53 protein-coding genes and 2 pseudogenes (2 of these 55 only partly in view) are annotated in these 56504 nt (G+C 73.1%); 29 read left to right on the forward strand and 26 right to left on the reverse strand.

Features of this window, described 5'->3' with window-relative positions:
• From GA0070216_RS14685 to GA0070216_RS14700, 4 genes are all read left to right on the forward strand, one after another.
• Positions 1–923: the 3' portion of an NAD(P)H-dependent glycerol-3-phosphate dehydrogenase gene (locus GA0070216_RS14685; RefSeq protein WP_091245673.1), read on the forward strand. 85 nt of this gene lie to the left of the window's left edge; 923 of the gene's 1008 nt are visible here — the last part of the coding sequence; its start codon lies off the left edge, out of view; it ends in the stop codon at positions 921–923.
• Positions 920–2080 (forward strand): cystathionine gamma-lyase, encoded by a 1161-nt coding sequence (locus GA0070216_RS14690; RefSeq protein ID WP_091245676.1) that lies wholly within the window; start codon positions 920–922, stop codon positions 2078–2080. Before GA0070216_RS14685 ends, GA0070216_RS14690 begins: the two co-directional genes overlap by 4 nt.
• 136 nt (positions 2081–2216) lie before the next feature.
• On the forward strand, positions 2217–3011 hold the full coding sequence (locus GA0070216_RS14695; protein ID WP_091245679.1) for a putative protein N(5)-glutamine methyltransferase: 795 nt from the start codon (positions 2217–2219) through the stop codon (positions 3009–3011).
• Positions 3012–3064: 53 nt separating this feature from the next.
• Positions 3065–4117 carry an ROK family protein gene (locus GA0070216_RS14700; protein WP_091245682.1) on the forward strand — a complete coding sequence of 351 codons (1053 nt, stop codon included), beginning with the start codon at positions 3065–3067 and terminating at the stop codon, positions 4115–4117.
• A gap of 129 nt (positions 4118–4246) precedes the next feature.
• Here the strand turns inward: GA0070216_RS14700 and GA0070216_RS14705 are convergent, their stop codons facing one another.
• Positions 4247–4459, reverse strand: coding sequence for a DUF397 domain-containing protein (locus GA0070216_RS14705; protein ID WP_091245686.1), 213 nt, complete (start codon positions 4457–4459; stop codon positions 4247–4249).
• Between the two features lie 7 nt (positions 4460–4466).
• Entirely contained in the window at positions 4467–5312 is an 846-nt protein-coding gene (locus GA0070216_RS14710; RefSeq protein ID WP_091245689.1) for a helix-turn-helix domain-containing protein, read from the reverse strand.
• Between the two features lie 256 nt (positions 5313–5568).
• On the opposite strand from GA0070216_RS14710, the gene GA0070216_RS14715 reads away from it, so the two are divergent.
• From GA0070216_RS14715 to GA0070216_RS14725, 3 genes are all read left to right on the forward strand, one after another.
• Entirely contained in the window at positions 5569–5802 is a 234-nt protein-coding gene (locus tag GA0070216_RS14715; protein WP_091246220.1) for a hypothetical protein, read from the forward strand.
• Between the two features lie 150 nt (positions 5803–5952).
• A complete protein-coding gene (locus GA0070216_RS14720) occupies positions 5953–7047 on the forward strand; it encodes a D-alanine--D-alanine ligase family protein (protein ID WP_091245693.1) in 1095 nt (364 codons plus the stop codon).
• A 252-nt stretch (positions 7048–7299) separates the two neighbouring features.
• Positions 7300–8346 (forward strand): trypsin-like serine peptidase, encoded by a 1047-nt coding sequence (locus GA0070216_RS14725; RefSeq protein WP_091245697.1) that lies wholly within the window; start codon positions 7300–7302, stop codon positions 8344–8346.
• 128 nt (positions 8347–8474) lie between these two features.
• Here GA0070216_RS14725 and GA0070216_RS14730 read toward each other — a convergent pair whose 3' ends face one another.
• The gene (locus tag GA0070216_RS14730) at positions 8475–8699 is read right to left on the reverse strand and encodes a hypothetical protein (RefSeq protein WP_091245700.1); all 225 of its coding nucleotides are present in this window, start codon (positions 8697–8699) and stop codon (positions 8475–8477) included.
• A gap of 950 nt (positions 8700–9649) precedes the next feature.
• Here GA0070216_RS14730 and GA0070216_RS36410 point away from each other — a divergent pair.
• Positions 9650–9787: pseudogene (locus tag GA0070216_RS36410) on the forward strand (helix-turn-helix domain-containing protein); the annotation flags it as partial.
• A gap of 98 nt (positions 9788–9885) precedes the next feature.
• On the opposite strand, the gene GA0070216_RS14745 reads toward GA0070216_RS36410, so the two are convergent.
• Both GA0070216_RS14745 and GA0070216_RS14750 read right to left on the reverse strand, forming a co-directional pair.
• Positions 9886–10359 (reverse strand): carboxymuconolactone decarboxylase family protein, encoded by a 474-nt coding sequence (locus tag GA0070216_RS14745; protein ID WP_091245708.1) that lies wholly within the window; start codon positions 10357–10359, stop codon positions 9886–9888.
• 115 nt (positions 10360–10474) lie between these two features.
• Positions 10475–11128, reverse strand: coding sequence for a TetR/AcrR family transcriptional regulator (locus GA0070216_RS14750; RefSeq protein ID WP_245722508.1), 654 nt, complete (start codon positions 11126–11128; stop codon positions 10475–10477).
• Here GA0070216_RS14750 and GA0070216_RS14755 point away from each other — a divergent pair.
• Both GA0070216_RS14755 and GA0070216_RS14760 read left to right on the forward strand, forming a co-directional pair.
• Positions 11127–12029 (forward strand): oxidoreductase, encoded by a 903-nt coding sequence (locus tag GA0070216_RS14755; RefSeq protein WP_091245713.1) that lies wholly within the window; start codon positions 11127–11129, stop codon positions 12027–12029. The genes GA0070216_RS14750 and GA0070216_RS14755 overlap by 2 nt on opposite strands.
• A 122-nt stretch (positions 12030–12151) precedes the next feature.
• The gene (locus GA0070216_RS14760; RefSeq protein WP_091245716.1) at positions 12152–12592 is read left to right on the forward strand and encodes a VOC family protein; all 441 of its coding nucleotides are present in this window, start codon (positions 12152–12154) and stop codon (positions 12590–12592) included.
• A gap of 178 nt (positions 12593–12770) precedes the next feature.
• Here the strand turns inward: GA0070216_RS14760 and GA0070216_RS14765 are convergent, their stop codons facing one another.
• Positions 12771–13790 (reverse strand): aldo/keto reductase, encoded by a 1020-nt coding sequence (locus GA0070216_RS14765; RefSeq protein WP_091245718.1) that lies wholly within the window; start codon positions 13788–13790, stop codon positions 12771–12773.
• Positions 13791–13940: 150 nt separating this feature from the next.
• On the opposite strand from GA0070216_RS14765, the gene GA0070216_RS14770 reads away from it, so the two are divergent.
• Entirely contained in the window at positions 13941–14522 is a 582-nt protein-coding gene (locus GA0070216_RS14770) for a TetR/AcrR family transcriptional regulator (RefSeq protein ID WP_091245721.1), read from the forward strand.
• On the opposite strand, the gene GA0070216_RS14775 is transcribed toward GA0070216_RS14770, so the two are convergent.
• The gene (locus tag GA0070216_RS14775) at positions 14468–15199 is read right to left on the reverse strand and encodes a glycoside hydrolase family 113 protein (RefSeq protein ID WP_218108209.1); all 732 of its coding nucleotides are present in this window, start codon (positions 15197–15199) and stop codon (positions 14468–14470) included. The genes GA0070216_RS14770 and GA0070216_RS14775 overlap by 55 nt on opposite strands.
• A gap of 33 nt (positions 15200–15232) precedes the next feature.
• On the opposite strand from GA0070216_RS14775, the gene GA0070216_RS14780 reads away from it, so the two are divergent.
• The gene (locus tag GA0070216_RS14780; protein ID WP_091246226.1) at positions 15233–15829 is read left to right on the forward strand and encodes a TetR/AcrR family transcriptional regulator; all 597 of its coding nucleotides are present in this window, start codon (positions 15233–15235) and stop codon (positions 15827–15829) included.
• Between the two features lie 165 nt (positions 15830–15994).
• On the opposite strand, the gene GA0070216_RS14785 is transcribed toward GA0070216_RS14780, so the two are convergent.
• From GA0070216_RS14785 to GA0070216_RS34545, 8 genes are read right to left on the reverse strand one after another with little or no spacing between them, the layout of a single operon-like run.
• Entirely contained in the window at positions 15995–16687 is a 693-nt protein-coding gene (locus GA0070216_RS14785; RefSeq protein ID WP_245722509.1) for a hypothetical protein, read from the reverse strand.
• Positions 16687–17652 carry an NAD-dependent epimerase/dehydratase family protein gene (locus GA0070216_RS14790; protein ID WP_091245727.1) on the reverse strand — a complete coding sequence of 322 codons (966 nt, stop codon included), beginning with the start codon at positions 17650–17652 and terminating at the stop codon, positions 16687–16689. Before GA0070216_RS14790 ends, GA0070216_RS14785 begins: the two co-directional genes overlap by 1 nt.
• A complete protein-coding gene (locus GA0070216_RS14795) occupies positions 17649–19028 on the reverse strand; it encodes a nucleotide sugar dehydrogenase (protein ID WP_245722510.1) in 1380 nt (459 codons plus the stop codon). Before GA0070216_RS14795 ends, GA0070216_RS14790 begins: the two co-directional genes overlap by 4 nt.
• 56 nt (positions 19029–19084) lie before the next feature.
• Positions 19085–19978, reverse strand: a complete 894-nt coding sequence (locus tag GA0070216_RS14800; RefSeq protein WP_091245735.1) for an NAD-dependent epimerase/dehydratase family protein — start codon at positions 19976–19978, stop codon at positions 19085–19087.
• On the reverse strand, positions 19975–20769 hold the full coding sequence (locus GA0070216_RS14805; RefSeq protein ID WP_245722524.1) for a nucleotidyltransferase family protein: 795 nt from the start codon (positions 20767–20769) through the stop codon (positions 19975–19977). The genes GA0070216_RS14800 and GA0070216_RS14805 overlap by 4 nt, the downstream gene beginning before the upstream one ends.
• A 37-nt stretch (positions 20770–20806) precedes the next feature.
• Entirely contained in the window at positions 20807–22339 is a 1533-nt protein-coding gene (locus GA0070216_RS14810) for a hypothetical protein (protein WP_091245739.1), read from the reverse strand.
• Positions 22339–24201: a GT4 family glycosyltransferase PelF gene (gene pelF, locus GA0070216_RS14815; RefSeq protein ID WP_091245743.1), complete on the reverse strand. Its 1863-nt coding sequence runs from the start codon at positions 24199–24201 to the stop codon at positions 22339–22341. The genes GA0070216_RS14810 and pelF overlap by 1 nt, the downstream gene beginning before the upstream one ends.
• 46 nt (positions 24202–24247) lie before the next feature.
• The gene (locus GA0070216_RS34545; RefSeq protein WP_176738969.1) at positions 24248–26383 is read right to left on the reverse strand and encodes an Agd3-related carbohydrate-binding protein; all 2136 of its coding nucleotides are present in this window, start codon (positions 26381–26383) and stop codon (positions 24248–24250) included.
• 493 nt (positions 26384–26876) lie between these two features.
• Here GA0070216_RS34545 and GA0070216_RS36110 point away from each other — a divergent pair, with 493 nt between their 5' ends.
• Positions 26877–27005: a hypothetical protein gene (locus GA0070216_RS36110; RefSeq protein WP_281190426.1), complete on the forward strand. Its 129-nt coding sequence runs from the start codon at positions 26877–26879 to the stop codon at positions 27003–27005.
• 396 nt (positions 27006–27401) lie between these two features.
• Here the strand turns inward: GA0070216_RS36110 and GA0070216_RS14830 are convergent, their stop codons facing one another.
• The 3 genes from GA0070216_RS14830 to GA0070216_RS14840 all read right to left on the reverse strand — a co-directional run bounded on the left by GA0070216_RS14830 (position 27402) and on the right by GA0070216_RS14840 (position 29717).
• On the reverse strand, positions 27402–28595 hold the full coding sequence (locus tag GA0070216_RS14830) for an MFS transporter (RefSeq protein WP_091245749.1): 1194 nt from the start codon (positions 28593–28595) through the stop codon (positions 27402–27404).
• A 156-nt stretch (positions 28596–28751) separates the two neighbouring features.
• The gene (locus tag GA0070216_RS14835; RefSeq protein WP_091245752.1) at positions 28752–29483 is read right to left on the reverse strand and encodes a DUF3515 family protein; all 732 of its coding nucleotides are present in this window, start codon (positions 29481–29483) and stop codon (positions 28752–28754) included.
• Positions 29484–29717 (reverse strand): Lrp/AsnC ligand binding domain-containing protein, encoded by a 234-nt coding sequence (locus tag GA0070216_RS14840; RefSeq protein WP_067305404.1) that lies wholly within the window; start codon positions 29715–29717, stop codon positions 29484–29486.
• A 122-nt stretch (positions 29718–29839) separates the two neighbouring features.
• Between GA0070216_RS14840 and GA0070216_RS14845 the strand changes: the two genes are divergently transcribed.
• The gene (locus tag GA0070216_RS14845; RefSeq protein ID WP_091245755.1) at positions 29840–30778 is read left to right on the forward strand and encodes a thiamine-phosphate kinase; all 939 of its coding nucleotides are present in this window, start codon (positions 29840–29842) and stop codon (positions 30776–30778) included.
• A 22-nt stretch (positions 30779–30800) separates the two neighbouring features.
• Positions 30801–31262 (forward strand): GNAT family N-acetyltransferase, encoded by a 462-nt coding sequence (locus GA0070216_RS14850; RefSeq protein ID WP_091245759.1) that lies wholly within the window; start codon positions 30801–30803, stop codon positions 31260–31262.
• Positions 31263–31287: 25 nt separating this feature from the next.
• Here the strand turns inward: GA0070216_RS14850 and GA0070216_RS14855 are convergent, their stop codons facing one another.
• Together GA0070216_RS14855 and rpmB are read right to left on the reverse strand one after the other, a co-directional pair.
• Positions 31288–32541 carry an ATP-grasp domain-containing protein gene (locus GA0070216_RS14855; protein ID WP_091245763.1) on the reverse strand — a complete coding sequence of 418 codons (1254 nt, stop codon included), beginning with the start codon at positions 32539–32541 and terminating at the stop codon, positions 31288–31290.
• A gap of 110 nt (positions 32542–32651) precedes the next feature.
• Positions 32652–32843 (reverse strand): 50S ribosomal protein L28, encoded by a 192-nt coding sequence (gene rpmB / locus GA0070216_RS14860; RefSeq protein ID WP_007456456.1) that lies wholly within the window; start codon positions 32841–32843, stop codon positions 32652–32654.
• Positions 32844–33095: 252 nt separating this feature from the next.
• On the opposite strand from rpmB, the gene GA0070216_RS14865 reads away from it, so the two are divergent.
• Both GA0070216_RS14865 and recG read left to right on the forward strand, forming a co-directional pair.
• Positions 33096–34718: a DAK2 domain-containing protein gene (locus tag GA0070216_RS14865; RefSeq protein WP_091246233.1), complete on the forward strand. Its 1623-nt coding sequence runs from the start codon at positions 33096–33098 to the stop codon at positions 34716–34718.
• The gene (gene recG, locus GA0070216_RS14870; RefSeq protein ID WP_091245767.1) at positions 34715–36919 is read left to right on the forward strand and encodes an ATP-dependent DNA helicase RecG; all 2205 of its coding nucleotides are present in this window, start codon (positions 34715–34717) and stop codon (positions 36917–36919) included. The genes GA0070216_RS14865 and recG overlap by 4 nt, the downstream gene beginning before the upstream one ends.
• 97 nt (positions 36920–37016) lie before the next feature.
• Here recG and GA0070216_RS14875 read toward each other — a convergent pair whose 3' ends face one another.
• The 4 genes from GA0070216_RS14875 to GA0070216_RS34550 all read right to left on the reverse strand — a co-directional run bounded on the left by GA0070216_RS14875 (position 37017) and on the right by GA0070216_RS34550 (position 40817).
• The gene (locus GA0070216_RS14875) at positions 37017–37787 is read right to left on the reverse strand and encodes a MerR family transcriptional regulator (RefSeq protein ID WP_091245771.1); all 771 of its coding nucleotides are present in this window, start codon (positions 37785–37787) and stop codon (positions 37017–37019) included.
• Positions 37788–37817: 30 nt separating this feature from the next.
• Positions 37818–38579: an ABC transporter permease gene (locus tag GA0070216_RS14880; protein ID WP_091245775.1), complete on the reverse strand. Its 762-nt coding sequence runs from the start codon at positions 38577–38579 to the stop codon at positions 37818–37820.
• A gap of 10 nt (positions 38580–38589) precedes the next feature.
• Positions 38590–39444: an ABC transporter ATP-binding protein gene (locus tag GA0070216_RS14885; protein ID WP_091245781.1), complete on the reverse strand. Its 855-nt coding sequence runs from the start codon at positions 39442–39444 to the stop codon at positions 38590–38592.
• 98 nt (positions 39445–39542) lie between these two features.
• Positions 39543–40817, reverse strand: a complete 1275-nt coding sequence (locus GA0070216_RS34550; protein ID WP_176738970.1) for a hypothetical protein — start codon at positions 40815–40817, stop codon at positions 39543–39545.
• A 306-nt stretch (positions 40818–41123) separates the two neighbouring features.
• On the opposite strand from GA0070216_RS34550, the gene rsmD reads away from it, so the two are divergent.
• From rsmD to GA0070216_RS14940, 9 genes and pseudogenes are all read left to right on the forward strand, one after another.
• Positions 41124–41687, forward strand: a complete 564-nt coding sequence (gene rsmD, locus GA0070216_RS14900; RefSeq protein WP_091245793.1) for a 16S rRNA (guanine(966)-N(2))-methyltransferase RsmD — start codon at positions 41124–41126, stop codon at positions 41685–41687.
• On the forward strand, positions 41684–42169 hold the full coding sequence (gene coaD, locus GA0070216_RS14905; RefSeq protein WP_091245797.1) for a pantetheine-phosphate adenylyltransferase: 486 nt from the start codon (positions 41684–41686) through the stop codon (positions 42167–42169). The genes rsmD and coaD overlap by 4 nt, the downstream gene beginning before the upstream one ends.
• Before the next feature lie 153 nt (positions 42170–42322).
• The gene (locus GA0070216_RS14910) at positions 42323–42820 is read left to right on the forward strand and encodes an SPFH domain-containing protein (RefSeq protein WP_091245801.1); all 498 of its coding nucleotides are present in this window, start codon (positions 42323–42325) and stop codon (positions 42818–42820) included.
• Between the two features lie 110 nt (positions 42821–42930).
• Positions 42931–43494: a YceD family protein gene (locus GA0070216_RS14915; protein WP_091245803.1), complete on the forward strand. Its 564-nt coding sequence runs from the start codon at positions 42931–42933 to the stop codon at positions 43492–43494.
• Positions 43495–43499: 5 nt separating this feature from the next.
• Positions 43500–43673 carry a 50S ribosomal protein L32 gene (gene rpmF, locus GA0070216_RS14920; RefSeq protein ID WP_091245808.1) on the forward strand — a complete coding sequence of 58 codons (174 nt, stop codon included), beginning with the start codon at positions 43500–43502 and terminating at the stop codon, positions 43671–43673.
• A 114-nt stretch (positions 43674–43787) separates the two neighbouring features.
• Complete coding sequence (locus GA0070216_RS14925) at positions 43788–44813, forward strand: phosphate acyltransferase PlsX (protein WP_091245811.1); 1026 nt, start codon at positions 43788–43790, stop codon at positions 44811–44813.
• A gap of 109 nt (positions 44814–44922) precedes the next feature.
• Positions 44923–45654: pseudogene (gene rnc, locus GA0070216_RS14930) on the forward strand (ribonuclease III); the annotation flags it as partial.
• 220 nt (positions 45655–45874) lie between these two features.
• Positions 45875–46732 carry a bifunctional DNA-formamidopyrimidine glycosylase/DNA-(apurinic or apyrimidinic site) lyase gene (mutM, locus tag GA0070216_RS14935; RefSeq protein WP_091246236.1) on the forward strand — a complete coding sequence of 286 codons (858 nt, stop codon included), beginning with the start codon at positions 45875–45877 and terminating at the stop codon, positions 46730–46732.
• Positions 46733–46955: 223 nt separating this feature from the next.
• Positions 46956–49172, forward strand: coding sequence for an MMPL family transporter (locus GA0070216_RS14940; RefSeq protein WP_091245814.1), 2217 nt, complete (start codon positions 46956–46958; stop codon positions 49170–49172).
• Positions 49173–49277: 105 nt separating this feature from the next.
• Here GA0070216_RS14940 and GA0070216_RS14945 read toward each other — a convergent pair whose 3' ends face one another.
• Positions 49278–50174, reverse strand: coding sequence for an endo alpha-1,4 polygalactosaminidase (locus GA0070216_RS14945; protein ID WP_091246238.1), 897 nt, complete (start codon positions 50172–50174; stop codon positions 49278–49280).
• Between the two features lie 111 nt (positions 50175–50285).
• Complete coding sequence (locus GA0070216_RS14950; RefSeq protein ID WP_091245817.1) at positions 50286–51878, reverse strand: CAP domain-containing protein; 1593 nt, start codon at positions 51876–51878, stop codon at positions 50286–50288.
• Between the two features lie 376 nt (positions 51879–52254).
• Between GA0070216_RS14950 and GA0070216_RS14955 the strand changes: the two genes are divergently transcribed.
• The 3 genes from GA0070216_RS14955 to GA0070216_RS14965 form a co-directional block, all read left to right on the forward strand.
• Positions 52255–52449: a hypothetical protein gene (locus tag GA0070216_RS14955; protein ID WP_091245820.1), complete on the forward strand. Its 195-nt coding sequence runs from the start codon at positions 52255–52257 to the stop codon at positions 52447–52449.
• A 289-nt stretch (positions 52450–52738) separates the two neighbouring features.
• On the forward strand, positions 52739–56347 hold the full coding sequence (gene smc / locus GA0070216_RS14960) for a chromosome segregation protein SMC (protein WP_091245824.1): 3609 nt from the start codon (positions 52739–52741) through the stop codon (positions 56345–56347).
• Positions 56347–56504, forward strand: partial view of an HAD family hydrolase gene (locus tag GA0070216_RS14965; protein WP_091245829.1) — the 5' end (the start) only. 460 nt of this gene lie beyond the right edge of the window; 158 of the gene's 618 nt are visible here — the first part of the coding sequence; the start codon lies at positions 56347–56349; its stop codon lies beyond the right edge, outside the window. Before smc ends, GA0070216_RS14965 begins: the two co-directional genes overlap by 1 nt.

Here is a 56504-nt window from a genome sequence, read left to right on the forward strand (position 1 = left end):
CGATCCTGGCCCGGCGGCAGCAGGTCGTCGACGCCATCCGCACCCACCGGCGCAACCCCGACTACCTGCCGGAGCTGCGGCTGCCCGACCGGGTCACCGCGACCGGCGACGCGGCCAAGGCGATCTCCGGCGCCGAGCTGGTGGTGCTGTCGGTGCCGTCGCAGACGCTGCGCGGCAACCTCGCCGAGTGGGCCGGTCACCTCGCCCCGGACGCCACCCTCGTCTCCCTGATGAAGGGGATCGAGCTGGGCACCACCCGACGGATGAGCGAGGTGATCGTGGAGACCGCCCGGGTCACCCCGGACCGGGTGGTGGTCGTCTCCGGCCCCAACCTGGCCCCCGAGATCGCCGTCGAGCAGCCGGCCGCGACGGTGGTCGCCGGCACCGACGCCCGCCGCACCGAGCTGGTGCAGCAGTCGATCCGCACCCCGTACTTCCGGCCGTACACCAACGACGACGTGATCGGCTGTGAGCTGGGTGGGGCGGTCAAGAACGTGATCGCCCTGTCGTACGGGATCGCCACCGCGATGGGCTTCGGCGACAACACCCGGGCGATGCTGATGACCCGGGGGTTGGCCGAGACCGCCCGGCTGGGCGTGGCGCTCGGCGCCGACCCGATCACCTTCGCCGGCCTGGCCGGGATGGGTGACCTGGTGGCCTCCTGCTCGTCGCCGCTGGCCCGCAACCGCACCTTCGGCGAGCACCTGGGCCGGGGGGAGACCCTGGAACAGGCGCAGGCGGCCACCCGGCAGACCGCCGAGGGCGTGAAGAGCTGCCTGGCCATCCGGGACCTGGCCCGTGCGCACGGGGTGGAGATGCCGATCACCGAGCAGATCGAACGGATCTGCCACGAGGGAATGGACCCGAGACTCGCGGTGGACACCCTGATGAGCCGGACGGCCAAGCCGGAGTCGTACGAATGAGCGGCCAGCCGGTCCCGCCCGCCGATCACCCGCACTGGCACGACGGCACCCGGTGCGTGCACGCCGGGCTGCCCGAGCCGGCGCCGGGCCAGCCGTTCCTGCCCGGTCCGGTGTTCGCCGCGCCGTACCACCTCGACCCGTGGCAGGGGCCGGCCGGGGCCGTGAACGGTTACGGCCGCCCGGACAACCCGACCCGCCGGCTGCTGGAGGCGGCGATCGGTGAGCTGGAGGGGGGCGACTGCCGGGTCTTCGCCTCCGGGCAGGCAGCGATCACCGGGCTGCTGCTGGCGGTGCTGCGCCCCGGCGACACCGTGCTGCTGCCCGCCGACGGCTACTTCCCGGTCCGGGCGTTCGCCACCGCCACCCTCGCCGGCATGGGGGTACGGGTCGACTTCGTGCCCACCGCCGGGCCGTACCCGTCGTTCGACGGGGTACGGCTGGTGCTGCTGGAGACCCCGGCGAACCCGGGCCTGGACGTGGCCGACATCGCCGTACTGGCCGGGGCGGCGCACGCGGCCGGTGCGCTGGTCGCGGTGGACAACACCACCGCCACCCCGCTCGGGCAGCGCCCGCTGGACCTCGGTGCGGACCTGGTGGTCGCCTCCGGCACCAAGGCGCTGACCGGCCACTCGGATCTGCTGCTCGGCTATGTGGCGTCCCGGTCGGCGGAGCTGCTGGAGACGGTGACCGGTTGGCGGACCACCACCGGGGCGGTGCCCGGGGCGTTCGACGCCTGGCTGGCGCACCGTTCGCTGGCCACCCTGGACCTGCGGCTGGCCCGCCAGTCCGCCAACGCGGCGGCGCTGGTCGAGTTGCTCGCCGGCCGGGACGACGTGACCGGGCTGCGGTGGCCGGGGCGGCCGGAAGACCCGGCGTACCCGGTGGCGTCGCGGCAGCTGCGGCGGATGCCGGGGGTGCTCTCGTTCGACCTGGGTGACGCGGAGCGGGTGGCCCGGTTCATCGTCGCGTCCCGGCTGGTCACCGCCGCGACCTCGTTCGGCGGCCTGCACACCAGCGCCGACCGGCGGGCGCAGTGGGGCGACGACACCGCGCCCGGGTTCGTCCGGCTCTCCTGTGGGGTGGAGGACACCGCCGACCTGGTCGCCGACGTGGCCGCGGCGCTGGACAGCGCGGGGGCGGCCGGTCCGCTAGCATGATGCCGGCCCGTACGGGCCCCGACCGGAGGAGGTGAGTCCGATCCACCAGACATCAGGACCGGCGCTCCCCGTCGAGTCTCCGTCGCTGCGGTAGCGACGGCGGGAGCGCCGACGTGCGCTCCCGAAAGGCATCACCATGGCATCCGATCTGTTTCCCCACGACCACGCCGCGCTCGTCGCCCGGCTGCGCGCCGCCGGCTGCGTCTATGCCGAGGACGAGGCCGCGCTACTCACCGCCGCCACCGACTCGCCGCAGGCGTTGACCGCCCTGACCGACCGTCGGGTCGCCGGTGAGCCGTTGGAGCATCTGCTCGGCTGGGCCGAGTTCTGCGGCCGTCGGGTCGCCGTCGACCCGGGGGTGTTCGTACCCCGGGCCCGGACCGCGCTGCTGGTGGAGGCCGCCGCGTCGGTCGCCGGGCCGACCCCGGCGCTGGTCGACCTCTGTTGCGGCTCGGGTGCGATCAGTGTCGCGCTGATCGACCGGCTCGCCCCGCGCTGGCTCGCCGCCGTCGACGTGGACCCGGCCGCCGTGGCCTGCGCCCGCCGTAATCTGGCGGGCCGGGACGTCACCGTCGTGCAGGGCGACCTGTACGACCCGTTGCCGCCCGACTGGCGGGGCCGGTTGGACGTGGTGGTCGCCAATGCCCCCTACGTGCCCACCCCGGCGGTGGCGCTGATGCCGGCGGAGGCGCGGCTGCACGAGGCGTCGGTGGCGTTGGACGGCGGCAGCGACGGGCTGGCCGTGTTGCGCCGGGTGGCGGCCGGTGCGGTCGACTGGCTGCGGCCCGGTGGTCACCTGGTGGTGGAGGTCAGTGCCGGGCAGGCCGAGGCGTTGTGCGAGGCGATGACCGGGCTGGGTCTGCTGCCGACGGTGCTGCGCGCCGAGGAGTGGGAGGCCACCGGGGTGCTCGCCCGCCGGCCGGGGGCGTGACGGGCGGCGGGAACGGGAACTAACCTCGCAGCAGGCCCAGGTGGAGGTGGCGGATGGTCGACGTGGACGTGCCGGTGGTGGTCGGCCTCGACAACGGTGGCACCAGCAACAACGCCACGGTGCTCCGCCTGGACGGCCGGTTCCTGGTGGACGGGCTGGTGGAGACCCCCAGCGAGGTGACCGCCGGGCCGGAGGTGGCGATCGAGGCGTTGGCCCGCGCGTTCGACGGGGTGCTGGCCCACACCGGCGTGCCCCGCGACCGGGTCCGCGCGGTCGGGTTGGACACCCCCGGTCCGGCCAGCGCCAGCGGGGTCATCTCGTCCCGGGGGTCGACGAACTTCGCCCAGTCCGCCTGGCACGGCTTCGACGTGCGGGGGGCGCTGGAGCGACGTCTCGGCCTGCCGGTGATCTATCACAACGACGGCAACGCCGCCGCGCTCTACGCCCACCACGTCCACTTCGGAGCTGACGCGACGACCCGGTCCTCGGTGGCGGCGATCGTCGGCACCGGTCTGGGTGGTGGGGTGGTGATCGACGGCCGGGTGGTCACCGGTGCGGCCGGGATGGCCGGGGAGTTCGGCCACGTGCACATCCCGCTGGCCGGGCTGCTCGCCCCCGGCCAGCCCGAACCGCAGTGCGCCTGCGGCTTCGTCGGCGACGCGGAGAGCGTGGCCTCGTTGACCGCGATCGGGCGCAACCTGCTGCCGTTCCGGCTGGCCGGAAATCCCGGGCACCCGCTGTCGCAGGAGCCGCCCGCGCGCGCCGCCAAGCTGCTGCGGGGGTACGCCGAGCGCGGTGACCCGCTGGCCCGGGAGGTCTTCGCCCAGCAGGCGGCGGCGCTCGGCCGGTTGTTCACCATCGCCGCGAACTTCACCGACCCGCACGCGTACTTCGTCGGTGGCGGGGTGGTGGAGGCGACGCCGGAGTTCCGGGACTGGTTTCTCGACACCGTCCGGGCGCACACCGTGCTCCGGGAGGAGCAGGCCGCGCTGGCCACCTTCGCCCTGGTGCCGGACCGGGACATGGCCGGGGCGCGCGGGGTGGCCATCGCCGCGGCCGAGGCGGTCCGGCCCGCCGCCATCCCGCCCGCCGTCCTGATCGACTGACCCGGCCGCCCCCTCGTGCGGCCGGGCCACCCGCCGGCCTGCCGTCCCGGTCGCCCTGCGGTCCCGGCCGAACCGTCCGGCCGCCCCCGCACCGCGTCAGCGGCGGTGCGGGGGCGGCGCGGTGCGGGATCAGCGGTGGGGCGGAGGTGGCGGTGGGGCGGTGGCGAAGGCGGCCCAGGCGGCGGGCGGGAAGATCAGCACCGGGCCGGTCGGGTCCTTGGAGTCGCGGATCGCGACCCGGCCCGGCAGCGACGCCAGCTCGACGCAGGCCCCCTCGTCGCCGCTGTGGCTGCTCTTGCGCCAGGCGACCCCGGACAGGGCCTCGTCGATCGTCGGTGTCATCGGTCTCCTACCGTCCCTTCATCAGTTGCAGAAGTCGATCGCGGCTGTCCGTCGGGCTGAGCGCGACGGTCCGCAGGTGTTCCATGATCTTGGTGCAGGTACGCAGGTCATGCGGTCGGTCCAGGACCATCTGCCCGGCGACGGTCTCCACCGAGGCGATCAGCGGGTCCTCGGGGTCGGCGAACTCCAGGATGTGCAGCGAGCCCCGGGTGCCCCGGTGGTAGCCGGCGGAGAGCGGAATCACCTGGACGGTGACGTTCGGCAGCTCCGCAGTCTTGAGCAGGTGGCTCAGCTGTGCCTCCATCACCGTGCGGTCGCCGACCGGGCGCAGCAGCGCGCCCTCGTCGATGATCGCGTCGAAGATCGGTGGTTCGGCGGCGGTGATCCGTTGCTGCCGGTCCAGGCGGAGCTTGACCCGCTGCTCGACCTGGTCGTCGGTGAGGGTGTGCGGCCCGCCCCGCATCACGCCCCGGATGTAGTCGGCGGTCTGGAGCAGGCCCGGCACGATCGAGGGTTCGAAGTTGGCGATCGCGGTGGCCTCGGCCTCCAGTGCGATGAAGTCGATGGTGCGCTTGTCCAGCAGGTGTGAGTAGGGCACCCACCAGCCGGGCTTGCGGGTGTCCTTGGCGAGTTGGACCGCTGCGGCGATCTCCTCGGGTCGGACCCCGTAGAGGCTGAGCAGCGCGCGGACGGTGGCCGGGTTGACCAGGGTCTGCGCGTTCTCGTAGCGGCTGAGGGTGCTGCGGGTGCTGTTGATCTCGTCGGCGGCGGCCTCCAGGGTGAGGCCGGCCGCTTCGCGGTGGGCGCGGAGGGCGATGCCCAGGCGGCGCGCCCGGGCGGTCTTGGGAGCCATACGTTGATGGTGGCATATGTAGCTGGGAACTCGTGCATGAGAGAACGTCGATGAGAGTTGCATTCACGCCTGTCCACCTGTCAATCTGTAACGGAGTCCTCACCAGCGGTTGTCGTGGCGACGGCGATGGTGAGCGACCGGAGGGGATGAGGCGCGTGGCGATCGGGTTTACTCCCCCGTTCCCGATCGCCACGTGCCGCCGCCGCCATCCATCGTCGGGAAGGGACTTCGGACTGTGAGAGGCCTGATGACGGCGATGACGCGGTTTCTGGTGGTCCTCAGTGACGTCCGGCCGGTGGGGGCGCAGGTGCGCGACGAGCGGGCCTGCCCCGAGCGCCGCCGCCAGGTGGTCGGCGCGAACAGCCGGGAGGCCGCCGACCGGATCGCCGGGGCGTTCGCCGCGCTGGGCATGGTGCGGGCCGGGCGGCAGCGGGTGAAGGTGATCGCCGTCGGGCGGCGGCGTCGCGTCCTACCCGCCGACCGGGCCTGACCGTCACGTACCGTATCGGGGCAGATGACCGTTCGCGAGGGTGGCTCGCGTCCTGCCGGGTATCGCCATCGGCGCGTCGCCACCCACAGTAAGGTCAGTCGGGTGAGCGCAACTGACGGCTCCGCAGTCGCGTACCGAGAGGTGACCCGAGTGACCACCCCAGGCAAGACCCGCGTGGCGATCGTCTTCGGCGGTCGCAGCCCCGAGCACGGCATCTCCTGCGTCAGCGCCGGCAGTGTGCTCGGCGCGCTCGACCCCGACGAGTACGACGTGGTGCCGGTCGGCATCACCCGTCAGGGCCAGTGGGTGCTGACCAGCGGGGACCCGGGCGAGCTGGCGATCCGGGCGCGCAAGCTCCCGGAGATCACCGCCGGGGCCGGCGTCGAGGTGGTGCTCCGGGCCGACCCGACCGCCGGTGGCCTGCTGGTGCTCGACCCGACCGAGGGGCCCCGGGCGCTCGCCGACGTCGACGTGGTGTTCCCGGTGCTGCACGGCGCGTACGGCGAGGACGGCACCATCCAGGGCATGCTGGAGATGGCCGACATCCCGTACGTCGGCGCGAACGTCTTCGCCTCGGCCGCCGCGATGGACAAGGAATTCACCAAGAAGCTCTGCGCCGCCGAGGGCATCCCGGTCGGGGCGTACGCGGTGCTGCGCAACGGGATGACGCTCAGCGAGACCGACAAGCAGCGGCTGGGCCTGCCGGTCTTCGTCAAGCCGTCCCGGGCCGGCTCGTCGTTCGGCATCACCCGGGTCGACGACTGGGCGCAGCTCGACGCCGCCGTCGCCACCGCCCGTGAGATCGACACCAAGGTGCTCGTCGAGGCCGCGGTGGTCGGCCGGGAGATCGAGTGTGGCGTGCTGGAGGGCGAGGCCGGCGGGGCGCCCGAGGCGTCCGTGCTGGCCGAGGTCCGGATGGTCGGCGACCGCGAGTGGTACGACTTCGAGTCCAAGTACCTCTTCGCCGACGAGGTCTGCGAGTACGACGTCCCCGCCGGCCTGCCCGACCGGGTCACCCGCCAGGTCCAGGAGTACGCCACCCGCGCCTTCACCGCGCTGGACTGCGCCGGCCTGGCCCGGGTCGACTTCTTCGTCACCCCCGACCTGGACGTCTATCTCAACGAGATCAACACGATGCCCGGGTTCACCCCGACGTCGATGTTCCCCCGGATGTGGGCGGCCAGCGGGTTGGAATACCCCAAGCTGGTCAACCGGCTGATCCGGACGGCCGTGCAGCGGCACTGACCTTCCCGCCGGTGGTGGCCGGCCGCCCCACAGACCGGCGTGTTCTCCCGACGTCGGTCGACCACGTCTTCGGCCCCTGATCCGGGCGGTCCCTGACCGTCCTGCGGTCGTTGCTTTCCCCATCGGGGCCGTGACCATTGCGCGGGCATATCCCATCGGTAAGAAAGCCGACATTGTCGTGAGTTGGTCACGCCTCGGGTGGCACGGATTCCTGACAATGTCCGACGTTGTGATCAATAGTTCAACCTCAATATGCTTCCGGAGTCTGGATGGTGCAAGGGGCATAAGGAGGTCCTCTTGAAATCCGCTCTGCGTTGGACTGTGAGTGCCGGTGCGGCATTTACCCTGATCCTGACCGGTGCGCCGGCAGCCGAGGCGAATTCCACCACGGTCGACCAGAAAGGAAACATCACCGCGATTGCCCGTACGCTGGACGGCCGGGCGATCACCAACGAGAAAATCGCCAAGGAGGTGACCGACTTCTGGACCCCGGCGCGCATGGCGTCCGCCGTCGACCTGGACTTCCCGAAGTCGGCGTCCGCCACCCAGTCGACCGGCCGCGCGCCGAGGCCGACCGGGCCAGCCGGTTCGGTCGCGCCGGTGACGCCGCGCATCGCCGGCGGCCCCAGCACGCTGCTGAACGAGGCGGTGACCGTGGGTAAGGTCTACTTCACCGTCCCCGGCGGCGGCACCGCCTCCTGCTCGGCCAGCACGGTCGCCAGCGCCAAGCGGCGGCTCGTGGTGACCGCCGGCCACTGCGTTCACCAGGGCGCCGGCGGTGGGTGGTACACCAACTGGCAGTTCGTCCCCCGGTACCGCAACGGCGTCCGGCCGTTCGGCACCTTCGTGGCGTACACCCTCTCCACCCGTGGCGCGTGGGCCAGCTCGTCGAGCTACGCCGAGGACATGGGCATCGCGGTGATGTCCAACGGCGGCATCTACAACGCCAAGGTCGTCGACACCGTCGGCGGCAACGGACTGCGGTGGAACTGGGGCTACAGCGTCGCGGTCACCGCCCTCGGCTACCCGTCCAACCTCGGCGGCGGTGAGAGCCAGCAATACTGCCAGAGCACGACCTGGGACGCGGGCGGCCAGCAGATCCGGATGTACTGCAACATGACCTATGGTTCCAGCGGCGGCCCCTGGTTGCAGGAATACAACGACTCGATCGGTGCCGGATACATCAACAGCACCGTCAGCCACGGCGACAATCCGGGTAACGGGCAATTCGACGGCCCGTACTACGACGACGACATCAAGAGCCTGTACGACTACGCAGAAGCCGGCTCTCCGGCCTGATCCCTCTCCCCACGACAGCGCCCCGGCCGACGGCCGGGGCGCTGTCGCCGAGTGCAATTACCAGAATGGTTCTCGGAAGAAGAACTGTCCCGGGATTCAGGCTGGACGTGCCTGGGCTGGACCGCAGGCTACGGCGGCTGATGTCCCTGGCCGGCCTGCCGTACCCCTGCGCGCTGCACGAAGATGCTCCGCCGGGCCACCGCCCGGTCCCGGGCGTCGAGCTGGTAGACGTCGCGCCACACCCACCCGTCGTACGTCGGCCGGGCGTCGATGCGGATCAGCCGGCACCGGATCGGGCGGATGAACTGCACACTGGCCGCCCGGGTGATCAGCAGCAGGTCACCGGGCTTCACGGCGCGGCCGGCCCCTGCCGCTCACCGGCACCGGCACCGGCACCGAGGGCGGGGGCGGTGTGGTGTGGTGGGGAAGTGGGCGGTCGGGTCGGTCGCGCCAGGCGCGGAGGGTCTCGGCAGCTGAGGTGAGGCGGCGGCAGGAGCCGTCGGGCCGGCAGCGGGGGCAGGCGTTGCGGTGGTGGAAGTCGACCAGGTAGCCGACCATCAGGACGCGGAACGGCGGTTCGGGTCGCCCCTCACACATGGCGGGTGCCCCGCTGGACGCGTCGATCCTCGTCCCCGCTCGCCGGGGTGCGCCGGGGCGATGGCCTCATCGGCGGTGCTCCTCGACCGCGTGCCGGGCCCGCCACCGCGCGGCCGGGGTCATCAGTGGCCAGTCCCGCGCGAAGATCACCGTCGGGCTGTTCCACGCCGACCGTCCCGTCCCGCCCTCCCCGCAGGGTGTGCCGGGCAGGCGGCGTGGCGTGATCGACTCACCTGAGCCGATATTGCGGTTTCCCGGCGCGGCGATACCGCTGTTTCGCCCCAGGTTAGATCGCGGTCGGCCTGGTTCGGCCGATCCGTCTACTCTGGCCGGTGATTCGGGCGGGTCAGCGTGTCGCGCGGGGGCGGATGACCGACGACATCGATCGGATGATCTTATCGCTGGAACCACTTCCATCGGGCCACGCGCCACCTCCATTGCTCGTCGACAGGCGCTCTGCCAGCCACGATCCGAGAACAGCGGCGACCCGTGCAATGCTCCAGGTGAGACATTCGCCCGTATGACGGACCTTGTGGGGCGACGAAGCGAAAAGCACCGCACGGCGTGCCTGATGACGTGTCGTGGTGAGACAGGAAGGATGGTGTCCGGGACGGAGATCGGCCCGACCGTGCCGAGAAGGTAACTCGGCCGACTGCTACGACAGGCCCGGGAAGCGGCCGGTTTCGGCCTGTAGGCCGCCGCGTCCGACCTGGAGTGGCCACGCGCCACGATGTACCGAGTAGAGGCGGGGCAGACGCCGCTGCGCGCACTCGACATCGACCAGATGTGCCGCCTCCACGGCACCCCGTCCGAGCTGACCGAAGTCCTCGTGAGCCTGGCCTGACCGACCCACCCGGGGCACCCGTCCGCGCCGGAACGGGCTTGCGGCCCGGTGGCCCGGGGTCCGCCAGAGAGCCCCCCGAGCCGGTGGCCGTGATGCGTTCAGTGGAACTGTCCGGGCTGGTAGGCGCCGGCCGGCTGCCGGGTGATGATGTTCATCCGGTTCGCCAGGTTCATGAACGAGATCAGGAACACCAGCGCGACCAGTTGCTCGTCGTCGTAGTGCTTGGCGGCGTGCGTCCACACCTCGTCGCTGACCCCGCCGGCCGCGTCCGCCACCCGGGTTCCCTCCTCCGCCAGTGCCAGCGCGGCCCGCTCGGCCTCGGTGAACACCGTGGCCTCCCGCCAGGCCGCGACCAGGTTCAGCCGCACCGACGTCTCGCCCGCCGCAGCGGCGTCCTTGGTGTGCATGTCGACGCAGACGGCGCAGCCGTTGATCTGGCTCACGCGCAGCGCCACCAACTCCTGGGTGGCGGTCGGCAGCGGTGACTCCTTCAACGCCTTGCCCGCCGACATCATGTGCTTGAGGGCCCTGCCGGCGGTCGGGGCGGCGAGGAAGTTCAGTCGGGCGTCCATGATGTGCTCCTCTGCGGTCGTTCATGGCTACACCCCCTGAGACGGGGCAGCCCACCGCCCGGTGACACGTCCGAACGTGACCCGCATCTCGCCGCTCGGCGGCTGACGTCGCCCGCTAACGGGGGCGGGACCCCCGCATGAACTGGTTGACGGCGGTCTGGGTGATCCCGTCGAGCAGCTCTGCTGCCACCAGGTTGCCGTTGACCAGGGTGGCGATGCCCTGCAACGTGGCGAACAGCACGATGCCGGCGTGCTCCGGGGGGCCGGGCTCCAGCACGCCCTGGGCCTGCCCCTGGGCGATCAACTCGTGCATCAGCCCGAACGGCCCGGCGGCGGCGACGACGAGATGGTCGGCCCCCTCCCGGTGCTTGGCGGTGAACATCAGCTCCAGCAGGGCGGCGTCCTCGGTGGCGAACCGCAGGTAGGCGGCGGCCATGGCGTGCAGGCGCGGCCCGAAGTCCGGCCCGGCGGCGGTGAGCGCCGCGCGCAGCTCCGCGTGCAGCCGGGCGAACCCGGCCTCGGCGAGGGCGTCCAGCAGCGCCTGCCGGTCCGGGAAGTGCCGGCGCGGCGCGGCGTGACTGACGCCGACCTCCCGGGCCAGTTCGCGCAGCGAGAGCTGGCCCGCGCCGTGCTGGCGCAGGCTGCTCTCGGCGGCGGCGAGCAGCGTCGACCGCAGGTTTCCATGGTGGTACGCGGGCACGACGGTCATGGTAGCCGGAAAGATGTCGTCGTTGCCGACATTGTTGTCGCCGTATACATTGTTGGCCATGACAACATTCACGACCGCCCAGATCCCCACCCTGACCGGCCGTACCGTCATCGTCACCGGCGCGAACAGCGGCATCGGCCGGGTCGCCGCCGGGGCGCTCGCCGCCCGGGGTGCCCGCGTCGTCCTCGCCGCCCGCGACCTCGCCAAGGGCCAGGCCGCCGCTGCGGGCATGACCGGCGACGTCGAGGTGCGGCGGCTCGACCTGGCCGACCTCGCCTCGGTGCGCGCGTTCGCCGAGGGCTGCGTCGGGCCGATCGACCTGCTGATCAACAACGCCGGGCTGATGATCCCGCCGCTCGGCCGTACCGCCGACGGTTTCGAGCTGCAGTTCGGCACCAACCACCTCGGGCACTTCGCGCTCACCAACCTGCTGCTGCCCCAGATCCAGGGGCGGGTGGTCACCGTCGCCTCCTCCGCGCACCGGGCCGGAAAGATCGATTTCGCCGACCCCAACTGGGAGCGCCGGCCCTACCGGGCGTTCCCCGCGTACGCCCAGTCGAAGCTGGCGAACCTGTTGTTCACCGCCGAACTGCACCGCCGCCTCGCCGAGGTCGGCTCGCCGGTGCTGGCGACCGCCGCCCACCCCGGCCTGGCCGCCACCAACCTGCTCGGGCACCTCGCCAACGATCGCTCCCTGCGGCAACGGCTCCAGACGACACTGGTCAACCGCTTCGCGCAGAGCGGCGACGACGGCGCGTTGCCCACCCTCTACGCGGCGGTGGCCGACGTCCCGGGCGGCAGCTACGCCGGGCCGGACGGCTTCTTCGAAGGGCGCGGTGCGCCGAAGCTCGTCGGCCGGTCGAAGGCCGCCCGGGACGGCAACGTCGCCCGTCGCCTGTGGACGGTCTCCGAGGAACTGACCGGCGTCACCTTCCCCCTTGCCGCCCAGCCCACCCGGTAGGTGGCCCCCGGGGCGGGTCGCCGGCAGTGGACCACAGGTGGCGGACCCGCCCGTGCCGAGCTGTGCCGGGCACCGGCGCTCTCGCTGCCGGGCGTTGTCTGCCGCACGGTTAGGGTGGGGACATGGTGTTCTGGCAGCTGACGATCGATGCGAACGACCCGTCCCTGCTGGCCCGGTTCTGGGCGCAGGCGCTGGGCTACCAGTCGACGCCGCCGACGCAGCCGCAGACCACCTGGCACGCGCACTTCCGCGGCCGGTTGGGTGGGCAAGCGGCATTCGAGGATCGGCTGTTCGACCCGGCCGGGCTGCGCCCACCGATCTGGTTCCAGCGGGTGCCGGAGGCGAGGGCCGGAAAGAACCGGCTCCACCTGGACATCTACCCCACCGGCCGGGACGACGCCCTGCCCCAGGCGCAGCGGATCGAGATCGTCGAGGCGAAGGTGGCCGAGCTGGTCGCCATCGGCGCGACCGTCCAGCGCCGGACCCGGGGCGACGACCCGGCCGACCTCTTCTACTACGTCACGATGCACGACCCGGAAGGCAACGTGTTCTGCGTGAGCTGACCGGCCGGGGCGTAGCCGTCGGTAGGGCCGGCCAGCCCCCGCCGGGCTCGTCCAACGGTCGTCGGGCCACGGCGTCGGGCCACGCCGGTGGGCACGGCGTACCCCCGGGCGGAGCGGAGCTGGGCCACGGCGGTCAGGGGCCGGTGGGGCGGGCGCACCGACCGCCCGGTGTCGGCGCTCAGCGGCGGCGCAGCGCCGGGTCGAGCAGGGCCGGCGGGGTGTCGTGCTTCTCGTCCGGGGCGAGGTCGACGCCGGGGGCGACGATCGCGTCGATCGCGTCGAGCACGTCGGCGGTGAGCACGGTGTCGGCGGCGGCGAGCTGGGACCGCAGGTGGTCCATCGTGCGGGGACCGATGATCGCGCTGGTCACGGCGGGGTGCGCGGTGACGAACCCGAGGGCGAGCTGGATCAGGGTCAGCCCGGCCCCGTCGGCCACCTTGGCCAGCTGTTCGACCGCGTCGAGCCGGGCCCGGTTGGCGGCGATGGTGAGATCGAAGCGCTGCGGCAGGACGTCCGCGCGGTGGGTGCTGATCTCCCGGCCCGCGCGGACCGCGCCCGACAGCCAGCCGGAGGCGAGCGGGCTCCAGGCGAGCACGCCCAGCCCGTACTGCGCGGTGACCGGCAGGACGTGTGCCTCGATGCCGCGTTGCAGGATCGAGTAGCTGGGCTGCTCGGTGACGTACCGGCCCAGGTGGTGCTCCCGGGCGGCCCACTCGGCCTGCACGAGCCGGTATGCCGGGAACGTCGAGCAGCCGAAGTAGCGGATCTTGCCGGCCCGCTGGAGGTCGGTCAGCGCGGACAGGGTCTCCTCGTCGCTGGTCGTCGGGTCCCACCGGTGGATCTGGTAGAGGTCGACGTGGTCGACGCCGAGCCGACGCAGGCTGTCGTCCAGCGCGGTGACCAGCCAGCGTCGGGAGCTGCCCTGGTGGTTGCGCTCGTCGCCCATCGGCATGGTCGCCTTGGTGGCCAGCACGATGTCGTCGCGGCGGCCGGCGATCGCCCGGCCGACCAACTCCTCCGACTCGCCCTGGCTGTACCGGTCGGCGGTGTCGATCACGTTGATCCCGCCCGCCAGGGCGGCGTCGATGATCGCGGTGGCCTCGTCCTGGCTGGTCCGGCCGATGGCACCGAAGTTCATCGCGCCGAGCGCGAGGGTGCTGACCTGCACGCCGGTGCGGCCGAGGGTGCGGTAGTGCATGACTGTTCCTCCGGGCGGGATGGGGGCAGGGAGATGGTGACGCGGCCTGGTCCCCAGCCGGGGGCTCTGGCATCATGGGGTCAAGCGGAACCGCGTTCCGCTAAGGAATATACGGAACGATGTTCCGTTTGCCAAGGGGGTGCGGGCACGGTGGCTGGCAGCGACCGCGGTTCGGGGACATCGACCCCGCGTAAGCGGGCCGACGCCCGGCGCAACGAGGCGACCCTGCTGGCGGCTGCCGCCGCAGCCTTCCTCGCCGCCGGAGTCGATGCACCGGTACGCGACATCGCCGCCCGGGCCGGCGTCGGCGTGGGCACGATCTACCGCCACTTCCCGACCCGGGCCGACCTCATCGTCGCCGTCTACCGGCACCAGGTGCAGGCGTGCGCCGAGGCCGCGCCGACCCTGCTCGCCACCAGCGGTACGCCGCACGCCGCCCTGACCGCCTGGATCGACCTCTTCGTCGACTTCCTCGCCACCAAGCACGGCCTCGCCGAGGCGCTGAACTCCGATTCCGCCGCCTTCGAGACGCTGCACGGGTACTTCCTCGACCACCTCGTCCCCGCGTGTGCCCACCTGCTCGACGCCGCCGCCGAGGCCGGCGAGATCCGTCCCGACACCAACGCTGAGGAACTGCTGTTCGCCGTCGGCAACCTCTGCGCCGGCCGCGCCCCCCACTACGACGCCCGCCGCATGGTCGGGCTCCTCGTCGCGGGGCTGCGCCTGCGGTGAGGGGCGGTGTCCGGCATCCCGGGCACCGCCCGTCGGGCGGACCGCGTCCGTTCAGCCGTGCCGGTCGGCCGCAGGCTGGCGCGAGTAGTGCTCGGCGACGGCGGCGAACGCGGCCTTCGGCTCCCAGGGCAGCCCGGGGTACGTGTCGCCGGTGCGGCCGTCGAGCACCTTGACGATCCCGGGCTGGCGAGGTCGAGGTCGTACCGGGGATCGCCGTCCGGCCGGTGCGGCAGGCTGGGCAACGCGAAGAGGTGGACGAAGGCGCTGTCGACGCCCTCGCTGTCGAAGATGTCGAGCAGTTCGCGCAGGTAGGCGGCCTGACCGTCCTCGTCGCGCTCGTACACCCCGTTCAGTCGCTGGGGCGTGCCGCTGGTCGCGTCGTACTCGATGATCTCCATGCTGCGTGGCGCGACATCACCCGCGCCGCGCCAGGTCGCGGTGCCGAAGCCGGTGACGGCGACCGGCTTGGGCTGGTCGACCAGCCGGCGTACGCCGTCGCGGAACTGGTCGGCGACCTCGGCCGACCGGATGAGTTCGAGGGTCACCACGTCGAACAGGTCCCAGTCGACGCCCTCGAACGGGATCGCGGCGTAGGTGACCTTCCCGTGGAAGCGTTCGCGGACCGCCGCCACGGTGCTGCGCAGGAACCGGCCGAGGCGGTCACTGATCTCGGCCATGCGCTCGGCGCGGCCGTTGGGGTCGGTCAGCAGATGGTCGAGACGGTCCCCGAGGCGCTCCAGTCGGCGGCGCTGCGCCTGGCGCTGGAGCGGGGGCCGGACAACGTCCGCGTCGAGGAGATCGCCCAGGCGGCCGGCGTGTCGCCCCGGACCTACAACAACTACTTCGCGAGCCGGGAACAGGCGATCGTCGCCGGGGTCGCCGCGGACCGTGCGGCGACAGCGGCGGCGGCCGTGCTCGCCCGGCCCGCCGGGGTCGGTCTCGGCGACGCGGTCATCGACGCCGTCGCGGGGCTGTACACCGACCCCGGTGACCACCCGCCCGCCGCGCTGCTGATGATCGCCGCCAGCCCCGCGCTGCGCGCCTGCTACGTCGAGGCCCTCACCACGTTCGAGGAGCCGCTCGCCGCAGCGGTCACCACCCGCTGTCCGGGCATCGGACCCCTGGCCGCCCAGGTGCTCGCCGCCGCTGTCGGCGCGGCGGCCAGGGTGGCGCTCCGGCAGTGGCTGCACGGCGCGACCGAGGTGCCGTCGATGGCCGGTTTCGTGGTGCCGTCCGGGCCGCTGCCGGACCTCGTCCGGGCCGCCCTGCTGCCGCTCGCCCCCGCGCTCGACGCCGCGAAGCCCTGACCCGCCGTTCGCCTGCCGCCCGCAACCCCGCCCCCGTCGGGTGGGAGACGGTCGCGCGTGGTGCCGACGCGCGATCCGGTCCCGGCCCGGCGGGGGCGGGTGTTCGAGGTGGGTCGGGCCCGGACCAGACCCGACCCGCCGGGGCGGCCACCCCGGCTGGGGTGGTCAGGTACGGGACAGGGCGCGGTCGCTGACCGAGGACTGGAGCCCGAACTGGCGGGCCCGGCGCTCGGCGAAGTCGGTCAACCCCTGGCTGTCGGCGTAGTCGAGGCTGTAGAGGTCCAGCTCCAACTGGAGCAGCTGCTCGGCGATCTGGGCGTGGAACTCCAGCACGTCGGGCGGCCACGGCGCGTAGCCCTGGTCGGTCCACCGGGCCGAGAAGGACTCGAAGACGATCCCGTCGACGATCTCGGCCAGCCGGGGCAGCATGCCGAAACCCCGGTTCGCCAGCAGGTACGCCGGCCGGGCCTCCTCCCGGATGGCGGCGACCAGGGTGAGCAGGTGCGGCACGTCCTCCGGGAAGGTCAGCTCGACGTTGAGCGTGTCCAGGAAGAGCCCCGCGAAGCCCTGCGCGATCGCCTGCTTGGCCTGCCCGACCACGTGCGCCACCCAGTCCGGGTGGTCGACGTGGACGAACGCGCCGCCCCAGTCCGGGTTGCGTTCCTGCCGCTGCCAGGGCGCGGGCGGCCCCTGGTCCTCCGACAGCGACAGGTAGCCGAGGGTCTGCACGTCCTGCTCCGCGAGGTAGCGCAGCTCGGCCGACCGGTAGAAGTCCGGTTGCAGGACCACCCGCACGTACCGGGACAGCTCGGGCAGGCGGCCGTCGCCGTAGTAGAAGCAGATGGGGCGTCGGCTCATCACGCCCACCCGTGCTCCCGGTACCAGGCGAACGTGCTGCGGACGCCCTCCTCCAGGCTGACGCTCGGCTCGTAGCCGGTCAGCTCCCGCAGCCGGGACAGGTCCGGGCAGCGGCGGGCGACCGATCCCGGCGGCGCGGTCCCGGGCGCGATGGCGGGGCTCACCCCGGCCACCCGCAGGACCAGCTTGGCCAGGTCGCCGATGTTGGTCTCCTCCCGGTCGTTGCCGATGTGCACGATCTGACCGGCGGCGGCCGGTGCCCCCATCAGCCGCAGCATCGCCTCGACCGCGTCGTCAACGTGGCAGAACGCCCGGTACTGGTCGGCGCCGGGGACCGGGAACGGATCGGCCCCCCGCAGGGCGCGCAGGGACATCTCCGGGATGACGTGGTCGGCACCCATCCGGGGGCCGTACACGTTGTGGAACCGGCCCACCACGGTCTCGAAGCCCCGGGCCCGCGCGGTGTGCAGGAACGCGGCCTCGCCGAGCAGTTTGCTGGCCGCGTACGCGAAGCGGGGGGCCGCGATGTCGGAGATCATCGTCGGCACCGCCTCGGACGTCGGCACCGGCACCACCCCGGCCGTCACGCCCCCGGCGTAGACCTCGCTGGTGGAGGCGAAGAAGACCCGCTCACCCGGGGCCACCCAGTCGAGCAGGTGCAGCGCGGAGAGGGTGTTGACCCGGATCACCCGGGCCGGGTCCTGCTCCACGTTGCGCACCCCGACGACGGCGGCGAGCAGATAGATCTGGTCCCAGCCGGTGGGCAGGGTGGCCCAGGTGGCCGGGCTGGTCAGATCGCCGGAGACCACCTGCACGGCCGGATCGGCGCGCAGCAGGTCGAGGTCGGCGTCGTCCCGGCCCCGGGAGAAGTCGTCCACGATCGTCACCTGGTGACCGTCGGAGACGAGGCGGCGGGCGAGGTGCAGGCCGATGAAGCCGGCGCCGCCGAGCAGCAGGGCCCTCATGCGGACACCGCCCCGGCGGCCGACGCGCCCGCACCGGCAACGGCGCCGACCGCACCGCCGTCGTCGCCCGGACCGGTCGGCGCGGGTGGCAGGTAGCCGAGTCCGGCATAGCGGACCCCGGCGGCCATGACCGCATCGCCGTCGAGCACCCGCCACGAGTCGTAGACGAAGGCCGGCGGCGTCGCGCCGAGCACCTCCGGCACCCGCAGCGCCCGGTAGTCCGGGTGGTCGTTGATGATCAGTACGGCGTCCGCCTCGGTGAACGCCTTGTCCAGGCTGACCGGCTCGCCGCCGTACTGCCGGATCACGTCGTCGGTGACCATCGGGTCGTGGCCGAGGACGGTGACCCCGGCGGCGGAGAAGACCCGCATCATCGGCTCGATCGGGGTGCCACGCATGTCGTCGGTCGCCGGCCAGCCCTTGTACGCCCAGCCGAGCACCGCCAGCCGGGCACCGAGACTGCGCCCGCGCGCCTCGACCAGCATCCGGACCACGGTCTCGCCGACGTGGATCGGCAGGTACTCGTTGAGCTGGCGGGCCTTGCCGACGAGGAACGGCCGGCGGTCACCCGCACTGTCGATCATGATGTACGGGTCCTTGGAGAGGCAGCCGCCGCCCACGTACCCGGGCTTGGCCAGATCCGGGCGCGGGTAGTCGACGTTCGTCGCCCGGATCACCTCCAGCGGGTCGAGGCCGTGCCGCTCGGCGATCAGCGCGATCTCGTTGCCGAACGCGTAGATCAGGTCGGTGTGGCAGTTGTTCGACAGCTTCACCAACTCGGCGGTCTCCAACCCGGAGACCGGGACGACGGTGCGCGCCAGCCCGTTGAAGAACTCGATTCCGGCGGCGAGGCTCTCGTCGTCCAGGCCGCCGACCACCTGCGGCAGCTCGACGAGTTCCCGCAGCGCCTGCCCCTGGATGGTGCGCTCCGGGGCCATCACCAGCCGGACCCGCTCCCCCCAGACGGCCTGCAACTCGGGCAGCACCACCCGGCGGCTGGTGCCGACCGGCACGGTGCTGCGCACCACCACCAGGGTGTCCGGGCGGCAGCTGCCGGCCACCACCCGGGCGGCGGCGGCCAGGTTCGCCAGGTTGGGGCGGTGGGTCATGTTGTCCACCGGCGTCGATACGCTGATCACCGCCACGTCGACGGTGTCCTTCGGCAGGTCGGCGGCGACGTGGATGCTCTTGCCGAGGTGGGCGGCGAAGACGTCCTCGATGCCGGGCTCGAAGATGTGCGGCCGGCCGTGCGAGAGCGCGTCCAGCACCGCCGGCGAGACGTCCGCGCCGTACACCGTGAAGCCCTTGTCGGCGAGGGCGGCGGTGAGGGTGAGCCCCACGTAGCCCAGGCCCACGACCCCGATCTTCGTACTCATGCGGTGTCCTCTCGTTTCTTGCGGGTGTGTCGTGATGGGGGAGCGGTCCGCGCGGTTCACCGCGCCTCGCCGGCGGCCCAGATGTCCTTGATCGATGTCTCCAGGTCGCGCACGGGCGACCAGCCCAGCTCGCCGGCCCGACCGATGTCGGCCTGGATCCAGTCGACCGCCTGCGAGCGCTGCGGCCCGACGCCGGCCTCGCGGATCCGGCCGTCGTAGCCCGCCGCTCCGGCCAGCAACCCGACCGCCTCCCGGGCGGTGACCGCCCGGCCGCTGCCGGCGTTGACGACCCGGTGCCGCAGTCCGGGGGTGAGCGTCGCCGCGACGATCAGCGTGGCGAGGTCCCGCACGTCGACGAAGTCCCGGTACGCCGACAGCGGCCCCAGGGTGATCTCGGTGGCCCCGTCGGCCAGCGCGGCCCGCAACCGGGCCGCCGCCCGACCGAGCAGGTTCTCCTGCGACATGCCCGGACCGATCGGGTTGAAGACCCGCAGCGAGACCGCGTCGACCTGGCCGGCCTCCCCGGCGAGCTGGAACAGGCGGGTCCCGGCCAGGTGACTGACGCCGTACTCGCTGACCGGCCGGGCCGGGGCCTCCTCGGTGACCGGGACGCGGTCCGGCACCGGCCCGTACTCCCCGGCCGAGCCGAGCCGGACCAGCCGGGCCTGCGGCGCCGCGTCGGCGGTGGCCGCCAGCAGCTTCGCCGCGACCAACGTGTTCGCCGTGACCAACTGGGCGGCGGAGCCGGTGAGGGCTCCCACACAGTTGACCACCGCGTCGGGGGCGACCTCGCGCAGCAGCCCTGCGAGTGCGGCCGGCGTGCCGTCGAGCAGGTCGTGGGCGGCCCGCCCCGGGCAGATCACCTCGGTCACCCGGGGGTCCGCCGCCAACGCGTCGCGGGCGTGCCCGCCGATGAAACCGGACGCGCCGAAGAGCAGCACCCGCGTCACGTCAGCTCCCCGGCCCGCACGACGCCCGGCAGGTCCGCGACGGCCAGCGGGTCGGCCCTCTCACCGACGGCGACCTCGATCGGCCCCGGTCGGTTGGGCAGCAGGATCGGCTTGAGCTGGGGGAACGAGCGGTTCGCCTCGTCGTAGTCCTCCGGCCGGCCGATGTCCAGCCAGAACCCGTCGAACGGGTACGTCATCGGCGGGTCACCACCGGCGAGCAGGTCCAGCACCAACTGGTCGAAGCCGAGGGCCAGCCCGGCCGGGTAGGGCTCCAGGGTCCGCCGGGACATCCCGTAGACACCCATGCTGACCGGGTAGTGCAGCGACGGCTTCTCCCGAAACCCGACCACCCGGCCGGCCTCCACGTCGAGCACGCCGAAGTCGATCCGGTGCACCCGTTCGGAGGTCGCCAGGGTCAGGCCGGCCCCGGAGAGCTGGTGGCTGCGCAGCAGGTCGCCGTAGTCCAGGTCGGTCAGGACGTCACCGTTCATCACCAGGAACTCGTCGGGCAGCCGGTCCTTCAGGCCGAACAGCGGGCCGACCGTGGACAGCGGCCGGTCCTCCTCGCTGTAGTCGATGGTCAGGCCCCACCTGTTGCCGTCGCCCACGAAGGCCCGGATCAGCGGGCCGAGATGGTTGATCGCCAGGGTCACCGAGGTGAACCCGCGTGAGGCGAGCTGGTCGAGCACGATCTGCAGGATCGAGTGGCTGTCCCCGATGGGCATCAGGGGTTTCGGCAGCGTCGTGGTGTACGGCTTCAGCCGCACCCCTTTGCCGCCGGCAAGGATCACCGCGTGCAACCGGACCTCCCCATAGGTCTCGAGTGGACTATCGGTAGTGCCGAACCTGCCCGATCACCGGAAACAGACCGAGCGCGAACAGCGCCTGGAGCAGCAGCACGCTGCCCAGGTACAGCGAGGTGTCGGTGACCGGGCTGCCGCCCTGCCCGAGCAATGGGGCGACGCCGAGCAGCGCCCCCAGGCCGACGTGCAGCACGATCACGACCGTCATGGACAGGCACAGCCAGCCGTACCGGCCCTGACCGGCGAGCAGGAAGGCCAGGTAGTACGCCCCGGCGAGGGCCACGTGTGCGGCCGTCATCACCACTCCGGCGGTGGAGAGCACGCCCAGCCCGGCGAGCGCGGCGAGCAGCAGCACCCCCAGCACCGCCGGCACCGCGAGGCACGCCGCGACCTCCCGGCCGATGGCCTGCCAGATCCCGACGACGAAGCTGCGCGGGAGCCGGGCCCGCCGGGACAGCGCCACCCCGCCCGCCCAGAACCGGCTGGTCCGCCACTCGACGAACCCCATGGACAGGATCAGCGGCACCGCCGACGCCGCGACGTCCCACTGGCCCAGCAGGTACGGCGCCTGCGCGTGGAAGAGCAACGCCGCCGAACAGAGCCCGTAACCGGCGACGCCGAGCAGGGTGGACGCCGGTGGCCAGAGCGGGTCCCGGGGCGTCGGCTCCCCGGCCCGCGCGGCGGCCCGGGTGGCCCAGAGTCCGGCGGCGAAGGCGGCCAGCACGCCGAGGGCCGCCGCGCCCACCGCCCAGCGCCGCGCGGTCGCACCGCCGGTGGTCAGGAAGACCGCGCTGCCCAGCACGGCCGGGACCATCGCCCCGGCCAGCCAGCCCTCCCGCCGGTAAAAGATCAACAGCGTGCTGGCCAACTGGTACGTCAGTTGGCCGAGCATCATCGCGGCGAGCGGCAGGCCGCCGTAGGGCAGCATCACCGCACCGGCGGCCAGGCCGAGCAGGGGCGCGGCCAGCGCGGCGATCCGCAGCACCCGGCTGGCCGAGCGGGCCCGACCGAGGCCGAGCAGGCGGAACGCCGCGTAGGCGACCATCCCCGACCAGATCCAGCCGACCGTCCCGGCGAGAATCAGGCCGACCACCAGGCCCGGCCGCCCCACCACCGACAACACGGCCGGAAACGCGGCGCTCGGCAGCACGTAGAGCAGGCCGTGCGAGATGATCCGCAGGTCAGCCCACCGGTCCGGGTGGGGCGTCGCCGCGGTACGCGGCCGGTCCACCGCCTCCGGCGTCGGCCCCAACCGCCGGAACACCTCCAGGGCGAGGACGAAGACGTCCCGGTAGCCATACTCGACCTGGGCGGCCCGGTCGGTGTGCCCGTCGGCCTCCAGGGCGGCGGCGACCTGGAGCGCGTCCACCGCCCGGGTCAGCTGGGGCCGGACCCGCTCGACCAGGTCGTCGACCGGGTCGGTGGAGATCCGGGGCAGCAGGATCGTGCGTTCGGGCCCGTCCGCCCGGTCGTCGGCGGTCGGCCCCGCCTCGGTGGTCATGGTGGCCACGGGCCGGAACAACGGGTCGGTGACGTCCGGGTCGTTGGCGTCGGCCATCAGCGGCCGCCGGCGGCGCGCAGGATGCCGACCGTCGGCTCGTCGTCCGGCGCCCCGGCGGGCGGGGTTACGGCGGGCTGCGGCAGCTCGGACCCGGACGAGTTCGGGTCGTGGTGGGTCCGGTAGGCGGCGGACGAGTACTGCTCGGGCCCCCGCTGGCGGGGCACCCGGGCGGCGACCGGCACCGCCTCGGGCCGGACGGTGACCGGGGTCGGCTCGGGTGGGGCGGCGACCGGCATCACCTCGGGTCGGGTGGTGACCGGGGTCGGCTCGGGTCGGGCGGCGACCGGGGTCGGCTCGGGCCGGGCGGCGACGGACGCCACCCCGGGGCGGGTCGTGCGGTTCGGGACGCGGACCCAGCCCTGGGCCTGACCGCGCAACCGCTTCGGGGCGGGGGAGGTGCGGGGCGTGGCGAGTCCCTCGTAGATGTCGCGGTACGCCTGCAACGAGCGTTGCAGGGTGAACCGCTCCAGCACCCGGTCCCGGGCGGCCGCCCCGAGGCGCAGCCGCAGCTCCCGGTCGTTGAGCATCCGTACGCAGGCGGCGGCGATCGCGGGGACGTCCCGCGGCGCGACGACGAAGCCGGTGTCACCGACCGCCTCGGCGACCCCGCCGACGTTGGTGCACACCGTCGGCCGGCCGCACGCCATCGCCTCCACCACCGTGTAGGGGAAGCCCTCGGAGATGCTGGTCAACGCGACCAGGCTGCCCGCGTGGTACGCCTCGACGGCACTGCCGACCCGGCCCTCCAGGACCGCGTGCCCGGTCAGCCCGAGCTCGTCGATCAACGCCGCACAGCTCTCGTGGTAGACCTTGTTGGCGGCCGGCGTCCCGCCGAAGATGCGCAGCCGGGCGTTCGGGATCTCCTCGCGGACCAGCGCGAACGCCCGGATCAGGGTGTGCAGGTCCTTGAGCGGGTCGATCCGGCCCATGAACGAGATGGTCGGCACGTCCGGCTCGCCGGCTGCCGGCGGGAACTCGTCCGGGTCGACGCCGTTGTACATCGTCCACATCCGCTCGGGGTCGGCGCCGTTGTGCAGTTGCCAGCGCCGGTTGTACTGCGAGTGCGGCGCGAGCGCGCCGGTGATCAGGTAGGCCGCCCCGGCGAGCGAGCGGAAGAAGCTCAGCACCAGCACCCGGACCGGGTGCGGCGCGTCGTCGTGCAGGTAGGAGATGTAGCGTTCGCGCAGGTAGATGCCGTGCTCCGAGAGCACCAGCGGGGTGCCGTACGTCCAGGTGGCCGCCATCCCGACGAGCGTGGAGAGACCGTTCATCGACGAGTGCACGATGTCGGCGCGCACCGGTGGCGCGCTCAGCGGCCGCAGCATGTGCGAGATGAGCCAGGCCGCCTCCAGCGCGTCGGCGACGGTGGGCGCGGGCCCGGTCTCCTCGACCCGCAGGGTGTGCCAGGCCTCCAACATCATCCGCAGCGCCTCGTTGGACAGCAGGGCCGCGCCCAGGTCGCCGCCGCCGCGGGCGTACTCGAACATGCCGCGCAGGGCGAGCAGGAAGGTGCTCCGGTTGACCGCGCCGGCCTGGGAGCGGGTCGACTCCAGGGGGGTGACCAGCGCCCGCAGGAACACCTCGTAGGACTCGATGAACTCCGCGCCGGGGCGGCCGGACGGGACCAGCGCCCCCCGCGTGGGGCGGCGGCCTGCCGGCCGACCGCCCCACAACGGGATCGAGTGCACTTGGTCGAGGTTCGCTGGTCGCTCGAACACCGGTTCCTCGGTGCCGTCCACGGTGAGCGCCACGACCTCCCACCGGTAGTCCGGCATCCCCCGGATGAGCTGCTCGCACCAGATGCTCACGCCGCCCATCGCATAGGGGTAGGTCCCCTCCGAGACCAGTGCGATCCTCACCAATTGCTCCCGTTTACCTTTGCTGTTCTGATTGCGTTGTCCCGCCCTACAGGCGAGGAGCGGCGGTGAACGTCACCGGGGTGCTCGCCGCCAGCGTCACCGGGACGGTGACGTCGGTGCCGTAGGTGCCGGCACCCGTGGTGGTCGTGGTCACGCCACCGAGTTGGAGCGAGCCGGCGGCCGGCGAGGTCACCGTGATCTCACCGGTGGTCCGGTCGTAGATCGCCGACGCACCGGCGCTGAGCGCGGCGAAGTGGGCCGTACGCGCCTTGGTGTAGGCGGCGATGTCGGTCCACGCCGAGTTCAGCAGCGGCACCGAGTAGTAGGAGCTGTACTTGGTCAGCACCGCGCCCACCCAGTCGGTGGCCAGGCTGTTGCCCGAGCCGTAATCGCGCACGTTGGCGACGTGGAACGTGTGCGTGTAGATCGAGCCGGACGACACGTGCTGCAGCCCCACCCCGGCCTCGTAGTCCAGGACCTGGGCGTAGGTGCGGTCGGTCGGCCAGTAGGGGAAGTGGCCGTTCGGGCCGTAGAAGGCGTTGTAGAAGTGCGTCTCCTCGGCCTGGTTGGTGGTGTGGTAGGCGATGTTGGTCGGCCAGCACGGCACCACCGCGATGCTCGGGTCCAGCGGGTGGGCCTTGGCCCCGTTGAAGTTCGCCGGGACGTGGCTGGCGAACGACATGTTGCCGGCCAGCGTGTCGATGCCGAGGTCGCCAGCCGCGTCGATCAGGTCCGGGTTGGACGCGGCGAGGCCGTAGTCGGTGAGCACGCCGCTGGAGTTGTTGTAGACGCCGAGGCCGGAGTACTCGGGGGTCTTGAGCACGGTGGCCGGCGGGTTCAGCCCGATCGCGTTGCCCGCGCTCTGGTTCGAGCTGATCTCGTCGTGGGTGGTGGTGTAGTCCGTCGTGTTCAGCGCGGGGTGCGTGAACGTGTGGTTGAGCCACCGGAAGTTGTTCTTCAGGCACTTCGTGGTGGCGGTCAGCGTGGTGGCGTCACCGTTCGGGCTGCACGTGCTGCCGGCGAACGGGTCGATCTCGGCGCCGTTGTAGGGGATGTTGAAGGTGAACCCGGACGCCAGCGGGTGCGCGGTGCGCAGCGCGGTCTGCTTCGCGTCGAGGTTGACCGTGTCGTGTCCGCTGATCTGGAAGCCGGGGCTGTACTCGACGGTGCCGTCGTCGTGGTAGTGGTCCGAGACGCTGAACCAGTCGTCGATGTCGACGTTGAGGTGGTGCTTCTGCTCACCGAAGTGCAGGCCCTTGGTGGCCCACCGGAACAGGCCGTAGACCAGCAGGTCCGAGTGGAGCAGATACTGGTTCGAGGTGAACGTCAGGGCGATCCGCTCCCGACCGTCGGTCGACGTCGTGCGCACGGCCAGCACGTCGGAGCCGTTGGTCAGCAGGGCGTCGGCGTTGCAACCGCTCTTGATCGACGTCTTGTAGACGTACGACTGCGTCAACGGGATCTGCGCGGTGCTCTTGAGGTAGTCGAAGACCCCGGCGCCGGCGGTGGTCAGCGAGACCGGCAGGGCGGTGTCGCCGACTGCGGTCTCACCGGCGGAGTTGAGGCAGTAGTCCTCCGGCCAGGTGCCGTAGCTGGTGTAGAGGGCGACCTGCCGCACCTGGAAGTTGCGCTCGTAGGCCCAGAGGGTGTTCCACTCCGTGCTGTTGAGGCCCTCCAGGTAGTTGCTGCCCGACTGGTAGATCAACATGCTGTTGGTGAGCAGGATCGCGTTGTACTTGCCGATCCCGTTGGAGTCGACGAGCGTGCTCGCCGAGAGGGTCTGGCTGGCGGTGTAGATGATGTCGTAGCTCGCGCCGACCCGGTCGAGGGTGGTGGTGAGCGTGGCCACGCCGAAGTCCGCCGTGTTGGTAGCCACGATCAGCGACCGGAGCGCGACCTTGTCGTTGATCGCCTGGGTGCCCACGCCGCCGCTGCGGGCACCCGACGAGGGCTTGGTGACCTTGACGGTGCCGGACCGGGTGGGCAGCGGTCCGGGTCGGGCCTCCTTCTTGCTCGCGATCTGGCCGAGGCCGGGTGCGCTCGGCGGCTGGGCCACTGTGCCCGGCGCGGTCGGCGGCTGGGCGAGGCCCGGAGCCTGGGTGCCGAGCAGGACCGTGAGCGCGGTCAGCCCGGCGAGGGCGAATCGGTTCGCGCGACGGCGCGTAGGTCCGGTGGGGACCATGTGGTGACCTCCGATGAGGAGACGAACAATGCCGCCGGTCCTGTATGGACGGCGGGCGTGGCTATCGAAGGCTAGCAATTGTTCGCGCGGATTCCGCGCTCGATCCTGTCGCATGTGAAGCATTGACGCAAGCATGGTCGGGTGTTAGCGGCCAGCTCGCGGAGTCAACTTCCGGTAACGTGGTTTTCGCCGATCTTGACGGTGAGTTCCCTCGGCGTCAGCCGTGTTGACGTGCTCTTTTTCGAGGATGCCGAAACATGTCATTCACGTTCACTTCACAGGGTTGTAGCCGACGGGGGCCAGAATGTTGTCCTCGGTCGGGTGTGGACGGGGTGGCACATCGGCCATTCGCTCCGGGTACGGCAATCGACGTGCGGCAAGAATGGCCGATCAGTCCATGCTGGTCCGCCGATCAGCCGACTGTCGGGCCATCCCTTCGGTCGACCGGGTCGATGTTGCCCGGTCCGGGGCGGACCGAGGTGGCGAGGTTCCGGTGTTTCTGCAGGTGGAGGTCATGTTGATCGTCGCCGGCAGGGTGCTGTGCGCGCCTTTTGTAGGGCAATCGCTTGATCCACTATGGATCGCGGAGAATGTTGAGTTCTTCGACCGACCCGTCGGGTGAATCCGGCTGGAAATGGCGAATACCGCAGCGGCGAACGCGGGGTCGGCCAGTGCCGGCGGCTGCCTTTCCCAGCGCCAGGAGTTGCCCATTCCCAGCCAATGGAATCGGTCTGCTGTTTCAGCTATCAGCATGCATGGGCCAAATCGTTCTGGGGCGCCCCCTCGGTTTCGTGGAACTTCCACGGGACGCAAATGCAGGAGTGGATGTGCGTGGTCTGTGCCCATCTACGGGGCCGGATGAAACGACAGGCACCGGACCGGGTCATCCCAATCACGGCCCTTGCGGTGGGTCGGAGGCGGCTCACCACCGCCGACCCACCGCATTTCCCACCGGCCTGGTCTCTTCTGTCCGGCCCGCCCGCCGACGGTGGCCGACCCGGCGGCGCGGCCGCTGCGCTCAGGGCCGTCGCAGGTCGGGGGTCGTGGCCAGCAGGAGCGTCGACCCGGCCGCGAAGACGGCCGCTGCGGCGAAGACCAGGCCCGGTGCCGCATGGGTCAGTGACCAGGCGAACGCCGTGCCGACCAGGACCGGCACCACGGTCTCGGCGGCGGCATCGATCCCGGTCAGCGCCCCCTGCACGGTGCCCTGCTCGTCGGCGCGGACGGCCCGGGAGAGCCACGACTGCGCGGCGGCCCCACCGACCGAGGCGAGCACGCCGACCGCCTGGAGCAGGTGGAGCAGCCAGGGCGTCGTGGCGAACGCCGTACCCGCCAGCGCGGCGACGCCGAGCACCCCGCCGGCCACCGCGGCCCGCTTGTCCCCGAGCCGGCGCACGATCGGCCCGACGGCCCTGGCCTGGAAGAGCGCCCCGGCGAGCGCCCCCGCCGCCAGCACCGCGCCGACCCGCGCGGTGCCCCAGGCGAACTGGTGGGTGAGGAAGAACGTCCAGGTCGACTGGTGGGTCATCCGGGCGATGTCGGCGCAGAGCCGGGCGTACCCGAGCCGGCCGAGCACCGGTCGACGCAGGACGACGGCGATGGCGCTGACCGGGTTCGCCGTCCGCAGGGTCAACGGGGTCGTCCGGTCCCCGGGCCGCGACTCGGGCAGCACGAACCAGCCGTACCCGACGTTGGCGAGGGACAGTGCGGCGGCGGCGAGGAACGGCAGGCGGACGTCGACGGTGTCGAGCAGACCGCCGATGGTCGGGCCGGCGACGAAGCCCAGCCCGAACGCGGCACCGACCAACCCGTACGCGCGGGCCCGTGCCTCGGGTGCCGTGACGTCCGCGAGGTACGCGTTGACCACGGTGTAGGTGCCCGCGCAGGCGCCGGCGAGCGCATGGAACAGCAGCAGCGTCCACGGGCCGGGGGAGATGGCGTGGGCCAGCCAGTCGACGCCGAGGCAGCTCAGCGAGACGAGCAGGACCGGCCGCCGGCCGTACCGGTCGGAGAGCCGGCCCAGCAGCGGCGAGACGACGAACTGCAACAGGCCGTAGACCGAGCCGAGCAGGCCGGACCAGCGGACAGCGGCGCCGGCGTCCTCGGTGACGGCGCTCAGCAGGGCCGGCATGATCGGCACGACCAGGCCGAGCCCGAGCATGTCCAGGAAGACGGTGACGAGGAGGAACGAGAGGGCGGGCGCCCGGCGCATGACGGCTCCTGAGTGGTGAGGGGGCAGGGCCCCCTCGCCACCCGCGGTCAGCCGCAGGTACGGAGGATCAGATTATCGGTGCCGTCAAACGGTTTTTTGGTCGTCGTCGCCACCGGTCGGCTGCCGGGACCCCGCCGCCGGGCGGCGGCGGGGGCCTCAGCGCCGGCAGCCGGACGGGCTGTCGCCGCCGGACGGCACGGACGCGACCACCGCGTCGGAGATCGGGGTGAGCCACTGCAACGGCCCCTCGTACGCCCGGGGCACCGTCACCGTGACCCCGGTCTCCCGGTCGAGCGTGGTGAGCACGGTGGCGTCCGACCGTTCGGCGGCATACCAGCAGACCCCGTTGACGGTCCACACGTCGGCGGTGGCGTCCACGGTCGGTTCGGGACCCCCGCAGGCGACGGTCAACGCCGGGTCACCGTACGCGGCGTTCTGCTCGGCCCCGGCGGTCACCGGGCGCTGGGCCAGCTCCCGGACGGTGGCCGGCAACTGCGACACCAGCGCCAGGCACACCACACCGGGCCGCTGGGCCAGCGCCGGGGCGGCCATCTCGACCGGGGTGCTGGACTGGCCGCGCAGGGTGGTCGGCGACGCGCTCGGCGCGGCGGCCGGCGGGTCCGGGGACAGCTTGGCGAAGGTGAAGCCCGCCACGGCCACCGTCACCGGGACGGCGACCAGGCTGGCGAAGAGCGCGGCCCGACGGGTCGACCGGTCCCAACCGGTCCGTCGGCCGTCGGCGGCACCGGCCCCGGCAACGGGCCGGTCGGCAGCGGAGCCGGCAGCGGCCCGGTCGGTCGCCGGGCCGGCGGAGGGCCGCCCGGCAGCCGGGCCGGTGGTGGGTACGGCGTCGGTCGGGGTCTCTGGGGAGGAAGTCTTCTCGTCCACTTACAGGCGCACCACCGAACACGTGAGGGTGCGGGTGATGCCGGGCACCATCTGCACGTTGCTGACGATCAGTTTGCCGAGCTCGTCGACGGTGTTCGCCTCGGTGAGGACGACCACGTCGTACGGCCCGGTGACGGCGTCGACGCGTACCACGCCGGTAAGGTCCGCGATCAGACCGGCCACGTCCCGCGCCCGGCCCACCTCGGTCTGGATGAGGATGTACGCCTGTACCACGACTCGACCTCCGTCCGTCGCCGCCCAGGGGCGGCCCGAAGGGTGAAAATACCCTACGGAGCAGGGGCGATCCCTATCGGTGGTCGAGGTCAAGCAGCTAGCGAGCGTGTCGGAAGGAAGACATGGGTGTCGCGGACGTGGGCGAGTTCGGCCTCATCGACCGGGTGACCGCCCGGCTGACGTACGGATCGTCCTGCCTGCTCGGGCCGGGCGACGACGCCGCCGTGGTGGCCGCCCCCGATCGGCGGGTCGTCGCCTCCACCGACGTGCTCGTCGAGGGGCGGCACTTCCGGCGGGACTGGTCGAGTGCCCGGGACGTCGGGCACCGGGCGGCGGCGGCCAACCTCGCCGACATCGCCGCGATGGGCGCCACCCCGACCGCCCTGCTGGTGGCCCTCTGCATCCCCGCCGACCTGGACACCGCCTGGGCGGAGGAGTTGGCCGACGGGCTGGCCGCCGAGGCGGCGCTGGTCGACGCGGGCGTGGTCGGCGGGGACATGTCCGCCAGCGCCACCCTGACCATCGCGGTGACCGCCCTGGGCGACCTGGACGGCCGGCCACCGGTGGTCCGCTCCGGCGCCCGGCCGGGTGACGTGGTGGCCCTGGCCGGCCGGACCGGATGGGCCGCCGCCGGGCTGACCGTGCTCTCCCGGGGGTTCCGCACCCCGCGCCTGCTGGTCGAGGCGTACCGGCGGCCGGAGGTGCCCTATCCGGCCGGGCCGGAGGCCGCCCAACTCGGCGCCACCGCCATGATCGACGTCTCGGACGGGTTGCTGGCCGATCTGGGCCACCTGGCCAAGGCCAGCGGCGTCGGCGTCGACCTGCGCCGGGACGGCTTCGAGGTGCCCCGGCAGATGAGTGACGCCGCCCAGGCGCTCGGCGTCGACCCGTACACCTGGATTCTGGCCGGTGGCGACGACCACGCTCTGGTCGCGACCTTCCCCCCGGCGGTGGCCCTGCCGCCGTCGTGGCGGACGGTGGGCCGGGTGGTCGAGGGCGCCGGGGTGACCGTCGATGGTGACGCATATGACGGACCGGCCGGCTGGGAGCACTTCCGGTAAGGAGCGGTCGTACCCTTCACCCGTGAGTGAGATCGAGATCCGGCCGCAGGGCTTCGACTCGCCGGTGGCGCAGACGTTGATCCGGGCGACCCTGGCCGACCTGGGCGTCCGCTACGGCGGCAGTGGCGACGAGACCCCCATCGACCCGACCGAGTTCGTCCCGCCGCACGGCGACTTCCTCGTCGCCCAACTCGACGGCGGTCCGGTCGGCTGCGCGGGGTGGCGCAGTCACGGCGAGGACGCCGCCGAGCTGAAGCGGATGTACACCGTGCCGGCCGTCCGGGGGCGCGGGGTGGCCCGTGCCCTGCTCGCCTCGGTCGAGGAGTCGGCCCGGCGGCACGGGCGCAAGCGGATCGTCCTGGAGTGCGGCGACCGGCAGCCCGAGGCGGTCGCCCTGTACACCTCGGCGGGGTACGAGCGGATCGCCAACTTCGGCTACTACGCCGACGCCCCCGGCTGCCTGTCGTTCGGCCGGGTGCTCTGACCCGCGCCCGGCGGCCGGGCGACGGTCAGCCGACGGTGAAGCGGAGCCGGCCGGCACCGGCGCGGGCGGCGGCGGTCGCCTCGGCCGGGTCCGCGCCCCAGGCCAGCACGTGCCCGCTGCGGCGCACCGACGAGGTCACCTCGCCGACCCGGTCGCCGACCGCCACGTCGAGCTGCACCGTGAGGACGCCGGGCACCCGACGGGCGTCGCGCAGCCCGTCCACCGCGGTGAGCGTCCCCGACGGTGGCAGCAGGAACTCCACCGCCGCCGCCCCGGAGGGTCGGGTCGGGAGCCGGGGCCGCTCACCGCGCAGCGTCCGCAGGTAGGCGTCGATGAAACCGCACTCGTACGCCACCGAGACCAGCGCGGCGATCATGTCGCCGGGCAGCCGGGCGGCGCACTCCACCAGCGTGGGCACCCCGTCGGCGACGATCCACTCGCTGTGCAGCACGCCGGTGCGGAAACCGGCCGCCGCCGCCAGCCGGGTGGCCGCCCCGACCAGCTCCGCGCGGCCGGCCGCCGGCAGGGCCGAGGGCACCGTGTGGCCGGTCTCCACCGGGCGTCGGCCCGGCAGCACCCGCTTGTCGGTGACGTTGCCGAAGCACACCTCGCCGTCGGAGACCAGCAGCTCGACGCTGTATTCCGGACCGACCAGGGTCTGCTCGACCAGCACCTCGGTGGGCAGGTCGGTGGCCGCCTCCACCGGTTCCTCCGGGGTGGCGGTCGCCGACCAGGCCGCCGACACGTCGTCGGTTTCGGTGATCAGTTGTACGCCGAGGCTGCCGGAGCGACGGGTCGGCTTCAACACGCAGCGTCCACCGAACCGGGCCGCGAACGCCGCCGCCCGCTGCGGGGAGTCGACCAGTTCGTAGGCCGGATTGGCCAGCCCGGCCCGGTCGGCCAGCTGCCGCATCCGGTGCTTGTCGGAGAAGACGTCCGCGGCCTCCGGGCCGGCCCCGGGCAGGCCCAGCCGTTCGGCGAGCCGGGCGGCGGCACCGACCGCGTACTCCAGGCCGGGCATCACCAGCCGGGCGACGGCCAGTCCCGGCTCGCGGGCCAGTAACTCCTCGACGTCCAGGCCGGTCTGGTAGCGGGCCGCCACCACCCGGGAGACCACCGGCAGGCGGGTCACCGTGCCGGCGACGTCCCGCCGGGCGATGATCTCCGGCTCCTCGACGAGCACCACGCTGCCCGGCGGCAACTCCTCGGCGAACCAGTGCAGCATGCCGATCGAGGCGCCCACCACGATCATCTCGTCACGGCCCAGGGCGAGGTCCAACGGTCGTCCTCCGTACGGGTCAGCCACCGGGGGCGGGGACACGACAGTACCGGCGGGCCGGGACGGCTCGCCGGTACTGTCGGAGCTGGAGCGGTGGAGGTGTTACCTGGTCAGGCGCGGGTGACCTTGCCGGCCTTGATGCACGAGGTGCAGACCTGGAGCTTCTTGGTGTTGCCGCCACCGGCCGGGGTGCGCACCGACTGGATGTTCGGGTTCCAGCGGCGGTTGGTCCGCCGGTGCGAGTGGGACACGTTGTGGCCGAAGCCCGGCCCCTTGCCACAGACGTCGCAGACGCTAGCCACGGGATACTCCTGAGATTGATACGTTCATGAGGTCGCCGGCAGGCGCTGCCCGGACAACCTGGCCAGGTTACCCGATGCACCCCCGGCCCGACCAACCGGCCCTTCCGGGCCGCTGCGGCGGGCGATCCGGTCACCGCCCCGGGCGGCGCGCGGACCGGGCCGGTCACAGCCCGGGGGTGTCGCCGCCGGCCGGCGCGGGGACACGCCGGCCGACCCCGGCGGGTGTCGGCCGCCGCCAGTAGGCTTCTGGCCGTGCTGGACACCCTCGACGCCGCCGCGGTAGGCCGCTGGTGCGCGAGCGGTCTCGCCGCGCTGCGCCGGCACCAGGGCGAGATCGACGACCTGAACGTCTACCCCGTGCCCGACGGGGACACCGGCACCAACCTCGTGCTCACCCTCACCTCGGCCCAGCAGGCGCTGTCGAGGGGGCTCGGCACCCTGCCGGAGGACGGCGCCACCGCACACGGCCACGCGCTGCGGTTGATGGCCCGGGGGGCGCTGCTCGGCGCCCGGGGCAACTCCGGGGTGATCCTCTCGCAGCTCCTGCGCGGCCTCGCCGACGCCCTCGGCGTCGTGCCCACCGTCGCCGGCCGGGCGCTGGCCGGCGCGCTGCGCGACGCCACCACCGCCGCCTACGCCGCGGTGGCCCGGCCGGTCGAGGGCACGGTGCTCAGCGTGGCCGCCGCCGCCGCGACCGCCGCCGAGCAGGCCGACAGCGACAACCTGCGCACGGTGGTCCGGGCCGCCGCCGGGGAGGCCGCCCGCGCGCTGGCCCGCACCCCCGAGCAGTTGCCCGCACTGGCCCGCGCCGGAGTGGTCGACGCCGGTGGCCGGGGGCTCTGCCTGCTGCTCGACGCGCTGGTCGAGGTGGTCACGGGGGAGTCCCCACCCGGGCCGACGCCGGTGACCCGCACGGTCCGCCCGCCGCTGACCGCCGTCCGGGAGACCGGCTCCACCGAGTACGCCTACGAGGTGCAGTTCCTGCTCGACGCCCCGTACGACGCGGTGACCCGGATGCGCGCCGAACTGGCCACGCTGGGCGACTCGCTGGTGGTGGTGGGCGACGGCGGCTCACCCGCCGAGTCCGGCACCTGGAACGTGCACGTCCACGTCAACGACGTCGGGGCGGCCGTCGAGGCCGGGGTGGCCGCCGGCCGGCCGTACCGGATCTCGGTGACCCGGTTCGCCGACCAGGGCACGCCGGCCGCCCGGCCCGAACCCGCCGACGGCCGGGCCGCCGTGGTGGTCGCCGCCGGTGTCGGCATCGCCGAACTGTTCGGTGGCGAGGGGGCCATGGTGGTGCCGGGCAACCCGTCCACCGGCGAGCTGCTGGACGCGATCCGGGCCACCGCCGCCGCCCGGGTGGTGGTGCTCCCCAACGACCCGAACACCCAGGCGGTGGCGAACGCCGCCGCCAGGGAGGCGCACCGGCTCGGGGTGCAGGTGAGCGTGGTGCCGACCCGCTCGCCGGTGCAGGCGCTCGCCGCGCTCGCCGTCCGGGACCCGCAGCGCCGGTTCGTCGACGACGTCATCGCGATGGCCGAGGCCGCCGGCGCCTGCCGGTACGCCGAGGTCTGTCACGCCAGCCGGGAGGCGTTGACCGTCGCCGGCCCGTGCCGCCCCGGTGACGTGCTGGCCCTGGTCGAGGGGGAGGTCCACCTGATCGGCAGCGACCTCGTCGACACCTGTGCCGCCGTGGTCGACCGGATGCTCGGCGGCGGCGGCGAGCTGGTCACCCTGCTCACCGGCGCGGACGCCCCGGCCGGTCTCGCCGAGGCGGTCCGGGAGCATGTGAGCCGGCGCTGGCCCTTCGTCGAGGTGCAGGCGTACCCGGGCGGGCAACCGCACTATCCGCTCCTGGTGGGGGTCGAATGACGACGGCCGAGCCGGCCACGGTGGACACCGCGCTCAAGAAGCTGGTGGGGGAGAAGACCGCCAAGGCTCTCGCCGGTCACCTCGACCTGCACACCGCCGGGGACCTGATGTACCACTTCCCGCGCCGATACGACGAGCGCGGCGAGCACACCGACATCCGTTCGCTGGACGTCGGGGAGCAGGTCACCGTGCTGGCCCAGGTGCAGCGCACGGCGGTACGCCCGATGCGGCAACGCCGGGGCAACCTGTTGGAGGTGACCGTCGGCGACAACTCCGGCGGGACGCTGACGCTGACCTTCTTCGGCAACCAGGCGTGGCGGGAACGGGAGCTGCGCCCCGGCCGGTGGGGGCTGTTCGCCGGCAAGGTCACCGAGTTCCGGGGCAGGCGGCAGCTCAACGGCCCGGAGTACGTCCTGCTCGGCGAGGGCGGCGAGGGCGAGGTGGCCGCCGCCGAGGAGGTCGAGGAGTTCGCCGGGGCGCTGATTCCGGTCTATCCGGCCGCCGCGGCCGTGCCGACCTGGGTGATCGCCCGCTGCGTCCGGGTGGTGCTGGACACCGTCACCCCGCCGGACGACCCGTTGCCGACCGGGCTGCGGGTGGGCCGGAAACTGGTCGGCATCGGCACCGCACTGCGCGAGATCCACCGGCCGTCCAGCAAGGAGGAGCTGTACCGGGCCCGCCGCCGGCTCAAGTGGGACGAGGCGTTCGCCGTGCAGCTGACCCTGGTGCAGCGCAAGCTGCGGGCGGCATCCTGGCCGGCCACCCCGCGCCCGGCCAGGGCAGGCGGCCTGCTCGACGCGTTCGACGCCCGGCTGCCCTACGAGCTGACCTCCGGCCAGCGCGACGTCGGCGTCGAGATCGCCGCCGACCTGGCCGGACCGCACCCGATGCACCGGCTGTTGCAGGGCGAGGTCGGCTCCGGCAAGACGGTGGTGGCGTTGCGGGCGATGCTCCAGGTGGTCGACGCGGGCGGTCAGGCGGCGCTGCTCGCGCCGACCGAGGTGCTCGCCGCCCAGCACCACCGGGGCATGCTCGACCTGCTCGGGCCGCTGGCCCAGGCCGGTGAGCTGGGCGCGGCCGACGACGCGACCCGGGTGGAGCTGGTCACCGGTTCGCTGGGCGCGGCGGCCCGCCGCCGGGCTCTCGCGGAGGTCGCCGAGGGGCGGGCCGGCATCGTGCTCGGCACCCACGCCCTGCTCTACGAGGGGGTCGACTTCGCCGACCTCGGCCTGGTGGTGGTCGACGAGCAGCACCGCTTCGGCGTGGAGCAGCGCGACGCCCTGCGGTCCAAGGCCGAACAGCCGCCGCACGTGCTGGTGATGACCGCCACCCCGATCCCGCGCACGGTGGCGATGACCGTCTACGGCGACCTGGAGACCTCCACCCTGTCCCAACTGCCGCAGGGGCGGTCCCCGATCGCCTCGCACGTGGTGCCGGCGGCGGAGAAACCGGCCTTCCTGGACCGGGCCTGGCGGCGGGTCCGCGAGGAGGTCACCGCCGGCCACCAGGCGTACGTGGTGTGCCCGCGCATCGGTGAGGGGCCGGCAACCGAGGAGGAGCCGCCCCGCGAGGACGACAACGGGCGACGTCCGCCGCTGGCGGTGACCGAGGTGGCGCCACTGCTCGCCGAGGGGCCGCTGCACGGGCTGCGGATCGGGGTGCTGCACGGCCGGCTGCCCGCCGACGAGAAGGACGCGGTGATGCGGTCCTTCGCCGACGGCACGCTGGACGTGTTGGTCGCCACCACGGTCGTGGAGGTCGGCGTGAACGTGCCCAACGCCACCGTGATGATCGTGCTGGACGCCGACCGGTTCGGCGTCTCCCAGCTGCACCAGCTCCGGGGCAGGGTCGGTCGGGGCTCGGCCGCCGGGCTCTGCCTGCTGGTGAGCGAGGCGGCCGAGGGCTCGTCGGCGCGGGAACGGTTGGACGCGGTCGCCTCCACCACCGACGGGTTCAAGCTGGCCGAGCTGGATCTGGAGCAGCGTCGGGAGGGTGACGTGCTGGGGGCGACCCAGTCCGGCCACCGCTCGCACCTGCGGCTGCTGTCCCTGCTGCGCGACGCCGACCTGATCCGGGACGCCCGCGCCGAGGCGCTCACCCTGGTCGGGGAGGACCCGGAGCTGGCGCGGCACCCGGCGTTGGCCGCCTCGGTCGCCGCCCTGGTCGACGAGGAGCGCGCGGAATACCTGGAGAAGGGCTGACCACCACCCGCGCCGGGTGAGCACGCCGGGCCGGTGGTCGGGCGGCAGCCGTCGGATCGGGCGCCGCCACCTTGCCGCACCGGCCCGGCGGGGCGTCTCAGGACCGGCGTTTCTCGACGACGGTCCAGCCGGTCCAACCCCGGTCGGCGACGAGCTTGCGCAGCCGTCCCACGACGGGATGGGCGGCGTCGGCCAACGAGTCCATCAGCCGGACGAACGCCGGGTCGGGGGTGACCTCGTCCTGCAGCTCCAGCTCGCCGTTCGCCTCCGCCTGCGCGAACATCTCGGCCATCAGGTCGGCCGTCTCGCGCAGCAACTCCTCGTCCTGCCAGTTCTCCGCGAGCCGACCGACCAGCCGGTAGAGCTGGACGACCTGGGGATTGTCCAGCTGGGCCACCTTGTCGGCCATCATCGCCGGGATCGCGTCCGGCCAGCGGGCCGCCATCAGGATCCACACGTCCCGCTCGGCCTCGACGGCGACCGGTGGCACACCGGCGGCCCGGAGCCGGTCCAGGTAGTCGACCACCTCCCGGGGGACGGCGAGGGTGTCACCGCCGCTGAGTCGGGCGATCCGCCGCCGGTGCTCCTGCAGCGCGCGGATCTGGGCACGTAACTGCTGGTCGATCCCCGTGGTGGCGGCGGCGAACGCCTCCGGGTCGGCGTCGAGCAGCTCACGGACCCGGGCCAGCGGGACGCCGGCCTCGGCGAGGGTCCGGATCCGGACCAGCCGCACCACCGCGGTCGCGTCGTACGCCCGGTAGCCGGAGGCGTCGCGCTCCGGCTCCGCGAGCAGCCCGATCTGGTGGTAGTGCCGCACGGCGCGGATGGTCACCCCGGCGTAGGACGCCAGCCGTCCGATCGTCAACATGGCCTCAGCCTGCCCGACGCGGGAGCACCGTCAACCGACCTTGCGGTGGTGGACGGCCATCGCGCCCGCGTACGCGACGACGAGGAGGCCGGCGCACCAGGCGAGCGCGATCCACACCTGCCCGCCCACCGGCTGCCCGGCGAACAGGGCGCGGATGGTGTTCACGATGGAGGTCACCGGCTGGTGCTCGGCGAAGGCGCGCACCGGGCCGGGCATGCTGTCCGTGGGCACGAAGGCCGAGCTGACGAACGGCAGCAGGATGAGCGGGTAGGAGAACGCGCTCGCGCCGTCGACGGACGTGGCGGTCAGGCCCGGGATGACCGCGAGCCAGGTCAGCGCCAGGGTGAACAGCAGCATGATGCCGGTGACCGCCAGCCAGCCCAGCACGCCGGCCCCCGAACGGAAGCCCATGGCGAGGGCCACCAGCACCACCACCACGAGCGAGATCAGGTTGGCGACCAGCGAGGTCAGCACGTGTGCCCAGAGCACCGCCGAGCGCGCGATCGGCATCGACTGGAACCGCTCGAAGGTGCCGCCCTTGAGGTCCAGGAAGAGCCGGTACGCGGTGTAGGAGATGCCCGAGACGACCGTGATCAGCAGGATGCCGGGCAGCAGGTAGTTCACGTACCGGTCGGACCCGGTCTCGATCGCGCCGCCGAACACGTAGACGAAGAGCAGCAGGAACGCGATCGGCATGATCGCGGTGGTGATGATGGTGTCCGGGCTGCGGCTGATGTGTCGCAGCGACCGCCCCAGCAGGGTGGCGGTGTCACCGAGGAAGTGTCTGGTCATCGGGGGGTCCTCAGCTGCTCGTGCCGTCGGGGCGGACGGCGGCCACGGTGGCGTCGGTGCGGGTGCTGCCGGTGCTGCCGGTGCCGGTGTCGCCGACGATGGCGAGGAACACGTCCTCCAGCGTCGGCTGCTTCTCGACGTACTCGACCGTGGCGGGCGGGAGCAGCTGCCGGAGTTCGGCCAGCGTGCCGTCGGCGATGATGCGCCCGTGGTGCAGGACCGCGATCCGGTCGGCGAGCTGCTCGGCCTCGTCGAGGTACTGCGTGGTGAGCAGCACGGTGGTGCCCTGCCGGGCGAGTTCCCGGACGGCCTGCCACACCTCCAGCCGGGCCTGCGGGTCGAGCCCGGTGGTCGGTTCGTCGAGGAAGATCACCGGCGGGTCGCCGATGAGGCTCATCGCGATGTCGAGGCGACGGCGCATGCCACCGGAGTACGTCGACACCCGCCGGCCGGCCGCGTCGGTCAGCGCGAAGCGGCCGAGCAGGTCGTCCGCGATCCGACCGGGGTCCGACAGGTGCCGCAACCGGGCGACCAGCACCAGGTTCTCCCGGCCGGTGAGGATCTCGTCGACGGCGGCGAACTGCCCGGTGAGGCTGATCGACTCCCGCACCCTCGCCGCCCGGGTGACGACGTCGAGACCGTGCACCTGGGCCGTCCCGCCGTCCGGCTTGAGCAGGGTGGCCAGGATGCGTACCACGGTGGTCTTGCCCGCCCCGTTGGAGCCGAGCAGGGCGAAGATGCTGCCCGGGGTGACGTCGAAGTCCACCCCGCGCAGCACGTGCAACTTCTGGTAGGACTTTTCCAGGCCCCGGACCTGGATGGCGGGCCCGCGGGCCGGCGATGGTGTCGACTGATCGGCTGACATGGCGTCAGCATCCGGGGTTGACGCTGCGTCAGTGTCAAGCCGGAGATGCCGAGGGCGCGTCGACCGGTCGGTCGACGCGCCCTCGGGCGTGGTGCGGGTCAGACGGTGAAGCGGATCCGCCGACGTCGGGCGACGACGAAGAGCACCGCGCCGGCCGCCAGCAGGGTGGCCGCGCCGGCCGCGATGGCACCGGCAGCCGCGCCGGTCACCGGGAGGCCGCCCTCCTGGTCGCCGCCGCCACCGCCACCGGTGGACGGGCAGTCCTTCGGCTGCTCCCACTTGAGCGGGCCGCCGGAGTCGAGGTCACCGGTGACGGTGACGGTGAGGCCCTTGCGGGCGGGGAAGCTGACCGTGCCGGTCCGGCCGGGCTCGACGGTCAGCTTCTTGGGCTCGCCCTTGTTGGGGGTGAAGACGGAGGTCAGCGGGGTGCCGTCCTCAGGGTTGCTGATCCGGAAGATCATCTTGTCGCAGCTGGACTCGTAGCTGGCGTCGGGCGTGCCGACCCCGGGCTGCTGGCAGTCCTCGGGCTTCTGCCAGCCGCCGGTGAAGTCCTTCATGCCGGCGGCCGTCACGGTGATCTCCTGCGCCTCCCCGGCGCTGAGCTTCCGCTTCTCGATCTTGCGCAGCGGGACGGTCACCTTCTCGGTGAAGCCGCCACTGCCGGTGATGGTGAACGTCGCCGCGGCGTTGCCACTGCGGTTGACCAGGGTCAGCTCGACGTTGCCGTCGCAGTCGGACTCGACGATCACCTCGGGCGCCGCCGAGCAGGTGCCCGAGCCGCCGTTGAACCAGGCGCGCGGGCCGGTGGAGCGGGCGCCGATGCCGGACGGGCTGCCGACCTTACGGTCGCCGTACCGGTCGCTGGTGTCGGTCAGCGGGTCGATCAGCTTGCTGCCGAAGACGAAGTCGACCTGGGTGTAGCAGTTCGGCACCTCGACGGCGAAGTCGAGGGTGGCCACCCCCAGCTCGCCCGGGGCGACCCCGGTGAACTTCTTGATCGACTTGTCGAGCACGTACTGCGGCACGGCGAACTTCGCCGACGGCGTCACGTACGACACCAGGGCCAGTTCCTGCTCCTCGCCCCGGCAGAGCGGGCCGTTGGTCAGGGTGATCGAGGCGCGGCCCGCCGGACCGTCGAAGGTGTGCGTGTAACGCGCGTCGGCGGCGGCGACGCAGGACGGCGTGGGCTGCTCGCCCGACGGGGTGGTGGCCGTCGCGCTGGGCGTCGGGGACACCGCCGTGGTGGCCGTGGGGGACGGCGAGGCCGGGCTGGCGCTCGCCGGGGCGGTGCAGGCAAGGACCGTGGCCAGGCCGGCCAGGGCGGCGGCGGTCACGGCGAGCGGTCGCCGGAGCGACAGCTGGGGACGGATCACGCGTACTCCCGGGGTGAGGGTGCGTCAGGGTGCGGCGAGGACGGCGTTGCCGGGTCGCGGCGGGCGTGCGGAGCGCCGCGACGGCGCCGTGCGGCGCACCGGCCGGCGGAGCGGCGCCGGCACCGGGCCGACCCTAATGGGCCTGCCGACCCGGACATAGCGCACAGCTGGCACCACGGGTGTTGTTATGCATCTGAAATCTTTGATGTACCGTAAGTGATCATCTGAACACCGGGGCGGGGCGCACCGCGCTGTCCGTCCGCCGCGCGTGTCGCGTAGCGTCACACGCATGCACAGGGGGAGACGGTGACCCGGATCGTGGCCGGCACGCTCGGCGGTCGGCGGATCGCCGCACCCCCCGGCGCCGGCACCCGCCCCACCTCCGACCGGGTGCGGGAGGCGCTGTTCAGTGCGGTCTCCGCCGAGGTGGACCTGGTCGGCGCGCGCTTCGCCGACCTGTACGCCGGCTCCGGCGCGGTCGGGCTGGAGGCGCTGTCCCGGGGCGCGGCGCACGTGCTGCTGGTCGAATCCGATCCCCGGGCCGCCCGGGTGATCCGGGAGAACGTCGCCGTGCTCCGGGCCGCCCCGGCCGCCCGGCTGGTCACCGGCAGGGTGGCCGGCGTGCTCGCGGCCGGCCCCGGCGACGAGCCGTACGACGTGGTCTTCGCCGACCCCCCCTACGCGGTGCCCGACGCCGAGATCGCCGCCCTGCTGGCCGCCCTGGTCGAGCACGCCTGGCTCGCCCCCGACGCGCTGGTGGTGGTCGAGCGGTCCACCCGCAGCGGACCGGTCGACTGGGTGCAGGGCATCACCGCCGAACGCAGCCGGCGTTACGGCGAGACCACTCTTTGGTACGGTCGCCGATCATGAGACGTGCGGTGTGTCCCGGCTCGTTCGACCCGGTCACCAACGGGCACCTCGACATCATCGGACGGGCCAGTCGGCTCTTCGACGAGGTGATCGTCGGCGTGCTGGTGAACCAGTCGAAGAGCGGCCTGTTCACCGTCGAGGAGCGGATCGACATGCTCCGCGAGGTGACCTCCTCGTACGGCAACGTGCGGGTCGCGTCCTTCCGTGGGCTGCTTGTCGACTTCTGCCGAGCGCAGGAGGCGAGTGTGCTGATCAAGGGCCTGCGGGCGGTCAGCGACTTCGACTACGAGTTGCAGATGGCCCAGATGAACATCGGCCTGGCCGGCGTGGAGACGCTGTTCATGCCGACCAATCCGCTCTACTCGTTCCTCTCCTCCAGCCTGGTCAAGGACGTGGCCAAGTGGGGTGGCGACATCTCCTCCCACGTTCCCGACACCGTCCGGCAGGCGTTGCAGGCCCGCCTGACCGTTCCGCGCCCCTGACCGTCCACCCGGCCCACCGGACGCGGGCGGCGCGTCGGGCCGGGGTGGTGGCGGCGGTGGTGGTCGGGGCACGACATCATGTGGTGCAGCGCCGAAGTCGGGCGCAGGCCGCATCATGTAGGTCGGCAGACGAACGACAGGAGTGAGGTACCGGTGGACCCGCTCGATCGCATCGACGAACTGATCGGCGTGCTGGAGCAGGCGCGCTCCGTCCCGATGTCGCGCAACAACTGCATGGTCGACCGGGGCGAGATGATCGCGGCTCTCGACGAGATGCGCGCCAACCTCCCCGCCGACCTGCGCCGCGCCGCCGCCCTCCTGGAGGAGCGGGACAAGATCATGGACGCTGGCAAGCGGGAGGCCGACCGGATCATCAGCGAGGGTGAGGCGGAACACGCCCGGCTGGTGTCGGTGAACGAGATCACGGTCTCCGCCGAGCACGAGGGGGCCCGGATCATCGCGGAGGCCCGCGCCGAGGCGCAGCGGCTGCGTGAGGAGGTCGACGACTACGTCGACACCGCGCTGGCGAACTTCGAGCAGTTCCTCACCCGGGCGCTGGCGTCGATCGAGCGTGGGCGGGACAAGATGCACGCCCTGCGGGAGATCGGCACCTTCGGTGGGGAGGAGGCGGAGCGCCCGCTACCCTTCTGAGCGGCACCTCATCGCACCGACGGACGGGTCGGGCGTCGCCCCCGGTTCGACGATCCGGCGGTCGCCCAGGTAACCTTTTTTGTCGGCCTCTCACCGGCCGGAGTCTGACTATGCCCAAACACTCGCCTTCATCACTCAACCCCAGGGCGCCGCTGGTCCTCGACACGAGGGACCTGCCGCGTCGCCCTGGTGCGTTGCGTACGCATCGGCGGGTCGTGCCGGCACCGGCAGACCTCGGCGTGGAGTTGATCACCGTGCCGGTGGGCGCAGACCTCGACCTCGACCTGAGGTTGGAGTCGGTGTCCGAGGGCGTGCTCGTCTCCGGGACCATCACCGGTCCCGTCCAGGGCGAGTGCGGCCGTTGCCTGCGCGAGATCGACTACTCGGTGGCCGTGAACGTCCAGGAGTTGTACGCGTACGCGAACAGCACCACGGACGACACGACCGACGAGGACGAGGTGGGCCGGATGCAGGACGATCTGATCGACCTGGAGCCGGCGCTGCGGGACGCGGTGGTGCTCACGCTGCCGACCAACCCGCTCTGCCGGGAGGACTGCCCAGGGTTGTGCCCCGAGTGCGGGGTGCACTGGGACGATCTGCCGGCCGACCACAGTCACCAGCAGACCGACCCGCGTTGGGCGAGCCTGTCGCAACTGAACCGTACAGAGGAGTAGGAACCGTGGCCGTCCCGAAGCGCAAGATGTCGCGCAGCAACACCCGGTCCCGCCGGGCGAACTGGAAGGCGGCCGTGGTGCCGACCGTGGCCTGCCCGCAGTGCAAGTCCCCCAAGCTGGGACACGCGGCGTGCTCCGTCTGCGGCACGTACAACGGCCGCCAGGTTCTCGAGGTCTGACCTGGACACCGAGTGACACCCCCGACCACAGGTCGGGTGGCGCGCGCACCCAGGCGATCGCCCGGTGCCCCGGCTCCCTCCGACGTCGGCCGGCCCGCTCCGGCCGGCGTCCCGATGGGGCCGGGCACCGCGCGGATCGCCGTTGACCTCCTCGGCGGGGACGAAGCTCCCGCCGTCGTGGTTGACGGCGCTCTGCGGGCGGTGCGCGCCGACCCGGACCTGCACCTGCTGCTCGTCGGCCCGACCGAGGTCGCGGCCGGGGTGGTCGACGCCCTGACCCCGGCGCAACGAACCCGGATCACGATCCGCGCGACCCGTACCGCCGCCGGGCCGGCCGACCATGCGCCGCGCGCCGACAGCACCGTCCGCGCGGCCGTCTCCGCCGTCCGCGACGGCGCTGCCGACGCGCTCGTCTCCGCCGGGTCCACCGGTGCCACCGTCTCCGCCGCCGCCCTCGGCTTCGGCCGCTGGACCGACGTGCGCCGGCCCGCGCTGGTGGCGAGCCTACCGGCCGTCTCCGGGCCGGTGATCCTGCTCGACGTCGGCGGCTCGCTGGAACCCCGCCCGGCCACCCTGGCGCGGCACGCCGTGCTCGGCGCGGCCTACGCCGCCGTCGCGCACGCCATCGTCGCGCCCCGGGTCGGCCTGCTCTCGGTCGGCACCGAGGCCGGCAAGGGGGACCGCCCCCGCCGCGCCGCCGACCCCCTGCTCGCCGCCGCCCCACTGCCCTGCGACGCCCGTTACGTCGGCCTGGTCGAGGGCTACGACGTGACGCTGGGCCTGCGCGCCGACGTGGTGGTCACCGACGGCTTCACCGGTAACGTGCTGCTCAAGGCCATCGAGGGGGCGTACGCGATGGCCGGGGGCCCACCGGCCAGCGGTGGCGCCCCACGGGCGGCGGCCCTGCTCGGGGTGGCCGGCACCGTGGTGGTCTGCCACGGCGCGGCGACCCCCGACGACGTCGCCTCCGGCATCGCCCTGGCCGCCCACCTGTGGCGTCGCCGGGCCACCGACCGGGTCCGGGAGCAGATCGCCGGCCTGCCGACCGGCGACGGCACCGACCAGGAGCACGGGGAGGCGCTGGCCGGGTCCGCCGGGCACCCCGCGGCAGATCGCCGCGAGCCGAAGGGATGGCCATGAGCACCAGGCGTGCGCCGGCCAGCCTCGCAGTCCTGAACGAACAGGTCGCCCGGCGCGCGGGTCATGAGCCCGCGTACCCCGCCGGCGGGAACGAAGCAGAGGTAAGAGCATGACGAACGACAAGCGGCGGCGCGCGCCCGCCAGCCACCTGGAGGCGGCGTTCGGGGTGACCCTCGACGCCGAGCTGTTGGAGCGGGCGCTGACCCACCGGTCGTACGCGTACGAGAACGGCGGGCTGCCCACCAACGAGCGGCTGGAGTTCCTCGGTGACTCGGTGCTCGGCGTGGTGATCACCACGGCGCTGTTCCGCAACCACCCGGACCTGCCCGAGGGGCAGTTGGCGAAGCTGCGGGCCAGCGTGGTCAACATGCGCGCCCTGGCCGACGTGGCGCGGGGGCTCGGCCCGGACGGGCTCGGCGCCTATCTGCTGCTCGGCAAGGGGGAGGAGAGCACCGGCGGACGGGACAAGGCGAGCATCCTCGCCGACACCCTGGAGGCGCTGCTCGGCGCGATCTACCTCCAGTACGGGCTGGACACCGCGGCGGTCGTCATCCACCGGCTGTTCGATCCGCTGATGGCCGAGTCGGCGGGCCGGGGTGCCGCGCTGGACTGGAAGACCAGCCTCCAGGAGTTGACCGCCGCGCTGGGGTTGGGCGTGCCCGAGTACCGGATCGAGGGCACCGGCCCCGATCACCTGAAGACCTTCACCGCCTGGGTGGTGGTGGCCGGCAACCGTTACGGCGGGTCCGAGGGCCGTAGCAAGAAGGAGGCCGAGCAGCGGGCCGCCGAGGCGGCCTGGCGGGAGCTGACCGCGCAGGCCGAGCGGGACCGTGCGGACGCCGCGCAGCCCGACCCCCTCGCCCCGGCCGCGTCGACCGGCTCCGCCGGGGTGGACGGGGCCGCCGGGTCCGGCCCGGCCGCCGACTCCGACCTCGACTCCGGGGCCGGTGGGTCGCCCGGGTCGAACGGGACCGCGGTGTCGAACGGCGCCGGCCGGCCGGGTGGGCCCGCCGACGCCGGGCAGCCGGCGGGAGACGAGACCGCCGAGGCGGGACTGGGCCGTGCCTGAGCTGCCCGAGGTCGAGACGGTGCGGCAGGGGCTGGCCCAGTGGGTCACCGGCCGCCGGATCTCGACGGTGGAGGTGCGCCACCCCCGGGCCGTGCGGCGGCACGTCCCCGGCCCGGCGCACTTCGCCGACGTGCTGGCCGGCCGGACGGTGACCGACGTACGGCGGCGCGGCAAGTACCTCTGGCTACCGCTGGACAGCGGTGACGCGCTCGTCGGCCACCTGGGCATGTCGGGGCAGCTGCTGCTCCAGCCGGCCGAGGCGGCCGACGAGCTGCACCTGCGGGTCCGGTTCCGGTTCGCCGACGACGGGCCGCAGTTGCGCTTCGTCGACCAGCGGACGTTCGGCGGGCTCGCGGTCAGCGATGGTGGGGCCGAGCTGCCCGGCGAGATCGCGCACATCGCCCGCGACCCGATGGACCCGGAATTCTCCGACGCCGGGTTCGTCGCCGCCCTGCGCCGACGCCGTACGGAGGTGAAGCGGGCCCTGCTGGACCAGACGCTGATCTCCGGGGTCGGCAACATCTACGCCGACGAGGCGCTGTGGCGGGCCGGGCTGCACGGTGCCCGCCCGACCGACGCGTTGACCGCCCCCGCCGCGGGTCGGCTGCTCGGGCACGTGCGGGACGTCCTGGCCGAGGCGATCAAGCAGGGCGGCACCAGCTTCGACGACCTGTACGTCGACGTCAACGGGGAGAGCGGCTACTTCGACCGGTCACTCAACGCCTACGGCCGGGAAGGGGAGCCCTGCCGCCGTTGCGGGGCGCCGATCCGCCGGGAGGCGTTCATGAACCGGTCGTCGTACAGCTGCCCCCGTTGTCAGCCCCGCCCCCGGGGTGCCCTCAGGGGGTGACCCCGAGCCGGTTCGGGGTTGCGCCGGTGTGCCGCGCCGACGGCACTCCGTGCCGGTGCCGGATTTCCGCCGATCCACCCGTTCGGTCGTCCCGGTCGACCCGGCCCGCCCGCCTCCGCGCCATCGGGGGCGGGCCGGGGCCGTTCCCCGATGTGCCCCACCGCCGCCGTCCCTAGCGTCAGCACGGTCGGCGCGGCGCCGGCGGAAAGGGGGCCCGACGGAGATGGGCGGCAGACCGGTGACGGTGCGGTTGGCGCGGTGGAGCGCCGAGCACCCGTGGCGCGCGATCGCGCTCTGGGTGGTCTTCGTGGCGGTGTGTTTCGTCGGGGGCAGCGCCGCCGGCCTGAACGAGGCCACCAGCGCGGACCAGGCGATCGGCGAGTCCGGTCACGCCGACGTGATCGTCGCCGACGGGAAGTTCACCGATCCGGCGGTGGAGAACATCCTCATCACCCCGCGTACCGGCACCCTGGACCGGGCCGCCGCGCAGGCCGCGGCGACCGACGCGACCGACCGGCTGCGGCAGGTCACCGGCGTGGCATCGGTCGGTGCCCCGGTGTCGTCGGCCGACGGTGCGGCGCTGCTGGTGCCGATCACCCTGGCCGGCGACCCGCAGACCGCCGCCGACCGGGTCCAGCCGTTGCGCGACGCCACCGCCGGGGTCCAGACCGCCCACCCGCAGCTGCGGATCGAGCAGGTCGGCGGGCCGTCGATCAACCAGGCGCTGGACGACACCCTGGGCCGGGACTTCAAGCGGGCCGAGCTGCTCAGCCTGCCGGTCACCCTGGCCATCCTGATCGTCGCGTTCGGCGCGTTGATCGCCGCCGGGGTGCCGGTGCTGCTGGCGCTCTCCTCGGTGGCCGCCGCGATGGGACTGTCCACCCTCGCCTCCCACCTGGTGCCCGCCACGGACACCACGGCCAGCGTGATCCTGCTGATCGGGATGGCCGTCGGGGTGGACTACTCGCTGTTCTACGTCCGGCGGGAACGGGAGGAACGGGCCAAGGGCCGGTCCGGGCTGGACGCGGTGGAGATCGCCGCCGAGACGTCCGGGCACGCCGTGGTCGTCTCCGGCTTCGCGGTGATCATCTCGATGGCCGGCCTGATGCTCGCCGACGACGTGGTCTTCTCCTCCCTGGCCGTCGGCTCGATCCTGGTGGTCGCCGTCGCGGTGACCGGCTCGCTGACCGTGCTGCCGGCACTCCTGGCCAAGCTGGGCCGCTGGGTGGACCGGCCCAGGGTGCCGCTGCTCTGGCGACTCACCGCGCCGCGCACCGGCCGGCACGGGCAGCCCGCCCGGCCCCGGTTCTGGCCGGCGGTGCTGCGGCCCGCGCTGCGTGCGCCCCGGGCCACCCTGATCGTCTCGGTGGGACTGCTGCTCGCCCTGGCCGCCCCGGCGCTCGGCATGAAGCTGAAGTTCCCCGGCATGGAGGACCTGCCCCGGACCACCCCGGCCATGCAGGCGTACGACCGGCTGACCGCCGCCTTCCCGAGCACCGGCACCAGTCACACGGTGGCCGTCCGGGCCCCGGCCGGACAGGCCGACCAGGTCCACGCCGCGCTGACCGGGCTGGCCCGCGATGCCGCCGCCGACCCGCTCTTCGCCCCGGTCGAGGCGGACGGCCCGAAGATCGAGGTGTCGGCGGACCGCCGGGTGTCGGTGCTGGAGGTGGCCACCCCGTACGCCAGCCGGGACGACCGGGCGGTGCAGTCGCTGCACGAACTCCGCGCCGACCTGCTGCCGGCCGCGCTGCGCGGCATCCCCGGCGTCGAGTACGCCGTCGGTGGCGGGGTGGCCGCCAGCGAGGACTACGCCCGGCACATCCGGGAGAAGCTGCCGCTGGTGATGGCCTTCGTGCTGGCGCTGACCTTCCTGGTGATGACCTGGACGTTCCGGTCGGTCGTGGTGGCCCTCACCTCGATCCTGCTCAACCTGCTCTCCGCGGGGGCCGCCTACGGCCTGCTGGTGCTGGTCTTCCAGGGCAGTTGGGCGCAGGGACTGCTCGGCTTCACCTCGATGGGGGCGATCGTCTCCTGGCTGCCGTTGTTCCTCTTCGTGGTGCTCTTCGGGCTCTCCATGGACTACCACGTCTTCGTGGTCAGCCGGATCCGGGAGGGCATCCGGGCCGGCAGGTCCAACGCCGACGCGGTGGCGTACGGCATCACCTCCTCGGCGGGGGTGGTGACCAGCGCGGCGATCGTGATGGTGGGGGTGTTCGCGATCTTCGCCTCGCTCAGCACGATCGACATGAAGCAGCTCGGCATCGGGCTGGCCGCGGCGATCCTGCTGGATGCCACGATCATCCGGGCGGTGGTGCTGCCGTCCGTGATGACCCTGCTCGGCGAGGCCAACTGGTGGGCGCCGCGCTTCCTGCGCGCGCGCAGCCGGCCTGCCACCCCACCGGCCGACCCGACGCCGGAGCTGGTCGGGGCGCACTGACCGCCGGTCCCGCCCCCGCCCACCCGCCGCCGGTGACCGCCCGTTTGGTGGTGCAGCGCCGTGACCGGCGGCGCGGCTGACCCGGACCGCAGCGCGCGGTCCGGGTCAGCCCGGCGGGCCGGGGGCCGGCCCGGGGGCGGTGGGGCAGGGTGCCCGCCAGGCGTCCAGGGCGCGGTTCTTGCGGATCGAGACGAAGCCGTAGCCGACGGTCGTCACGCAGAAACGCGCCGGGTCTCCGGCGTACTCGACCTGGAACACCGGCTTGCCCGCGTCGGCGAAGGGAAGCAGCTCGGCGCAGCGGCGCAGCCGGACGCACTCCTCGTCGACCGCGAAGTCGAAGTCCGGGGCCAGCGCGGTCACCTGTGCGACGTCGCCGACCAGGCCGGGGGAGAGGCCCAGGGTGCGGGCCAGCCCGGCCGCTCGGCGGTTGAAGATCAACTGATCGTCGAAGTCGAGCGGGAAGCCCGACCGGTGGGCGTACCCGTCGGCGTCGACGAGGGCCACCGCGCCGAAACCCTTGCCCCGGCAGAGCCGGAACCGGTCGGCCAGGACGGGACGCAGCAGGTCCCACCGCCGGACGTCCACCCAACGACTCCCGGGCCGCCCGGCCACACCGCCGCGGACCGCCGCCGGGTAGCGGTCGGCGTCCGGGTCGCTCCCGGCGTACATCCCGACCGGCACGTGACAGATCAACCGCCGGTCCCGCCGCCGCAGCGCGCCCGTCTCGGCAGCGCTCACCCGGACCGGGTCGAGGAGGAAGACGTCGGCCTCGACGGTGGTGTCGACCGGCCCGGTGAGCTGCCACTGCCACCGCCACTGCCGGGCCGTGCCGGGCGGCCAGGGGGTCGGTGCGCCGGGTGGCCCGAGGTCGGGACGGCAGGCGTACACCGGGGTCAGCAGGGCGAGTGCCACGGCGGCCGGCAGCACCCGGCGGCCCGGTGGCCGGGCGGGCGCAGCGGAGCGTCCACCGCGCGTCGCGGACGCTGGCAGCCGGATCCGCATCGGCAGCTCCCGGGTCCCGTGCGGTGCCCGCCGCACGCCTCACCCGGTCAAACGAACGCCCCCCGGTGACGACGCGGTCGCGTCGTCACCGGGGGGCCAGGTCGTCCCCGCTCAGCGCGGGGCGGCGAAGTTCTGTGTCCAGTACGGCCCGTTGCTGCTGGCCACGCCCACGCCGATCTCGGTGAACGCGCAGTTGAGGATGTTGGCCCGGTGACCGGAGCTGTTCATCCAGGCGTTCATCACCGCCGCCGGGGTCTGCTGGTTCCAGGCGACGTTCTCGCCGTAGGTGCGCCAGGAGTAGCCGGCCCGGTCCAGCCGCTGCCCGGCGTTGCTGCCGTCGCTGCCGGTGTGCGTCATGCTCTTGTGGTCGGCCTGGTCCTGGCTGTGCTGCTGGGCGGCGAGGGTCAACTTGTCGTCCACCGTGACGGCGGCGCAGCCGGCCTTGGCCCGCTCGGCGTTGACCAGGTCGACGACCTGCTGGGCCTGACTGCCCCCGCCCCCGCTGGTCGCGGCCCGGGTGGTGGTCGCCGCGGTGGGAATGGCACCGCCCCGGGTGGTCTGCCGGGACGCCGCCTGAGTCCGGCTCGGGCTCGGCGTCGGCGTGACGGTCCGGCTCGGCGACGGGCTCGGGGTCGGGGACGCCGTCGACGGGCTCGGCGACGGGCTCGGGGAGGCCGGGGCGTCGGTGCTCGGCGCGGCGTCCGGGATGACCGGAGCGGTGGCCACCGGCGCGTCGAAGGCGGCCCGGTCGGCGCGCTCGTCGTCGTCGGGCAGCATCAGCGCGCCGATGCCGAGGCTCACCACCAGGGTCGCCGCGGCGGCGGCCCCGCCGATGAGCAGCGGACGCTTCAGCCGGCGGCGTGGCCGGTCGCGGTCGGTCGGCGTCAAGCGTCCGCCGACCGGCACGACCGCCGGGGCGAACGCGGTGGCGTCCCGGTCGGCGGGCAGCGGCCCGGCTCCGCCCCGGTACGCCTGTCCGTCCTGTTCGACCTCCCAGGGCCCGTCCGGTGCGGCGGCCCGGGGCGTCTCCCCGCTCCACTGCCCGGTCTGCGGGCCCTGCCACCGGTCGTCGGCCTCGTCCTGCCGCGGCCCGGCCCGTTCACCGTGCCACTGGCCGGCCTGCGCCTCCTGCGCGTCCTGCCACCGGTCGCCCTGTTCGCCCTGTGCGTCCTGCCAGGAACCGCCCTGCGCGTCCTGCCACCGGTCGGCCTGTTCGCCCTGCCATGACCCGGTGTGTTCGCCCTGCCAGGAACCGGTCCGCTCAGCCTGCGGGTGGTCGGCGCGTTCGCCCTGCCACGTTCCGGCCTGCTCGTCCGGCCAGCGGTCGGCCTGGTCGGCGGCGGGCCACTGCCCGGCGGGTTCCCCGGTCCACTGGCCGGTCGGCTCGTCCCGCCACCGGTCCGTCTGCTCCTCCCGCCACGTCCCGGTCGGCTCCGCCGGGTGCCGGCCGCGCGGCGCATCGGCCCCGCGGTCGGCGGCGGGGGCGGGTCGGGCGGGGTGGTCGGCCCCGTCCTCGAAACGTCCGGCGGAGGTCCCGGCCGCACCGGGTCCCGGCTGCGCCGGTCCGTCCTGCGCCGGGTCGTCACCGAAGAGGTACGCCGAGCGGGGCTCGGGGCGGTCGGTCAGCCAGGCCGGGTCGTCCGCCGACGGCTGTGGCCGTCGGTATTCGGCGTCCGGGTCGTTCCGATCGGTCCAGCCGTACACGCCTGTCGCCTCCACGGGTCGGTTGCGGGCCGGGGTGACGCTACGGCGGCAACGGGAACAGCGGCAATGCGGCTAAGGAAGAGTTAAGGCCAGACAGGCGTCCAGGGTCACCGTACCCGTTTTGGAAGGCGTAGAGTCAAGAAGTCCGGACAGAGAGTGTCCGAGCCTTAGGGCCCCCCGGCACAGCCGTCAGGGTAGGCGTGGAGATGATCTACGGCCTGCGAGAACTTGACGAACGGCGGGTTATCGCTCAATATATAGGTGTCGCCAGTCGCGCCCAGCCACGCCCGGAACTCAGTGGCCCGGTAGTTAGTCGCGAACACGAAATGGGCGCGCGTTGGCCGGCTTTTCCGGCAGCGCATATCAAGGAGTCAGCATGGCGAAGGCCCTCTACGGCCACGTAGGTGCAGCGCCCGACCGGCGTCTGCTCGACGAGGTCACCCGACTGCGTTCCAGGGTGCAGTCCCTGGAGTTCGAGATCACGCGCCTGCGCGCCGACAATGATCGGCTCGCGGCGGCTGCGGCGGAGGTGGACGACCTCCTCCGACTGGCCGAGCCGGCGCTCACCTGATCTTCGGCTACGCAGAAAACTGAACAGCACCACCGCGAAAAAGCGCGCCGACACTTTTGTGCCGGCGCGCAGTGCTGTCGCGGCACATTTCTCCGGGCGCCAATTCATGATCTTGTGAGCCCGATGTGGCGCAGCACACCCGAACAATTTTCGGACCGGCTGGGGTTCGGCGCCGGAGGCCGGGGCGGGTCGCGTGCCGGTCACCGCGTACCGACGGGTTAGTCTGCGGGTTCACCAGGTCCGCGCAGCCCGCGACGCCTGCGGTGGCCACCGGACGAGGATCGAGAAGGTGCATCTCAAGAGCCTGACGGTGAAGGGGTTCAAGTCCTTCGCCTCCGCCACGACGTTGAAGCTGGAGCCCGGGATCACCTGCGTGGTCGGCCCGAACGGCTCCGGCAAGTCCAACGTCGTCGACGCCATCGCCTGGGTGCTGGGCGAGCAGGGCGCCAAGGCGCTGCGGGGCGGCAAGATGGAGGACGTCATCTTCGCCGGCACCGCCGGGCGGGCGCCGCTGGGCCGGGCCGAGGTCACCCTCACCATCGACAACACCGACGGCGCCCTGCCGATCGAGTACACCGAGGTCTCCATCACCCGCCGGATGTTCCGCTCCGGCGAGAGCGAGTACGAGATCAACGGCGACACCTGCCGTCTGCTCGACATCCAGGAGCTGCTCAGTGACTCCGGCATCGGCCGGGAGATGCACATCATCGTCGGTCAGGGCCGGCTCGACGGCATGCTGCACGCCAAACCGGAGGACCGCCGCTCGTTCATCGAGGAGGCGGCCGGCGTCCTCAAGCACCGCAAGCGCAAGGAGAAGGCGCTGCGGAAGCTCGACGCGATGCAGGTCAACCTCAACCGGCTGACCGACCTCACCGCCGAGCTGCGCCGCCAGCTCAAGCCGTTGGGTCGGCAGGCCGAGGTGGCCCGCCGGGCCGCCGCCATCCAGGCCAACCTGCGCGACGCCCGGCTCCGGCTGCTCGCCGACGACCTGCACACCCTGCGGGTCACCCTGGACAAGGAGATCGCCGACGAGACGGCGCTGCGCGAGCGACGCGAGCAGATCGAGGGCGAGCATGCCGAGGTCCAGGGCCGCCTCGGTGAGCTGGAGGCGGCGCTCGCCGAGGACGCGCCGCTGCTCGCCGCCGCCCAGGACACCTGGTACAAGCTCTCCGCGCTCTCCGAACGGTTCCGCTCGGTGGAGCAGTTGGCCCGGGAGCGGTTGCGCCACCTCAGCGCCACCGGCGACGACGAGCGTCCCGGCCGGGACCCCGACCAGTTGGAGGCCGAGTCGCAGCGGGTCCGCGAGCAGGAGGAGGAGCTGCGCGGGGCGCTCACCGACGACCAGATCCGGCTCGCCGAGGCGGTCGAGCACCGGCAGGAGCTGGAACGCCAGCTCGCCGCCGCCGAGCGGGAACTCGTCGCCGCGGCCAAGGCGATCGCCGACCGGCGGGAGGGTCTGGCCCGGCTGACCGGGCAGGTGAACTCGGCGCGGGCCCGCACCACCAGCGCCGGTGAGGAGATCGACCGGCTCGCCGCCGCGCACGCCGACGCCCTGGCCCGCGCCGAGCAGGCCCAGGCCGAGCTGGACGCGGTCGCCGAACAGTCCACCGAGGCCGACCGGGACAACGCCGAGCTGGACGACCGGCACGCCGAGGCGGTGGCCGTCCACGAGCGGGCGCAGGCCACCGTCCGGGCGTTGACCGACACCGAACGGGCCGCCGAGAAGGACGCCGCGACGTGGAAGGCCCGCGAGGAGGCGCTCGCCCTGGGGCTACGCCGCAAGGACGGCGCGGGCGCGCTGCTGGCCCGCGCCGACGAGGTGTCCGGCCTGCTGGGCAGCCTGGCCGGGCTGCTCACCGTCGCCGCCGGCCACGAGGCGGCGCTCGCCGCCGCGCTCGGCGGGCTCGCCGACGCGGTCGCGGTCACCGGGGTGGACGAGGCAGTCGAGGCGATGCGGCTGCTGAAGATCTCCGACGCCGGGCGGGCCGGCCTGCTGGTAGGCAGCCCCGCCGGACCAGGCATGGCCGGCCCCGCCGACGCACTGCGCCCCCGGTTGCCGGATTCCGCGCGGTGGGCGCCCGACCTGGTCGAGTGCGCCCCGCAGCTGCGTCCCGCCGTGCACCGGGCGCTGCGTGACGTGGTGCTCGTCGACGACCTCACCGCCGCCGCCGAGCTGGTCGCCGACAACCCGGAGCTGCGTGCGGTCACCCCGGACGGCGACGTGGTCGGGGCGTACGCGGCGGCCGGTGGGTCGGCCAAGGCGGCCAGCTTCATCGAGGTGCAGGCGGCCGTGGAGGAGGCCCGCGCCAACCGGCTCACCGCCGAGCGGACCGGTGCGGAGCTGCGCGAACAGCTCGTCGACGCCCGTGCCGAGGTGGCCACCGCCAAGGAGGCGGTGCAGCACGCCGCCGCCGCGAAACGGGAGGCGGAGAGCCACCGTAACGCGGCCGCCCGCCGGCTGGCCGAGCTGGGCGCGGCGGCCCGGTCCGCCAAGGCGGAGACCGACCGGCTCGGCGAGAGCCGGTCCCGCGCCGAGGCGGCCCGGGAACGTGACCTGACCGCCCTCGCCGAGCTGGCGGAGCGGCTGCGGCTGGCCGAGGACACCCCGATCGACGCGGAACCCTCCACCGAGGACCGGGACCAGCTCGCGGCGATGGTGCCCCGGGCCCGGCAGAACGAGATGGAGGTCCGGCTCGCGGTGCGTACCGCCGAGGAGCGGGTCGCCTCGATCGCCGGCCGGGCGGACTCGCTGGCCCGGCAGGCCACCGCCGAGCGCGCGGCCCGGGAGCGGGCGGCGGCCCGGCGGGCGGCGCGGACCCGGGGCGCGGCGATCGCCCGGGCCGTGGTCGGTGGCGCCCGCGAGGCACTGACCCGGCTGGGCGCCTCCGTTGCCCGCGCCGAGGAGCACCGCGACGCGGTCGCCCGCGAACGCGCCGCCCGGGAGGCCGAACTTCAGGAGGTACGCGGGGCGGCGAAGCGGCTCGGCGCGGAGCTGGAGCGGTTGACCAGCCAGGTGCACCGCGACGAGGTGGCCCGCGCCGAGCAGCGGCTGCGCATCGAGCAGTTGGAGGCGAAGGCCGCCGAGGACTTCGGCCTGGACCTGGAGACCCTGGTCGCCGAGTACGGCCCGGCGCAGCCCGTCCCGCCGACCCCGGTGGACGTCGCGACGGCCGAACGCGACGGCCTGCCGGTGCCCGAGCCGGTCCGCTACGAGCGGCCGGTGCAGGAGAAGCGGGCCGCCAAGGCGGAACGGGAACTGGCCCTGCTCGGCAAGGTCAACCCGCTCGCGTTGGAGGAGTTCGCCGCCCTGGAGGAGCGCTTCAAGTTCCTCTCCGAGCAGTTGGAGGACCTCAAGGCCACCCGGCGTGACCTGCTCACCGTGGTCAAGGACGTCGACGAGCGGATCCTGGAGGTCTTCGCCAGCGCGTTCGCCGACACCGCCCGCGAGTTCGAGCAGGTCTTCACGGTGCTCTTCCCCGGCGGCGAGGGTCGGCTGATCCTCACCGAACCCGACGACCTGCTGACCACCGGTGTGGAGGTGGAGGCCCGGCCGCCCGGCAAGAAGATCAAACGGCTGTCGCTGCTCTCCGGCGGCGAGCGGTCGTTGACCGCGGTGGCGATGCTGGTGGCGATCTTCCGGGCCCGGCCCAGCCCATTCTACATCATGGACGAGGTGGAGGCGGCCCTCGACGACGTGAACCTGGGCCGGTTGATCACCCTGCTGGCCCAGTTGCGGGAGAAGAGCCAGCTGATCGTCATCACCCACCAGAAGCGGACCATGGAGATCGCCGACGCGCTCTACGGCGTGACCATGCGCAACGGCGTCACCCAGGTGATCAGTCAACGGCTCCACCGGACCGACGACGAGCGGTCCGACCGAACTGAGGAGAATCAGTAGTGGCACGGGAACGGCCGACGGCGCTCCTGCTCGACTTCGACGGCGTGCTGCGCCACTGGGACCCGGCGGTGGCCGCCGGCATCGAGCGGGAGTACGGCCTTGCCGCCGGGGTGCTCGGCGAGATCGCCATGCACTGGGGGCGGCTCCAACCGGTGCT

This window comes from Micromonospora matsumotoense, assembly GCF_900091525.1.
In the GTDB taxonomy this organism is placed as follows: domain Bacteria; phylum Actinomycetota; class Actinomycetes; order Mycobacteriales; family Micromonosporaceae; genus Micromonospora; species Micromonospora matsumotoensis.

Coding starts and splice junctions, on each gene's coding strand:
- GA0070216_RS14690 (WP_091245676.1), top strand. CDS start 920: ATGAGCGGCCAGCCGGTCCCGCCCGCCGATCACCCGCACTGGCACGAC.
- GA0070216_RS14695 (WP_091245679.1), top strand. CDS start 2,217: ATGGCATCCGATCTGTTTCCCCACGACCACGCCGCGCTCGTCGCCCGG.
- GA0070216_RS14700 (WP_091245682.1), top strand. CDS start 3,065: ATGGTCGACGTGGACGTGCCGGTGGTGGTCGGCCTCGACAACGGTGGC.
- GA0070216_RS14705 (WP_091245686.1), bottom strand. CDS start 4,459: ATGACACCGACGATCGACGAGGCCCTGTCCGGGGTCGCCTGGCGCAAG.
- GA0070216_RS14710 (WP_091245689.1), bottom strand. CDS start 5,312: ATGGCTCCCAAGACCGCCCGGGCGCGCCGCCTGGGCATCGCCCTCCGC.
- GA0070216_RS14715 (WP_091246220.1), top strand. CDS start 5,569: ATGACGCGGTTTCTGGTGGTCCTCAGTGACGTCCGGCCGGTGGGGGCG.
- GA0070216_RS14725 (WP_091245697.1), top strand. CDS start 7,300: ATGCTTCCGGAGTCTGGATGGTGCAAGGGGCATAAGGAGGTCCTCTTG.
- GA0070216_RS14745 (WP_091245708.1), bottom strand. CDS start 10,359: ATGGACGCCCGACTGAACTTCCTCGCCGCCCCGACCGCCGGCAGGGCC.
- GA0070216_RS14755 (WP_091245713.1), top strand. CDS start 11,127: ATGACAACATTCACGACCGCCCAGATCCCCACCCTGACCGGCCGTACC.
- GA0070216_RS14750 (WP_245722508.1), bottom strand. CDS start 11,128: ATGGCCAACAATGTATACGGCGACAACAATGTCGGCAACGACGACATC.
- GA0070216_RS14760 (WP_091245716.1), top strand. CDS start 12,152: ATGGTGTTCTGGCAGCTGACGATCGATGCGAACGACCCGTCCCTGCTG.
- GA0070216_RS14765 (WP_091245718.1), bottom strand. CDS start 13,790: ATGCACTACCGCACCCTCGGCCGCACCGGCGTGCAGGTCAGCACCCTC.
- GA0070216_RS14775 (WP_218108209.1), bottom strand. CDS start 15,199: ATGGCCGAGATCAGTGACCGCCTCGGCCGGTTCCTGCGCAGCACCGTG.
- GA0070216_RS14780 (WP_091246226.1), top strand. CDS start 15,233: ATGGTCGAGACGGTCCCCGAGGCGCTCCAGTCGGCGGCGCTGCGCCTG.
- GA0070216_RS14785 (WP_245722509.1), bottom strand. CDS start 16,687: ATGAGCCGACGCCCCATCTGCTTCTACTACGGCGACGGCCGCCTGCCC.
- GA0070216_RS14790 (WP_091245727.1), bottom strand. CDS start 17,652: ATGAGGGCCCTGCTGCTCGGCGGCGCCGGCTTCATCGGCCTGCACCTC.
- GA0070216_RS14795 (WP_245722510.1), bottom strand. CDS start 19,028: ATGAGTACGAAGATCGGGGTCGTGGGCCTGGGCTACGTGGGGCTCACC.
- GA0070216_RS14810 (WP_091245739.1), bottom strand. CDS start 22,339: ATGGCCGACGCCAACGACCCGGACGTCACCGACCCGTTGTTCCGGCCC.
- GA0070216_RS34545 (WP_176738969.1), bottom strand. CDS start 26,383: ATGGTCCCCACCGGACCTACGCGCCGTCGCGCGAACCGATTCGCCCTC.
- GA0070216_RS14830 (WP_091245749.1), bottom strand. CDS start 28,595: ATGCGCCGGGCGCCCGCCCTCTCGTTCCTCCTCGTCACCGTCTTCCTG.
- GA0070216_RS14845 (WP_091245755.1), top strand. CDS start 29,840: ATGGGTGTCGCGGACGTGGGCGAGTTCGGCCTCATCGACCGGGTGACC.
- recG (WP_091245767.1), top strand. CDS start 34,715: ATGACGACGGCCGAGCCGGCCACGGTGGACACCGCGCTCAAGAAGCTG.
- GA0070216_RS14875 (WP_091245771.1), bottom strand. CDS start 37,787: ATGTTGACGATCGGACGGCTGGCGTCCTACGCCGGGGTGACCATCCGC.
- GA0070216_RS14880 (WP_091245775.1), bottom strand. CDS start 38,579: ATGACCAGACACTTCCTCGGTGACACCGCCACCCTGCTGGGGCGGTCG.
- GA0070216_RS14885 (WP_091245781.1), bottom strand. CDS start 39,444: ATGTCAGCCGATCAGTCGACACCATCGCCGGCCCGCGGGCCCGCCATC.
- coaD (WP_091245797.1), top strand. CDS start 41,684: ATGAGACGTGCGGTGTGTCCCGGCTCGTTCGACCCGGTCACCAACGGG.
- GA0070216_RS14915 (WP_091245803.1), top strand. CDS start 42,931: ATGCCCAAACACTCGCCTTCATCACTCAACCCCAGGGCGCCGCTGGTC.
- GA0070216_RS14925 (WP_091245811.1), top strand. CDS start 43,788: ATGGGGCCGGGCACCGCGCGGATCGCCGTTGACCTCCTCGGCGGGGAC.
- GA0070216_RS14940 (WP_091245814.1), top strand. CDS start 46,956: ATGGGCGGCAGACCGGTGACGGTGCGGTTGGCGCGGTGGAGCGCCGAG.
- GA0070216_RS14945 (WP_091246238.1), bottom strand. CDS start 50,174: ATGCGGATCCGGCTGCCAGCGTCCGCGACGCGCGGTGGACGCTCCGCT.
- GA0070216_RS14955 (WP_091245820.1), top strand. CDS start 52,255: ATGGCGAAGGCCCTCTACGGCCACGTAGGTGCAGCGCCCGACCGGCGT.